Origin of the sequence: Oricola indica (assembly GCF_965227485.1) — a bacterium.
GTDB lineage: Bacteria > Pseudomonadota > Alphaproteobacteria > Rhizobiales > Rhizobiaceae > Oricola > Oricola indica.
Window position 1 is genome coordinate 1,420,581 of record NZ_OZ245747.1, and the last position, 55,925, is coordinate 1,476,505.

General features: G+C 61.4%; 55 protein-coding genes (2 of these 55 cut by a window edge). 39 read left to right on the plus strand and 16 right to left on the minus strand.

Annotated elements, in window-relative coordinates:
• The 6 genes from ftsH to serA all read left to right on the plus strand — a co-directional run.
• Positions 1-875, plus strand: partial view of an ATP-dependent zinc metalloprotease FtsH gene (gene ftsH, locus ACQK2M_RS07230; RefSeq protein ID WP_223475985.1) — the end only. The gene continues 1,063 nt to the left of window position 1, outside the view; 875 of the gene's 1,938 nt are visible here — the last part of the coding sequence; the start codon falls outside the window, past its left edge; the stop codon is at positions 873-875.
• Between the two features lie 117 nt (positions 876-992).
• The gene (glmM, locus tag ACQK2M_RS07235; protein WP_223475984.1) at positions 993-2,342 is read left to right on the plus strand and encodes a phosphoglucosamine mutase; all 1,350 of its coding nucleotides are present in this window, start codon (positions 993-995) and stop codon (positions 2,340-2,342) included.
• A 190-nt stretch (positions 2,343-2,532) separates the two neighbouring features.
• On the plus strand, positions 2,533-3,393 hold the full coding sequence (locus tag ACQK2M_RS07240) for an outer membrane protein (protein ID WP_223475983.1): 861 nt from the start codon (positions 2,533-2,535) through the stop codon (positions 3,391-3,393).
• A gap of 178 nt (positions 3,394-3,571) precedes the next feature.
• A complete protein-coding gene (locus tag ACQK2M_RS07245; RefSeq protein ID WP_425417234.1) occupies positions 3,572-4,540 on the plus strand; it encodes an outer membrane protein in 969 nt (322 codons plus the stop codon).
• Between the two features lie 174 nt (positions 4,541-4,714).
• Positions 4,715-5,893 carry a phosphoserine transaminase gene (locus ACQK2M_RS07250; protein WP_425417235.1) on the plus strand — a complete coding sequence of 393 codons (1,179 nt, stop codon included), beginning with the start codon at positions 4,715-4,717 and terminating at the stop codon, positions 5,891-5,893.
• Positions 5,894-5,960: 67 nt separating this feature from the next.
• On the plus strand, positions 5,961-7,553 hold the full coding sequence (gene serA / locus ACQK2M_RS07255; RefSeq protein ID WP_425417236.1) for a phosphoglycerate dehydrogenase: 1,593 nt from the start codon (positions 5,961-5,963) through the stop codon (positions 7,551-7,553).
• A gap of 63 nt (positions 7,554-7,616) precedes the next feature.
• Here the strand turns inward: serA and ACQK2M_RS07260 are convergent, their stop codons facing one another.
• Both ACQK2M_RS07260 and ACQK2M_RS07265 read right to left on the minus strand, forming a co-directional pair.
• The gene (locus tag ACQK2M_RS07260) at positions 7,617-8,015 is read right to left on the minus strand and encodes a VOC family protein (protein ID WP_425417237.1); all 399 of its coding nucleotides are present in this window, start codon (positions 8,013-8,015) and stop codon (positions 7,617-7,619) included.
• A gap of 233 nt (positions 8,016-8,248) precedes the next feature.
• Positions 8,249-9,163, minus strand: coding sequence for a DMT family transporter (locus ACQK2M_RS07265; protein ID WP_425417238.1), 915 nt, complete (start codon positions 9,161-9,163; stop codon positions 8,249-8,251).
• Between the two features lie 189 nt (positions 9,164-9,352).
• On the opposite strand from ACQK2M_RS07265, the gene ACQK2M_RS07270 reads away from it, so the two are divergent.
• Both ACQK2M_RS07270 and ACQK2M_RS07275 read left to right on the plus strand, forming a co-directional pair.
• Positions 9,353-10,651, plus strand: a complete 1,299-nt coding sequence (locus ACQK2M_RS07270; RefSeq protein WP_425417239.1) for an adenylosuccinate synthase — start codon at positions 9,353-9,355, stop codon at positions 10,649-10,651.
• An 87-nt stretch (positions 10,652-10,738) separates the two neighbouring features.
• A complete protein-coding gene (locus tag ACQK2M_RS07275) occupies positions 10,739-12,124 on the plus strand; it encodes a hypothetical protein (protein ID WP_425417240.1) in 1,386 nt (461 codons plus the stop codon).
• Between the two features lie 70 nt (positions 12,125-12,194).
• On the opposite strand, the gene rpoH is transcribed toward ACQK2M_RS07275, so the two are convergent.
• Together rpoH and ACQK2M_RS07285 are read right to left on the minus strand one after the other, a co-directional pair.
• Entirely contained in the window at positions 12,195-13,103 is a 909-nt protein-coding gene (rpoH, locus tag ACQK2M_RS07280; protein WP_223475975.1) for an RNA polymerase sigma factor RpoH, read from the minus strand.
• Between the two features lie 150 nt (positions 13,104-13,253).
• Positions 13,254-14,297 carry an RluA family pseudouridine synthase gene (locus tag ACQK2M_RS07285; RefSeq protein WP_425417241.1) on the minus strand — a complete coding sequence of 348 codons (1,044 nt, stop codon included), beginning with the start codon at positions 14,295-14,297 and terminating at the stop codon, positions 13,254-13,256.
• Between ACQK2M_RS07285 and ACQK2M_RS07290 the strand changes: the two genes are divergently transcribed.
• From ACQK2M_RS07290 to ACQK2M_RS07315, 6 genes are all read left to right on the plus strand, one after another.
• Positions 14,296-14,637, plus strand: coding sequence for a hypothetical protein (locus ACQK2M_RS07290; protein WP_425417242.1), 342 nt, complete (start codon positions 14,296-14,298; stop codon positions 14,635-14,637). The genes ACQK2M_RS07285 and ACQK2M_RS07290 overlap by 2 nt on opposite strands.
• A gap of 190 nt (positions 14,638-14,827) precedes the next feature.
• Positions 14,828-15,922 carry an ABC transporter ATP-binding protein gene (locus tag ACQK2M_RS07295; RefSeq protein WP_425417243.1) on the plus strand — a complete coding sequence of 365 codons (1,095 nt, stop codon included), beginning with the start codon at positions 14,828-14,830 and terminating at the stop codon, positions 15,920-15,922.
• A gap of 93 nt (positions 15,923-16,015) precedes the next feature.
• Entirely contained in the window at positions 16,016-17,143 is a 1,128-nt protein-coding gene (locus ACQK2M_RS07300) for an extracellular solute-binding protein (RefSeq protein WP_425417244.1), read from the plus strand.
• Between the two features lie 74 nt (positions 17,144-17,217).
• The gene (locus tag ACQK2M_RS07305) at positions 17,218-18,507 is read left to right on the plus strand and encodes an ABC transporter permease (RefSeq protein WP_425417245.1); all 1,290 of its coding nucleotides are present in this window, start codon (positions 17,218-17,220) and stop codon (positions 18,505-18,507) included.
• Between the two features lie 8 nt (positions 18,508-18,515).
• Positions 18,516-19,370 carry an ABC transporter permease gene (locus ACQK2M_RS07310; protein WP_223475970.1) on the plus strand — a complete coding sequence of 285 codons (855 nt, stop codon included), beginning with the start codon at positions 18,516-18,518 and terminating at the stop codon, positions 19,368-19,370.
• A 195-nt stretch (positions 19,371-19,565) separates the two neighbouring features.
• On the plus strand, positions 19,566-22,271 hold the full coding sequence (locus tag ACQK2M_RS07315; RefSeq protein ID WP_425417246.1) for an autotransporter outer membrane beta-barrel domain-containing protein: 2,706 nt from the start codon (positions 19,566-19,568) through the stop codon (positions 22,269-22,271).
• A 25-nt stretch (positions 22,272-22,296) separates the two neighbouring features.
• Here the strand turns inward: ACQK2M_RS07315 and ACQK2M_RS07320 are convergent, their stop codons facing one another.
• On the minus strand, positions 22,297-23,316 hold the full coding sequence (locus ACQK2M_RS07320) for an endonuclease/exonuclease/phosphatase family protein (RefSeq protein WP_425417247.1): 1,020 nt from the start codon (positions 23,314-23,316) through the stop codon (positions 22,297-22,299).
• Between the two features lie 221 nt (positions 23,317-23,537).
• Here ACQK2M_RS07320 and ACQK2M_RS07325 point away from each other — a divergent pair, with 221 nt between their 5' ends.
• Positions 23,538-24,770 (plus strand): aminopeptidase P family protein, encoded by a 1,233-nt coding sequence (locus tag ACQK2M_RS07325; protein ID WP_425417248.1) that lies wholly within the window; start codon positions 23,538-23,540, stop codon positions 24,768-24,770.
• Between the two features lie 70 nt (positions 24,771-24,840).
• Here ACQK2M_RS07325 and ACQK2M_RS07330 read toward each other — a convergent pair whose 3' ends face one another.
• From ACQK2M_RS07330 to ACQK2M_RS07340, 3 genes are all read right to left on the minus strand, one after another.
• Positions 24,841-25,689, minus strand: coding sequence for a class III extradiol dioxygenase family protein (locus ACQK2M_RS07330; RefSeq protein WP_425417249.1), 849 nt, complete (start codon positions 25,687-25,689; stop codon positions 24,841-24,843).
• A gap of 11 nt (positions 25,690-25,700) precedes the next feature.
• Positions 25,701-26,057 carry a protocatechuate 4,5-dioxygenase subunit alpha gene (locus tag ACQK2M_RS07335; protein ID WP_425417250.1) on the minus strand — a complete coding sequence of 119 codons (357 nt, stop codon included), beginning with the start codon at positions 26,055-26,057 and terminating at the stop codon, positions 25,701-25,703.
• A 226-nt stretch (positions 26,058-26,283) separates the two neighbouring features.
• Positions 26,284-27,153 (minus strand): amidohydrolase family protein, encoded by an 870-nt coding sequence (locus tag ACQK2M_RS07340; RefSeq protein ID WP_425417251.1) that lies wholly within the window; start codon positions 27,151-27,153, stop codon positions 26,284-26,286.
• Between the two features lie 180 nt (positions 27,154-27,333).
• Between ACQK2M_RS07340 and ACQK2M_RS07345 the strand changes: the two genes are divergently transcribed.
• On the plus strand, positions 27,334-28,593 hold the full coding sequence (locus ACQK2M_RS07345) for a LysR family transcriptional regulator (RefSeq protein WP_425417252.1): 1,260 nt from the start codon (positions 27,334-27,336) through the stop codon (positions 28,591-28,593).
• A gap of 182 nt (positions 28,594-28,775) precedes the next feature.
• Complete coding sequence (locus ACQK2M_RS07350) at positions 28,776-29,720, plus strand: Gfo/Idh/MocA family oxidoreductase (RefSeq protein WP_425417253.1); 945 nt, start codon at positions 28,776-28,778, stop codon at positions 29,718-29,720.
• 62 nt (positions 29,721-29,782) lie between these two features.
• Here ACQK2M_RS07350 and ACQK2M_RS07355 read toward each other — a convergent pair whose 3' ends face one another.
• From ACQK2M_RS07355 to ACQK2M_RS07370, 4 genes are all read right to left on the minus strand, one after another.
• Entirely contained in the window at positions 29,783-31,054 is a 1,272-nt protein-coding gene (locus ACQK2M_RS07355) for an ABC transporter permease (RefSeq protein ID WP_223475962.1), read from the minus strand.
• 6 nt (positions 31,055-31,060) lie between these two features.
• A complete protein-coding gene (locus tag ACQK2M_RS07360; RefSeq protein WP_223475961.1) occupies positions 31,061-32,197 on the minus strand; it encodes an ABC transporter permease in 1,137 nt (378 codons plus the stop codon).
• The gene (locus ACQK2M_RS07365) at positions 32,194-33,705 is read right to left on the minus strand and encodes an ABC transporter ATP-binding protein (RefSeq protein WP_425417254.1); all 1,512 of its coding nucleotides are present in this window, start codon (positions 33,703-33,705) and stop codon (positions 32,194-32,196) included. Before ACQK2M_RS07365 ends, ACQK2M_RS07360 begins: the two co-directional genes overlap by 4 nt.
• A 68-nt stretch (positions 33,706-33,773) precedes the next feature.
• On the minus strand, positions 33,774-34,802 hold the full coding sequence (locus tag ACQK2M_RS07370) for a BMP family lipoprotein (RefSeq protein WP_223475959.1): 1,029 nt from the start codon (positions 34,800-34,802) through the stop codon (positions 33,774-33,776).
• 334 nt (positions 34,803-35,136) lie between these two features.
• Between ACQK2M_RS07370 and ACQK2M_RS07375 the strand changes: the two genes are divergently transcribed.
• The 15 genes from ACQK2M_RS07375 to ACQK2M_RS07445 all read left to right on the plus strand — a co-directional run bounded on the left by ACQK2M_RS07375 (position 35,137) and on the right by ACQK2M_RS07445 (position 46,858).
• Complete coding sequence (locus ACQK2M_RS07375) at positions 35,137-36,432, plus strand: NAD(P)/FAD-dependent oxidoreductase (protein WP_425417255.1); 1,296 nt, start codon at positions 35,137-35,139, stop codon at positions 36,430-36,432.
• A 70-nt stretch (positions 36,433-36,502) separates the two neighbouring features.
• A complete protein-coding gene (locus ACQK2M_RS07380; protein WP_425417256.1) occupies positions 36,503-36,703 on the plus strand; it encodes a YgaP family membrane protein in 201 nt (66 codons plus the stop codon).
• Positions 36,704-36,799: 96 nt separating this feature from the next.
• Positions 36,800-37,747, plus strand: coding sequence for an HlyD family secretion protein (locus ACQK2M_RS07385; protein WP_425419998.1), 948 nt, complete (start codon positions 36,800-36,802; stop codon positions 37,745-37,747).
• Positions 37,747-38,664: an ABC transporter ATP-binding protein gene (locus tag ACQK2M_RS07390; RefSeq protein ID WP_223475956.1), complete on the plus strand. Its 918-nt coding sequence runs from the start codon at positions 37,747-37,749 to the stop codon at positions 38,662-38,664. Before ACQK2M_RS07385 ends, ACQK2M_RS07390 begins: the two co-directional genes overlap by 1 nt.
• Positions 38,661-39,797, plus strand: coding sequence for an ABC transporter permease (locus ACQK2M_RS07395; protein ID WP_425417257.1), 1,137 nt, complete (start codon positions 38,661-38,663; stop codon positions 39,795-39,797). The genes ACQK2M_RS07390 and ACQK2M_RS07395 overlap by 4 nt, the downstream gene beginning before the upstream one ends.
• 105 nt (positions 39,798-39,902) lie before the next feature.
• Positions 39,903-41,357 carry a F0F1 ATP synthase subunit beta gene (gene atpD, locus ACQK2M_RS07400; RefSeq protein WP_425419999.1) on the plus strand — a complete coding sequence of 485 codons (1,455 nt, stop codon included), beginning with the start codon at positions 39,903-39,905 and terminating at the stop codon, positions 41,355-41,357.
• The gene (locus tag ACQK2M_RS07405) at positions 41,354-41,806 is read left to right on the plus strand and encodes a F0F1 ATP synthase subunit epsilon (protein WP_425417258.1); all 453 of its coding nucleotides are present in this window, start codon (positions 41,354-41,356) and stop codon (positions 41,804-41,806) included. The genes atpD and ACQK2M_RS07405 overlap by 4 nt, the downstream gene beginning before the upstream one ends.
• A complete protein-coding gene (locus ACQK2M_RS07410; protein ID WP_223475953.1) occupies positions 41,803-42,087 on the plus strand; it encodes an AtpZ/AtpI family protein in 285 nt (94 codons plus the stop codon). The genes ACQK2M_RS07405 and ACQK2M_RS07410 overlap by 4 nt, the downstream gene beginning before the upstream one ends.
• Positions 42,084-42,386 (plus strand): ATP synthase subunit I, encoded by a 303-nt coding sequence (locus tag ACQK2M_RS07415; protein WP_425417259.1) that lies wholly within the window; start codon positions 42,084-42,086, stop codon positions 42,384-42,386. Before ACQK2M_RS07410 ends, ACQK2M_RS07415 begins: the two co-directional genes overlap by 4 nt.
• Positions 42,383-43,087, plus strand: a complete 705-nt coding sequence (locus tag ACQK2M_RS07420) for a F0F1 ATP synthase subunit A (protein ID WP_425417260.1) — start codon at positions 42,383-42,385, stop codon at positions 43,085-43,087. The genes ACQK2M_RS07415 and ACQK2M_RS07420 overlap by 4 nt, the downstream gene beginning before the upstream one ends.
• Positions 43,087-43,332 (plus strand): F0F1 ATP synthase subunit C, encoded by a 246-nt coding sequence (locus ACQK2M_RS07425; RefSeq protein ID WP_425417261.1) that lies wholly within the window; start codon positions 43,087-43,089, stop codon positions 43,330-43,332. Before ACQK2M_RS07420 ends, ACQK2M_RS07425 begins: the two co-directional genes overlap by 1 nt.
• Before the next feature lie 14 nt (positions 43,333-43,346).
• Positions 43,347-44,090 (plus strand): F0F1 ATP synthase subunit B, encoded by a 744-nt coding sequence (locus ACQK2M_RS07430; protein WP_425417262.1) that lies wholly within the window; start codon positions 43,347-43,349, stop codon positions 44,088-44,090.
• The gene (locus ACQK2M_RS07435) at positions 44,077-45,621 is read left to right on the plus strand and encodes a F0F1 ATP synthase subunit alpha (RefSeq protein ID WP_425417263.1); all 1,545 of its coding nucleotides are present in this window, start codon (positions 44,077-44,079) and stop codon (positions 45,619-45,621) included. The genes ACQK2M_RS07430 and ACQK2M_RS07435 overlap by 14 nt, the downstream gene beginning before the upstream one ends.
• Entirely contained in the window at positions 45,621-46,460 is an 840-nt protein-coding gene (locus ACQK2M_RS07440; RefSeq protein WP_425417264.1) for a F0F1 ATP synthase subunit gamma, read from the plus strand. The genes ACQK2M_RS07435 and ACQK2M_RS07440 overlap by 1 nt, the downstream gene beginning before the upstream one ends.
• Before the next feature lie 236 nt (positions 46,461-46,696).
• Positions 46,697-46,858 (plus strand): Flp family type IVb pilin, encoded by a 162-nt coding sequence (locus tag ACQK2M_RS07445; protein ID WP_223475946.1) that lies wholly within the window; start codon positions 46,697-46,699, stop codon positions 46,856-46,858.
• Positions 46,859-46,900: 42 nt separating this feature from the next.
• Here ACQK2M_RS07445 and ACQK2M_RS07450 read toward each other — a convergent pair whose 3' ends face one another.
• A complete protein-coding gene (locus ACQK2M_RS07450) occupies positions 46,901-47,353 on the minus strand; it encodes an acyl-CoA thioesterase (RefSeq protein ID WP_425417265.1) in 453 nt (150 codons plus the stop codon).
• A 242-nt stretch (positions 47,354-47,595) separates the two neighbouring features.
• Here ACQK2M_RS07450 and ACQK2M_RS07455 point away from each other — a divergent pair, with 242 nt between their 5' ends.
• The 4 genes from ACQK2M_RS07455 (at position 47,596) to ACQK2M_RS07470 (ending at position 52,057) form a co-directional block, all read left to right on the plus strand.
• Positions 47,596-48,633, plus strand: coding sequence for a DUF475 domain-containing protein (locus ACQK2M_RS07455; RefSeq protein WP_223475944.1), 1,038 nt, complete (start codon positions 47,596-47,598; stop codon positions 48,631-48,633).
• Between the two features lie 147 nt (positions 48,634-48,780).
• Positions 48,781-50,355, plus strand: a complete 1,575-nt coding sequence (locus ACQK2M_RS07460; protein ID WP_425417266.1) for a Re/Si-specific NAD(P)(+) transhydrogenase subunit alpha — start codon at positions 48,781-48,783, stop codon at positions 50,353-50,355.
• 13 nt (positions 50,356-50,368) lie between these two features.
• On the plus strand, positions 50,369-51,814 hold the full coding sequence (locus ACQK2M_RS07465) for an NAD(P)(+) transhydrogenase (Re/Si-specific) subunit beta (RefSeq protein WP_425417267.1): 1,446 nt from the start codon (positions 50,369-50,371) through the stop codon (positions 51,812-51,814).
• A gap of 120 nt (positions 51,815-51,934) precedes the next feature.
• Complete coding sequence (locus ACQK2M_RS07470) at positions 51,935-52,057, plus strand: hypothetical protein (protein WP_425417268.1); 123 nt, start codon at positions 51,935-51,937, stop codon at positions 52,055-52,057.
• Positions 52,058-52,086: 29 nt separating this feature from the next.
• On the opposite strand, the gene ACQK2M_RS07475 is transcribed toward ACQK2M_RS07470, so the two are convergent.
• The gene (locus ACQK2M_RS07475) at positions 52,087-52,941 is read right to left on the minus strand and encodes an alpha/beta fold hydrolase (RefSeq protein ID WP_425417269.1); all 855 of its coding nucleotides are present in this window, start codon (positions 52,939-52,941) and stop codon (positions 52,087-52,089) included.
• A gap of 136 nt (positions 52,942-53,077) precedes the next feature.
• Between ACQK2M_RS07475 and ACQK2M_RS07480 the strand changes: the two genes are divergently transcribed.
• The 3 genes from ACQK2M_RS07480 (at position 53,078) to ACQK2M_RS07490 (ending at position 55,269) form a co-directional block, all read left to right on the plus strand.
• Entirely contained in the window at positions 53,078-54,214 is a 1,137-nt protein-coding gene (locus tag ACQK2M_RS07480; protein WP_425417270.1) for a helix-turn-helix transcriptional regulator, read from the plus strand.
• A 266-nt stretch (positions 54,215-54,480) separates the two neighbouring features.
• Positions 54,481-54,999 carry a DUF992 domain-containing protein gene (locus ACQK2M_RS07485; RefSeq protein ID WP_425417271.1) on the plus strand — a complete coding sequence of 173 codons (519 nt, stop codon included), beginning with the start codon at positions 54,481-54,483 and terminating at the stop codon, positions 54,997-54,999.
• Between the two features lie 72 nt (positions 55,000-55,071).
• Positions 55,072-55,269, plus strand: coding sequence for a CsbD family protein (locus ACQK2M_RS07490; protein WP_223475938.1), 198 nt, complete (start codon positions 55,072-55,074; stop codon positions 55,267-55,269).
• A 55-nt stretch (positions 55,270-55,324) separates the two neighbouring features.
• On the opposite strand, the gene ACQK2M_RS07495 is transcribed toward ACQK2M_RS07490, so the two are convergent.
• A complete protein-coding gene (locus ACQK2M_RS07495) occupies positions 55,325-55,516 on the minus strand; it encodes a hypothetical protein (protein WP_425417272.1) in 192 nt (63 codons plus the stop codon).
• A gap of 2 nt (positions 55,517-55,518) precedes the next feature.
• A protein-coding gene (locus ACQK2M_RS07500; protein WP_223475936.1) for a DUF2254 domain-containing protein crosses the window boundary here: on the minus strand, positions 55,519-55,925 show its final stretch. It continues 868 nt past the right edge of the window; only the last 407 of its 1,275 coding nucleotides appear in the window; the start codon falls outside the window, past its right edge; the stop codon is at positions 55,519-55,521.

The following is a 55,925-nucleotide window of genomic DNA, read 5'->3' on the forward strand; positions in this document are numbered from 1 at the left end:
CGCGTGGTACGCCGGGCTTCTCCGGCGCGGACCTGATGAACCTCGTCAACGAGGCTGCCCTGATGGCGGCGCGGCGCAACAAGCGTCTTGTCACCATGCAGGAATTCGAGGACGCCAAGGACAAGGTGATGATGGGCGCGGAGCGCCGGTCCACCGCCATGACCGAGGAAGAAAAGCAGCTGACCGCCTATCACGAGGCCGGTCACGCGATCCTGGCGCTGAACGTGCCGTCTTCTGACCCGGTCCACAAGGCGACGATCATCCCGCGCGGGCGTGCGCTGGGCATGGTCATGCAGTTGCCGGAAGGCGACCGCTACTCGATGAGCTACAAATACATGATCTCCCGGTTGGCGATCATGATGGGTGGCCGTATCGCCGAGGAGCTGAAGTTCGGCAAGGAGAACATCACCTCCGGTGCCGCTTCCGACATCGAGCAGGCGACGAAGCTGGCGCGTGCCATGGTTACGCAGTGGGGCTTCTCCGACAAGCTCGGTCAGGTCGCCTATGGCGAGAACCAGCAGGAAGTGTTCCTCGGGCATTCCGTTGCCCAGCAGAAGAACATTTCCGAGGACACCGCCCAGATCATCGACATGGAAGTTCGTCGGCTGGTCGACGAGGCTTATGCCGAGGCGCGTCGTATCCTGACCGAGAAGAAAGACGACTGGATCACGCTCGCCGAAGGCCTGCTCGAATACGAGACGCTATCCGGCGACGAGATCAAGGATCTTTTGGCTGGTCGCAAGCCTTCGCGCGACATGGGCGACGACACGCCGCCTTCGCGGGGTTCCGCCGTGCCGAAGGCCGGCTCCAAGGAGAAGACCGACAAGGGCGACGAGCCTGACACCGGCGGAATGGAGCCGCAGCCGCAGGGTTAACCGTGGTCCGCAATGCCTGAGGAAGGCCGCTTCGGCGGCCTTTTTTCATGGAGTCGCGTGGTGTATACGGGTGCGCGGGCAGGGGACACGAAAAGACGGGCGCTCGACGGGCATCTCATGACAAGAAATTATTTCGGCACCGACGGTATCCGGGGCACGGCCAACAAACACCCGATGACGGCAGAGATCGCCATGAAGGTCGGCATGGCCGTCGGCGTGGCGTTTCAGCGCGGTGGCCATCGCCATCGGGTTGTGATCGGCAAGGATACGCGCCTGTCCGGCTACATGATCGAGAACGCCATGGTGGCCGGCTTCACGGCCGCAGGCGTGGACGTTTTCCTGCTGGGGCCGGTTCCGACCCCAGCCGTCGCGATGCTGACACGGTCGTTGCGCGCCGATATCGGCGTGATGATATCGGCATCCCACAATCCGTTCCACGATAACGGCATCAAGCTGTTCGGACCGGATGGCTACAAGCTTTCCGATTCCATTGAGCTCGAAATCGAGCGGCTGCTCGGCAAGGACCTGTCGTCGAAGATGGCGAAGCCCGACAAGATCGGTCGTGCGCAGCGCGTCGAGGGCGACCTTTACCGCTATATCGAATTCGCCAAACGGACCTTCCCGAAGGAAATGACGCTGTCCGGCATGCGCCTCGTGCTCGATTGCGCGAATGGTGCGGCCTACAAGGCGGCTCCCGCTGCGCTTTGGGAGCTTGGCGCCGAGGTCGTGACCATCAACAACAAACCGGACGGTTTCAACGTCAACCTGGATTGCGGATCGACCAATCCCCTCGGCCTTTCGAAGAAGGTGCATGAGGTACGCGCCGATCTCGGCATCGCGTTCGATGGCGACGCGGACCGGATGCTGATCGTCGACGAGCATGGCACGGTCGTGGATGGCGATCAGCTCATGGCGCTGATCGCGGAAGACTGGCACCGGCGCGAAAGGCTGACCGGCGGCGGTCTGGTCGCAACCGTGATGTCCAATCTCGGGCTCGAACGGTTCATGGCTTCGAAAAATCTGGAGCTGGTGCGCACCCAGGTCGGCGACCGTTACGTCGTCGAACATATGCGCGCGCATGGCTACAATGTCGGTGGCGAGCAGTCGGGCCACATCGTGCTGTCGGACTATTCGACCACGGGCGACGGGCTGATATCCGCACTGCAGGTGATCGCCTGCATCCGCGCCGCCGGCAAGCCGGCAAGCGAGGTGTGCCGCAAGTTCGAACCGGTTCCGCAAGTGCTCAAGAACGTCCGGTTCTCCGGCCGCAAACCGCTTGAGAACAAACAGGTGCAATCGGCGATCGATGACGGCCGCAGCCGTCTGGGTGACGGGCGGCTCGTCATTCGTCCGTCGGGTACCGAGCCGGTGATCCGGGTGATGGCGGAAGGCGATGACCGCGCCATTGTCGAGCAGGTCGTCGACGATATCGTCGGCGTGATTGCGGGGCAGAAGACAGCCGCCTGACGTTTCCGAAATCGACGTTTTCAGACGGCGCCGCGAGGCGCCGTTTTTGTTTGTCTGCGCCGTTTATGGTCAACAAACACGGTAAAAAAACAGGGTTAAGTGCGTTTTAACTTTTCACGACCAGTATAGCGCTCGAGGTTTGCGATAAGCCTGTTTTACCGAGTTCCAGGGCTGTTGGAAGGATCAGACCATGAAGACTGCAGCGAAATACCTGCTTTGCGGCGCGACGCTCGCCGTTGCCGGTGTCGCGCCCGCAATGGCGGCAGACATCTACGAACCCCCGATTATCGAAACGCCGATTTTCAAGGCGCCGGAGCATGTTCCCGCTCCCGTGTCGGGATGGTATCTGCGCGGTGATGTGGGCTATTCCTACAACATCTTTCATACCGGGCACTACGCGATCGCAACCGACGATCCGCTTCTGCTTACCAATTCGATCTTCTCGTCCGGATTCCGCAGCACATTCACCGTGGGTGGCGGCGTCGGCTACAAGGTCAACAATTTCTTCCGCGCCGACGTGACCGCCGACTGGACCGGCAATGGAAAGTTCACAGGCTACACGCTCGGGTCCTGCGGCGTGGCGCTCGACTGCACATCGACGGATATCGCGACGTTCTCCGCACTGACGCTGATGGCGAATGCCTATGTCGATCTTGGAACCTATGGCCGCGTCACGCCCTATGTCGGCGGCGGCTTCGGCGGCTCCTATGTCCATTGGAGCGATTTGGGCAATACGGCCTGCGAAACCGGCAATCCGGGCAACTGCGACCCGACCGTCTGGCACGAGGGTGGCTATGACTGGCGCTTTGCCTATGCCCTCATGGCAGGTGTCTCGGTGGATATCAGCTGCAGCCTCGCGGCGGATGTCGGCTACAAGTACCAGCACATCACCAGCGGCGAGATGTTCGGCACCGTGGACAACACGGGTTACGGACATGACGGCGGCATGACTTCGCACCAGGTCAAGGCGGGCCTGCGCTACAAGTTTGGCGGCTGCGAGCGGCCGGTCGAAGTTGTCTACCAGCCGGAGCCCCTGCCGGTTTACAAGTAAGCCGCAAACGCTTTCCCAATACGGGCCCGGTCGCGAAAGCGATCGGGCCTTTTCCGTTAAAGTATCGGGTTAAGGAACATGCTTAACTACGGCTTAACTCTTATCCTTAATAGTGCGTGAAGGGGGCTCCGCCGGATGCGATTCCGCTGTGTCCCGGTCAGCGCAAGAGAGTTGAGCCATGACGAAATTGAAGAAACGGATCTGTGCCATTGGCGTTGCGACGGCATTCATGGCGGGATCCCAGGCGGTTGCCGCCGACATGGACGGCATTTTCGTCGATGATGCGAATTTCATCCAGAAGCCGGCCGAACTCGGGTCGGGCTGGTATATCCGCGGCGATCTCGGCATCAATTTCAATGGCAATCACGACGTCAGCATCTACGGCAACCCGGCCTTCAGCACGTATGTGGACAACAATTACACCGACAAGATCCACTTCGCCGTCGGTGCCGGCTACCGCTTCAACAATTTCCTGCGCATGGATGCCGGCATCGGGCGTCTGGCGGGCACGAATTACTCGACATCGGAGCTGATGTACGAGGACGAATTCAGCGCCAATCTCGGCGACCCGCTGGCCGTTCAGCCCGGCGAGGCCAATCCCTGTAACGGCTGGGGAACCTTTGTCGACGTTAATGGTAACGGCGACGAATACACCTATATCGGCGACGATTTCATCACGAACTGTATCGACCAGGACAATGTCGAATACGATGTCGTCTACGCGATGGCGAATGTTTATGCCGATCTCGGCACTTTCTACGGCTTCACGCCTTTCGTCGGCGCGGGCGTCGGCATCGGCCGTCTCGCCTGGCGCGAGGAACTCGATTCCGTGGTCTGCGTTCCGCGCAGCGCCTCCGTGCGCGAGGAGGGTTGCCAGGCCTTCGGCGTCGCGGAGCAGCCGGGACCCAACGAACCCTATACCCAGCCGGGCACCGTGTCCGAAGGCGTCGATTATCGCCTCGGCTACAGCGTGACCGCGGGCCTTGGCTACAACGTCACCGACAATGTGACCATCGAGGCCGCCTATCGCTACATGAATTTCGGCGCGAAGATCCTGTCCACCGGCGGCACCACCGGGGCGGGGCTGTCGTCCAACGGCTACGGAACGCACCAGGTGAATTTCGGCCTGCGCTACAACATCTGGTAGGCGCGCCATCACGGCGGGGACGAGAGGGTCGCTTCGGCGGCCCTTTTTTGTCGTTCCGATGAAAATTGCCGCAGCCTTCGCAAATCACCTTGACCGCGAATGTCCCCGGGAGTAATGCCCGCGGTGGGACACCTCTCCCCAACGAGAGGCTACTATCTGGAAGGATAGAATATTATGGTAGCGACACTCCCTACGCCGGACATGCGTCCGGCCAATCCCCGTTTTTCTTCTGGTCCTTGTGCGAAACGCCCCGATTGGGCGGTCGAAAACCTCGACACATCCGTACTCGGCCGTTCCCACCGCTCAAAGCCCGGCAAGGCCAAGCTCGCAGACGCAATCGCGCTGACGCGTGAAATCCTTCGCGTGCCGGACGATTACCGGATCGGCATCGTGCCGGCTTCCGACACGGGCGCCGTCGAAATGGCGCTCTGGTCGCTGCTCGGCGAACGCGGCGTCGACATGGTGGCTTGGGAATCCTTCGGATCCGGCTGGGTCACCGACGTCGTCAAGCAGCTGAAGCTGAACGATGTTCGCAAGATCGAGGCCGACTACGGCGAATTGCCGGACCTTTCGACCATCGATTTCTCGCGCGATGTCGTCTTCACCTGGAACGGCACGACCTCGGGCGTGCGCGTTCCGAATGCCGACTTCATCCCCGCCGACCGCGAGGGGCTGACGATCTGCGACGCCACCTCGGCGGCCTTCGCCCAGCCTCTGGAATTCGCCAAGCTCGATGTCACGACCTTCTCCTGGCAGAAGGTTCTCGGAGGCGAGGGCGGTCACGGCGTCATCATCCTGTCTCCGCGTGCCGTGGAGCGGCTGGAAACCTACACGCCCGCATGGCCGCTGCCGAAGATTTTCCGCATGACCAAGGGCGGCAAGCTGATCGAGGGCATCTTCAAGGGCGAGACGATCAACACCCCGTCGGTGCTCTGCGTCGAAGATTATCTCGATGCGCTCAATTGGGCGAAGTCGGTCGGCGGTCTCGATGGTCTGATGGCCCGCGCGGACGCCAACTTCAGGGCAATCCAGGATCACGTCGATGCCAGTTCCTGGCTCGAGAATCTTGCGATCGATCCGGCAACGCGTTCCAACACGTCGGTCTGTCTGAAGATCGTCGATCCGGATATCACCGCTCTTTCGGACGAGGAGCAGGCGGCGTTCGCCAAGGCGATCGTCTCGGCGCTCGACAAGGAAGGCGTCGCCTTCGATATCGGCGCCTATCGCGATGCGCCATCCGGCCTGCGCATCTGGGCCGGTGCGACCGTCGAGACATCCGATCTGGCGGCGCTGATGCCGTGGCTCGACTGGGCGTTCGAAGCGCAAAAGTCCGCGCTCAAGGCAGCCGCCTGACGATTTCCCGGTGGCGGCTACGGCCGCCCCGTTTTCCCGTTTTCATTCACATTGAAGGAGGCCTTCCATGGCACCTCGCGTACTCGTCTCGGACAAGCTGTCCGAAACCGCCGTGCAGATTTTCAAGGACCGCGGCATTGACGTCGACTTCCTGCCGGATGTCGGCAAGGACAAGGAAAAACTGCTCGAAATCATCGGCCAGTATGATGGCCTGGCGATCCGTTCGGCGACCAAGGTGACCGAGAAGGTCATCGAAGCGGCGACCAACCTCAAGGTCGTGGGCCGGGCCGGCATCGGCGTCGACAATGTCGACATTCCGGCCGCTTCGCGGCGTGGTATCATCGTGATGAACACCCCGTTCGGCAATTCGATCACGACGGCCGAACACGCTATCGCGATGATCTTCGCCGTCGCCCGTCAGCTGCCCGAGGCGCATGCCTCGACGAGCGCCGGAAAGTGGGAGAAGTCCAAGTTCATGGGCGTCGAGATCACCGGCAAGACGCTTGGCCTCATCGGCTGCGGCAATATCGGTACGATCGTCGCCCAGCGCGCCATCGGCCTGAAAATGCACGTTGTCGCCTTCGATCCGTTCCTGTCGCCGGAGCGGGCGATGGAACTGGGCGTGGAGAAGGTGGAACTGGACGATCTGTTCGCCCGGGCCGACTTCATCACCCTGCATACGCCGCTGACAGACAAGACGCGCAACATCATCGACGCGAAAGCGATTGCGAAGATGAAAACGGGTGTGCGCATCGTCAACTGCGCGCGTGGCGGTTTGATCGTCGAAACCGATCTGGTCGAGGCGCTGAAATCCGGCAAGGTCGCCGGCGCCGGCATCGACGTCTTCGAGGTCGAGCCGGCCACCAAGAACGAGCTGTTCCATCTGCCGAACGTGGTCTGCACGCCGCATCTGGGTGCATCGACGGCGGAAGCGCAGGAAAATGTCGCGCTGCAGGTCGCCGAGCAGATGTCGGAATATCTGCTGAAGGGCGCGGTTTCCAACGCGATCAACATGCCGTCGATCACGGCGGAGGAAGCGCCGCGCCTCAAGCCCTTCGTCAAGCTCGCCGAAACGCTCGGCGCATTTGTCGGCCAGGTCACGGAAAGCGCCATCAAGGAGGTGGAAATCCTCTATGACGGCATCACAGCCGACATGAACACCAAGGCGCTCACCTCGGCTGCGCTTGCTGGCCTCATCCGTCCGCAGGTCGCCGACGTCAACATGGTCTCCGCGCCGATCATGGTGAAGGAAAAAGGCATCATCGTCTCGGAGGTCAAACGCGACAAGTCGGGCGTTTTCGACGGCTATATCAAGCTGACGGTGAAGACGGCCAACAATACCCGCTCGGTCGCCGGTACGGTGTTCTCCGACGGCAAGCCGCGCTTCATCCAGATCAAGGGCATCAATCTCGATGCCGAGATCGGGCAGCACATGGTCTACACGACCAACAATGACGCGCCGGGCATCATCGGCATTCTCGGTACGACTTTCGGCAAGCACGGCGTCAACATCGCCAACTTCCAGCTTGGCCGTAACCGGCCGGGCGGCGACGCGATCGCGCTGCTCTATGTCGACGAGTTGGTGAGCGAAGAGGTTCTCGACGAGGTTCGGGCATTCCCGGAAATCCTGTCCGCCAAACCGCTAGTCTTCGACGTCTAGGCGGCGAATTGCATAGCTGCATGTACGGCCCCGGACTTGAACGGTCCGGGGCCGTTTTTGCGACTACCGGCCGAATTTCCGCATAGCGTCCGCGCTGACCGGGGTGAACAGATTGACCAAGGCCCCGTCGGGATCGCGGAAAAGCAGAGAGCGGTTTCCCCATGGCAGGGTCTTCGGTTCCTGCACGACATCTTTCAGGAACGGTTTCAACCGCTCGTATTCCGCATCGACATCATCGACGAGGAACTCGATGATCGCACTGCGATTGGCGCCCGCACGGGTGTCCCCGGCCTCGAACATCTGCAGGGTGCGCGTGCTGCCGATCGCGAGGGTGCAGGAGATCGTGGCGATTTCGGCGAAATCCTCTCCGAACCAGGCGGGCTCAAGCCGGGTCACGCGGGCGTAGAACTCGACGAGGCGTTTGATGTCATCGGTGATGATGCGTATCGAGACGAAATTCATGGAAGCGATCCTTCGGGCAAGTGTCGTGCGGGAATTGCATCTGCCGGACCACTATCAAAGGCCTACTGACACCCTTCCGTCAGCAGGTCGTGACTGCGAGAGATCGCATGAAAAGTGATCAACGGGCGGCTTCGTCTGCCATCGATTTCGTGCTATTATCCGGGTTCCAATCCGGCCGCTGCCCGGACGCGCCACAAGACCGACCTATGCTGTGACGGATGCGGGGTCCGACGTCAGCGACCGGATTTGATTTTCCGCTTCACCCCGTGCTCGGCGAGCGAGATGCCGCCGATGACCATGGCCAGCGCCACGGCGTGGAACAGGTGGAAACGTTCTCCCAGAATGACGATCGCCAGCAATGTGCCGAAAACCGGCACGAGATTGATGAACAGGCTCGCGCGGTTCGGTCCAATCAGTTCCACGCCGCGCATGTAGAAAACCTGCGACAGGATGGATGGGAAGATCACGGTGTAGATGACGATGGCATAGCCGGTCAGATCGGGCGCATATCCCGTCTCCGACATCTGCTCCCATATGGCGAATGGCCAGGCGGTCAGCATCGCCGAGAATGACATCACGATCATCAATGGCCGCCAATCGAGTGCGGGCTTGTAGCGCAGCGCCACCGTGTATCCGCCATAGGCGAGGACCGCGAGCACCATGATCGCGTCTCCGCGGTTGATTTCAAGGGTCGCGAACCTGGCGAGATCCCCGCCGGAAACGGTGATCGCCACGCCGATAATCGACAGAACGAACCCCAGTAGCTGGATCGGGCCGACGCGCATGCCGAAAAGGGCGAAATTGGCCGCGAATATCACCAGCGGCATGGCGGACTGTTCGATGGTCACATTGATCGCCGACGTGTATTTCAGCGCCGAGTAAAGAGCGATGTTGAAGATCGTAAAGCCGACCGCGCCGAGCATGAGCATCACCGGGAGGTTCCGGCGCACTTCGGGCCATTGCCGGCGCAGTGTGGGAAAGCCGATCACAAACATGATCGCGAAAGCGGCCGTCCACCGCAGGGCTGTCAGGGTCATCGGCGGGATGTGCCCAACCGCCAGTTTTCCGGCAATCGCGTTTCCGCCCCAGAACAGGGTGGTGAACAGCAGGAAAAGATAGGCAATTCGATTGGTCGTTGCGGGGGGCATTCACGATGTCCGATGCGGAGGGAAGGTGAGCACTATCGGAAGGATGCTCATGCGTAAACAGATGAGATTCGGCGTAAAATCGCTGTTTTCTGCGGGCAAGGCGGAATTACGCGAATTGCCTATCGCGATTTTGCCGTCCAGCGTCTAAAAGGCCGCGGGTTTGCATATTCAAGTCGGGACAATGACCAAATGACCAATGTTGTGGTGATCGGAAGCCAGTGGGGCGACGAGGGCAAGGGCAAGATTGTCGACTGGCTCTCCGAACGCGCCGATGTGGTCGTACGCTTCCAGGGCGGCCACAATGCGGGCCATACGCTCGTCATCGACGGCGTGAGCTACAAGCTGTCGCTGCTTCCTTCCGGCGTGGTGCGCGAAGGCAAGTTCTCCCTCATCGGCAATGGCGTCGTGTTCGATCCGCATGCCTTCGTGGCCGAACTTGAGCGGCTGGCGGAAAAGGGCGTCACGGTCGGACCGGATCGCCTGCGCATTGCCGAGAACACGGCCCTGATCCTGTCCGTCCACCGCGAACTGGACGGCATCCGGGAAGACGCGGCCTCCAATTCCGGCACCAAGATCGGCACGACGCGGCGCGGCATCGGCCCGGCCTACGAGGACAAGGTGGGCCGGCGCGCCATCCGTGCCATGGACCTGAAGAACATGGAGACGTTGCCCGCCAAGGTCGACAGGCTGCTCACCCATCATAATGCGCTCCGTCGAGGCCTTGGTTATGAAGAGGTAGCGCACGAGACGCTGATGGACGAATTGCGGTCGGTGGCGGAGACGATCGTTCCCTATATCGACCGGGTCTGGAAGATACTGGACGACTACCGCCGCCGGGGCGCGCGAATCCTCTTCGAGGGCGCGCAGGGAACGTTGCTCGATATCGATCACGGCACCTATCCCTTCGTGACGTCCTCGAACACCACCGCCGGGCAGGCGGCAACCGGGTCCGGAATCGGGCCGGGCAGCGTCGGATACGTGCTCGGGATCACCAAGGCGTACACGACACGGGTCGGCGAAGGTCCCTTTCCGACCGAGCAGGACAACGATATCGGCCAGTTCCTCGGCGAGCGCGGTCACGAATTCGGCACCGTCACGGGGCGAAAGCGGCGCTGTGGCTGGTTCGACGCCGTGCTGGTTCGGCAGGCGGTCGCGATCAACGGAATCACCGGGATCGCGCTGACCAAGCTCGACGTGCTGGACGGGCTGGACGAGATCCGGATTTGCGTTGGCTACAAGCTCGATGGCGAGGAAATCGACTATCTGCCCGCCAGCCAGGGAGCGCAGGCGCGGGTCGAAGCGATCTACGAAACCGTGGAAGGCTGGAAGGCGACGACCGCCGGCGCGCGGACATGGAACGATCTGCCGGCGCAGGCGGTCAAATATGTCCGTCACATCGAGGAACTGATCGGCGCGCCGGTGGCGCTCCTCTCGACCAGCCCGGAGCGCGACGACACCATCCTTGTGACTGATCCGTTTCATGATTAGAGCAGGGGACATAAATTGAGCACAGTTTCCATTTTTCTGCCGCTCAACTACGCTAACCCCGGGGCAACGCACGCATAGGTCGAATGAATGGCAGATTTTGAGGCGGTCCTCAGAAAGACGCTGGACGGAATAGTCGATCCGTCGCCCGAGACGCGTGCGAAGGTTTATGAGCGCGCGAGGGCGACCATCGGGCGGCAAATCGATGCCTTGCCGAAGCGGCCCTCCGAAGCCGTGATCCAGCGCCAGTATGAAAAACTCGAGGCGGCGATTGCCGTGATCGAGGAAACTTACGCCGAGCCGGACGAGCCGGTTCTCGACGAACCTGCCGAGGCGCCGGCATCCCAGGAAGACCCGCTGGCCGCGTTTCTTGCCGAGCAGGAAGCCGGCGACGGCGCGTTCGGAAAAACGACAGGGCCCGACAGCGACGCCCCGGATCTGGCCGCCGAGGGCGAGCGCGGGACCATTCAGGCGCCCCCGCCGCCGCGCGGACGTGGAAGTCGCCCGCTGCTCTGGGCGGCGATCGCCGTCAGCATGCTGCTGGTTGCCGGCGTCGTCGGTTATCTGGGCGTGACCTTCTTCGGGCCCAGCCCGGAGGTGGTGCGGACCACAGAGGACGGCCTGCCGCTCAGGGAAGTGCCCAGCACGACCGTGACCATCGATGATACCGACAACAGCGGCGATGCGCCCCAGACCGCAAATGCGGACGATGCGGCGGCTGGCGACGGTCCGCCGAAATTCACTCAGAGACTGACGCCCGACGGTCGGGAAATCGACGAGGGACCGGCGAATACACCGGGGTCTGGCGGCGAAGGGACATCCGTAGCCGGACAATCGCCGGGCGACGGGGCGACGCAGCCCGACAGCGATGCGGGGACGACCGAGCCCGCAACGGCGTCCGACAATGGCTCGCAACCGTCTTCATTGCCTGTCGGCCAGCGCGCGATTTTCTATCAGGAACGCACCGGGACCCAGGCGGGCACGGCCGAGGCGGGCTCGACAGTCTGGTCCGTCGTTCAGGAATCGCCGGGCGGCGACGCTCCGCTCGAACCGGCGATCCGCGCGGAAGCGACAATTCCGGATCTCGGCATGACGATGGAAATGACGATCCGCCGCAACGAGGACGATACGTTCCCGGCCAGCCACGTGATCGAATTGTTCTTCAGGGTCCCCGATTCATTCGAGGGGCGTGGCATCGCGGACGTCCAGCGCATCACCTTCAAGGGGACCGAACAGGATCCGGGCAATGCACTGATCGGGGTGGCTGCGCCGCTCGATACCAATATCTTCCTGATCGCCCTGACGGATGCCGACACGGCGATCGAGACGAATTTGAACCTGATGCGCCGGCAGCAGTGGATCGATATTCCGATGCAATATATCAGCGGTCGGCGCGCGCTGATCACGCTGGAGAAGGGCATTCCCGGCGATCAGGTGTTCAACGACGTAATGTCGGCCTGGGAACGGACCCAGTAGCCGCGATCTGCGGATCAACAAAAAGGCCGGGCATTGCCCGGCCTTTTTTCGTCTGGATCGTCGATCTGGTTCAGGCCGCCGCTTCCGGTTGGCGCAGCGCCTTTTGCTGAGCCAGCGCCGCAGCTTTGACCGCGTCCTGCACCTTCTCGAAGGCGCGGACCTCGATCTGGCGTACGCGTTCGCGCGAGATATCGAATTCGCCGGAGAGCTGTTCGAGCGTCAGCGGATCCTCCGCCAAGCGGCGCGCCTCGAATATGCGGCGTTCGCGGTCGTTGAGCACGTCCATGGCATCATGAAGAAGGGCGGAACGCTGCTCGCGCTCGTCTTCGTCGATCAGCATCTGTTCCTGGCTGTCGCTGTCGTCGACGAGCCAGTCCTGCCACTGACCGCTTTCGCCGTCGCTCGCCTTGATCGGCGCATTGAGTGAGGCGTCGCCGGACATGCGCTGGTTCATGGAGGTGACTTCCTCCTCCGAGACCTGCAGTTCCGTGGCGATCTTCTTGACCTGCTCGGGATTGAGATCGGCATCGCCGAGTGCGCGGATCTTGTTCTTCGCCTTGCGCAGGTTGAAGAACAGCCGCTTCTGGTTGGCGGTCGTTCCCATCTTCACGAGGCTCCACGACCGCAGGATATATTCCTGGATCGAGGCCTTGATCCACCACATCGCATAGGTGGCGAGACGGAAACCGCGTTCGGGTTCGAAGCGCTTGACCGCCTGCATCAGGCCGACATTGCCTTCGGAAATCACTTCGCCGATCGGCAGGCCGTAGCCGCGATAACCCATCGCGATCTTGGCGACGAGGCGCAGGTGACTTGTAACGAGTTTGTGCGCGGCGTCAGGATCGTCATGCTCGTTATAGCGCTTGGCGAGCATGTACTCTTCCTGCGGCTGCAGCATGGGGAAACGGCGTATTTCCTCGAGATAGCGGGTCAGGCCGCCTTCACCGCCATAGAGGCTGGGGAGATTCGTCTGGGCCATTCAGTCAGCACCCTTTCGTTTTATCGAGGTTCCCGCATGATTGCGGCAAACCGTTGGCGCATCCGTCGATTTCGACCGGACGCAGAAAAACGGGCAAGCGGCAGAGCCTTCTCGCCCACATAAGCCAGATAGGTATTGCCGTAACCGGATTCAAGTTCTGTCGTGGAAACGACGAAAGCCCGCCACGAGTTCCATCATGTCGGCGGGAAGCGGTGTTTCGAACCGCATCAATTCGCCGGTGGCCGGGTGATTGAAGGCGAGATGGGCTGCGTGCAGTGCCTGACGGCCAAACATTTCGACGCTGCGGCGCAACGGCTCCGGCAGAACCTTGGCTTTCGTGGCAAAGCTCTTCCCGTAATACTGATCGCCAATCAGCGGATGGCCGATATGGGCCATGTGTACCCGGATCTGGTGCGTGCGTCCGGTTTCGAGCCGGCATTCGACGAGGCTTGCGACAGGGGTCGCGCCGCTTGGATCGCCGAAGCGCTCGATCACTCGGAAATGCGTGACGGCATGGCGCGCGTCCGGGCGGCCTTCCGGCACGACGGCCTGTTTCATCCGGTCGCGCGAGGATCGGCCGAGAAACGTCTCGATCTTCCCGGTCATGCGGTCTGGCGTACCCCAGACGAGCGCGAGGTAGGCGCGTTCCATTTCCGTTGTTCGGCCGTGATCGGCAAATTGCGCGCTCAGCGCTTGGTGCGCGCGGTCGTTCTTGGCAACCACCATGACGCCGCTGGTATCGCGGTCGAGGCGATGCACGATGCCGGGCCGGCGTACGCCACCGATACCCGAAAGGCTGTCTCCGCAATGGGCGATCAACGCATTGACCAGGGTTCCCGCAGGATTTCCCGGGCCGGGGTGGACGACGAGCCCCGCGGGCTTGTCGATGACGACCACGTCGTCGTCTTCGTGCAGGACGGAGAGCGGGATGTCTTCGGCGAGAGGCTCCGGCGCTTCCGGCTCCGGCATTGCGATCTCGACGATATCGCCGGATTTCACCTTTCGCTTCGGTTCGGTGACCCGTGTGCCGTTCAGACGGACATTCCCTTGCTCGATCAATTGCTTGATACGGTTTCGGGAAAGCTCCGGCGCGGTCTGTCCGGCCAGCCACTGGTCCAGCCGGGCGCCTGCGGCATCGTCGTCCGCGGTGAAGGCTTTCAATTCGGCCTCCGCTTCGTTATGGCCCTTCGTCATGACCAATATCCAGGACGATCACGACGAGGAAAAGCCGCTCGATCCGGCGATGGAGCGGGTTCGCCGCAAACTTGCGCGGCTGATGGTTGTGTCGATCGGTATCATGCTGATCGGCCTTATGGCCGTGCTCGGGGCCGTTGTCTACAAGTCCGGCGCCGGTTCCGGTTCGGTCGGGACGGCGCGTGCGGTCATCGAATTGCCGGACGGTTTCGACGTGACCGATACCGCCTATGGCGACGGCAAGATCGTGTTCTATGGATCCACCGAGTCGGGCACCGGCCGGATCGTCGTCTATGACGCGGTAACCGGCGTTCTGGTCGCCGATCATTCCGTCAGATGACGCTTCATACGTTTGCGTAAACAAATGGCGTGATTCCACCGCTGCCGAAAAAAGTTGCTGTTATCCCTTTACAACCGGCAAGCTCTTTCGCTTTCATGGGGCAAATCGAGGCCCGAAGCGCTTAGAATGGACTTTTTGGCTTGGATGCGCGCCGCGTGCGTGATGTGTTGGGAACGTACAGGGATATGACATGAGCGAAAACCGGGGTGCGGCTGTCCGCTTCGAAAGCGTGCAGAAAAGTTACGATGGTGAAACGCTGGTCGTCAAAAACCTAAATCTGGACATCGCCCGGGGAGAGTTCCTGACCATGCTGGGACCGTCCGGGTCCGGAAAGACCACTTGCCTGATGATGCTGGCAGGTTTCGAGCCGGCGACCCATGGCGAGATTTTCCTGAACGACAGGCCGATCAACAACGTGCCGCCGCACAAGCGCGGCATCGGCATGGTTTTCCAGAACTATGCGCTTTTCCCGCACATGACGGTGGCGGAGAACCTTGCTTTTCCGCTCCAGGTGCGGGGCATGGACAAGTCCGAGCAGGAAAAGAAGGTCAAGCGGGCGCTTGAGATGGTCGAGCTCGGTTCATTCGGTGCGCGTCGGCCTGCCCAGCTTTCCGGCGGTCAGCAGCAACGCGTGGCCGTGGCGCGCGCTCTGGTCTTCGATCCGGAACTCGTGCTGATGGACGAACCGCTGGGCGCGCTCGACAAGCAGCTGCGCGAGCAGATGCAGTACGAGATCAAGCACATCCACGAGAATCTCGGCGTGACCATCGTCTACGTGACGCATGACCAGACAGAGGCGCTGACGATGTCGGACCGCGTGGCGGTCTTCAATGACGGCGTCATCCAGCAGCTGTCGGCACCCGATGTGCTCTATGAGGAGCCGCAGAATTCCTTCGTTGCGCAGTTCATCGGCGAGAACAACAAGCTGACGGGCGAAGTCACCGAAGTGAACGGCAAGGAGTGCCGGGTTCGCCTCCCCGATGGTACCGAGCTCGTCGCCGATGCGGTCAATATAAGCGGCGTTGGCGGCAAGACGACGATCTCGCTTCGGCCGGAGCGTATCGAAGTCATCCCGACCGACCAGCACCAGAATCAGGTAGAAGGCCTGGTCGAGGAGTTGATTTACCTGGGTGATCACATTCGCGTTCGCATGAAGGTGGCCGGAAATGACGAGTTCATCGTCAAGGTGCGCAATCGCGGCGAACGGTGGGATCTCAAGAAGGGGCAGATGCACAAGATCGGCTGGGCCGCCAAGGACTGCAAGGCCCTCGACGCCGTCGCCTGACACAGAATTCACTGAATTGCCGGCCCTTATGGGGGTCTGCAGAAATGGTTGCGACGGGGACCCCGTCCGGCCTTCATCAAAAGGGAGAATATGATGAAATTGAAGATGTTGCTCCTAGCTTCCGTTGCGAGCGTCGGCTTTACCGGCCCGGTCGTATCGCAAGACCTCGAGCCGTGCGAAAACTGCGCCGATGAAATGACCCTGGTTTCCTGGGGTGGCGCCTATCAGGCTTCCCAGGTCAAGGCATACTCCGAGCCCTACGCGGAGATGACCGGTGTCACCTTCGTCTGGGATGAAAGCTCGAACGAGGCCGTTGCCAAGCTGCGCGCCATGAACGAGGCCGGCAATGTGACCTGGGATCTCGTGGACGTTGTCGCTTCTGACGGCATCCGCCTCTGCGACGAAGGCCTCGCGCGTCCGATGGACGTGGACGCCGAACTGGCCGATGCGCCGGACGGCACGCCGGCTTCGGACGATTTCGGCGACTTGCTCGTTTCCGAGTGCTTCATTCCGCAGATCGTTTACTCGACCACGGCCGCATACCGCGCCGATGTCGAGGAATGGGGCGGCAAGGAGCCGGAAGACATCTGCGCGATGTTCGACATGGAAACCTTCCCGGGCAAGCGTTCGCTCGAGAAGCGCCCGATCAACAACATGGAATGGGCTCTCCTGTGCGACGGTGTCGCCAAGGAAGACGTCTATGACGTGCTGGAGACCGACGAGGGCGTGGCACAGGCGCTCGCCAAGCTCGACACGATCAAGGATCAGGTCGTCTGGTGGTCGGCTGCTGCCGAGCCGCCGCAGCTTCTCGCCGACGGAGAAGTCGTTCTCGCCTCTTCCTACAACGGCCGTTTCTTCTCGGCCATAGAGGAGCAGGGCCAGCCCTTCAAGATGCTTTGGGACGCGCAGGTGTTCGACCTTGATGGCTGGATCATTCCGGAAGGCCTTCCGGAAGACCGTCTCAACCGCGTGCTTCACTTCGTGAAATTCGCGACCGATACGCAGCGCCTCGCCGACCAGGCCAAGTACATCTCCTACGGTCCGGCACGCCTGTCGTCTGCTCCGCTCGTCGGCAAGCATGCGGAACTCGGCATCGACATGGCGCCGCACATGCCGACCGATCCGGAGAACGCGAAGAACACCTTCCTCTACAATTACGAGTGGTGGGCTGACAATCGCGACGACCTGGACGCGAAGTTCCAGGCGTGGCTGGCGCAGTAATCGCCATCTGACACTTGTGGATGCGGCGGTACGCCGCCGCATCCCGATCCCGCAATTCCAGGCGAAGGTCTTCCATGAGCAGCACCACGACAGACACGTCGAGTAATGCGATGCCCGATGACGGGGTGGTCCGTGCCGCTGATGGAACGCCTTTGAAAAAACGGCTTGCGCGTGCTTTGCGCCGCGAGAAGTTGCGGTCGCTGATGCTGATCGCGCCGCTCCTGATTTTCATTGTGCTGACATTCATCGCGCCGATCGCGGACATGCTGTTCCGCTCGGTCGAAAACAATATCGTGGAAGACACGATCCCGCTGACCGTCGAGGCGCTGGCGGATTGGGATCCTGCATCCGACGAACTGCCCGGCGAACCCGTCTTCGCGGCGCTTCACGCCGATCTCCTGATCGCGGTGGAGGAACGCATTCATACGCGGCTCGGATCGCGTCTCAACTACGAGAGTTCGGGCATGTCCGGCCTGTTCCGCAAGACCGGACGGCGCGTCAAGCGGATGGACGAGGGCAACTACACCGCGCAATTCATCGAGGCCGACGAGGATTGGGGCGACCTGGAGACCTGGCGGGTCATCAAACGCTTCAGCCCGCCCTACACGCCCGGATACTTCCTGAACGCGGTGGATGCCGAACAGACGTCGGAGGGGCTTCAACTGAAGCCCGAGAACGAGCGGATCTATCTCACGCTGTTCAACCGGACGATCGTGATGTCGCTTGCGATCACAGTATCATGCCTGCTGCTCGGATTCCCGATCGCCTATTTGCTGGCGCATCTGCCGTTGCGTACTTCCAACATGCTGATGATCCTCGTGCTGCTGCCGTTCTGGACATCGCTTCTGGTGCGGACGTCGGCCTGGAAAGTGCTGCTGCAGCAACAGGGCGTCATCAACGATTTTCTCGTCTGGATCGGACTGATCGACGACGCCAACCGGCTGGTGATGATCAACAACCAGACAGGCACGATCATCGCGATGACCCATATCCTGCTGCCATTCATGATCCTGCCGCTCTTCTCGGTGATGAAGACCATCGCGCCCTATTACGTGCGGGCGGCGAAGAGCCTCGGCGCGAATGACTGGACGGCGTTCTGGCGGGTCTACTTCCCGCAGACCATTCCCGGCATCGGCGCTGGCGCGATTCTCGTCTTCATCCTGTCGATCGGCTACTACATCACACCGGAACTGGTCGGTGGCACCAGCGGTATCTTCATCTCAAACCGCATCGCCTATCACATCTCGTCTTCGCTCAACTGGGGTCTGGCGGCAGCGCTCGGCACGATCCTGCTTGGGCTCGTCCTGCTGCTGTTCTACGTCTACGACAAGATCGTCGGCATCGATAACGTGAAGCTGGGTTAGGAGAAACCATGGCAGCCCTCCCACCCTATTCGTCCACGGCGCAGATTACGTGGTACTACGCGTTCCGCATCATTTGCGGGCTGATCTTCTTCTTCCTGATCTTCCCGATCATGGTGATCGTTCCGCTGTCGTTCAACGCGGAGAACTTTTTCACCTTCACACCGAAGATGCTGGCTCTCGATCCGGCTGGCTATTCGTTCAAGCACTATCAGGATTTCTTCACCAATCCCGACTGGCAGCAGGCCTTGTGGAACTCGGTGACGATCGCGCCGGTGGCGACGCTGCTGGCGACCGGCTTCGGCACACTTGCGGCGATCGGCCTGTCGCAAAGCCATGTGCCGTTCAAGTCGGCGATCATGGCAATCCTCATTTCGCCGATGATCGTTCCGCTGATCATCTCGGCGGCGGGTATGTATTTCTTCTATTCGCGGATTGGGCTGCAGGGCACCTATTGGGGGGTCGTCATGGCGCATGCCGCGCTTGGCACGCCCTTCGTGATCATCACCGTCACGGCAACCCTGGTTGGGTTCGACCGGTCGCTGACGCGGGCATCGGCGTCGCTCGGCGCGGATCCGGTGCGCACCTTCTTCAAGGTGCAAATGCCGCTGATCATTCCGGGTGTGGTGTCAGGCGCGCTGTTCGCCTTCATCACTTCCTTCGACGAGGTGGTGGTGGTTCTGTTCCTCGGCTCGGCCTCGCAGAAGACGTTGCCTTGGCAGATGTTCACCGGCCTGCGTGAGCAGATTTCGCCGACGATCCTCGCGGTGGCGACACTGATGGTGGCGATCTCCATCGTGCTTCTGACGGCATTGGAGCTGCTACGGCGGCGGTCGGAGAGGCTCCGCGGGCTGTCCCCGGGCTAATACCGGGATTTCCCACGCGATTTCGCGTGTTTCCCGTTGTTTATCAAAAGCTAAAACTCGGCTTTCCCATGGACCATATGGATCATGCGGGTTCTGTCGCTTCGCCTATAGTCGCGGCTGCGGGATTCGTTTCAGATCTTTGGGGAAGCAATGTTTCGGTCATTAACGCCAATCGTAGCGGACGTTCGCAGGTACGTGTTCGGTTCGGCCCTTCTGCTTGGCTGGTCTGTCGTGATGCCCGGCCATTCGCTGGCTCAGCAATACTGGGATGGCGGCGATGGTACCGCGAACGGGAGCTTTCGTGGTGGCAGCGGCACCTGGGATATGAGCACTGCGAACTGGACGAATGCCGCCGGCTCGGCGAATTCAGCCTATGTTCCCGGAACGGCAGCGATTTTCGATACCTATGGCGGTACGGTTCAGGTTTCCGGCACGCAAGCCTTCTCCGGCATTTCCATCAATGCCGACGGATACCAGTTTCTGGGCGACGCCCTGGCGATCCAGGATAGCGGAGGCAGCATCGCGGTCGCCGCGGGGAGCACGGCCACGTTCGCCAACGTGTTTGCGGACCAGGGACCTGGAACGGGAGCACTGACGGTCAATGGAGGTGGCCTCTTGGTCCTGACGGGCTCCAACACGTTCTCCGGTGGGACGACCGTCGCAAGCGGCGGCGGATTGAAGATCGGCAATGGCGGTGTAGTCGGCGGCGTTTCCAATGCAAGCGGAGCGATTTTCGAGGTGCAGTCCGGAGGCTCTTCCGGCACCACCTCGAACGCTGGAACGCTGACGAACAACGGCACGCTGGCTTCGCTCACGAACACAGGCGGCACCGCGACAAACAATGGTACGATCAACGGGATCGTGAGTGTCTCCGCCGGCATCTTCACCAACAACGGCACGGTTTCGGGAACCTCCTCGATTTCGGGCGGAACCACCGACATCCACGGCACGATGACCGGGTTGGTGACGGTGTTCGGTGGAACGCTAAACAGTGACGGCACGTTCGGTGGCGGCTTGGCCAACAGTGGCGGTATCGTCAATGCGGAGGGCACGCTGAATGGTCCGATCACGAACAATTCCGGATCTTTCGGTCTGACCGGCGATCTTTCGGGCGACGGCCAGTTCGATACGATGACAACCCTGAACCTCAATGGATATTCGCTGAGCGGGTTCAGCGGTTTTGCCGCGAGTGGCGGAACGGTCAGTTTCGCTACAGGAAGCGGCATCGATGTCGGCAGCGGCACGATTTCGAGTTCAGGTACCCTGAGTTTCAACGGTGCGAACGCCCTGACCGCAAATCTGGTCAGTCTCACCGGCGGGACACTCGACATGGACAACGGGACGGTCGGTGACGTGTTGTCGGTCGATGGCAACTTCGATCTTGGCTCCGGCGCGACATGGACAGTCAATGTCGATCATCTCGAACAGGGCGACTCGGTTTCCGTGTCCGGAATGGTAACACTTGCCGGCGGCCTGTCGGTCGAAGCGCTTCCGCCGGAATCGAGTTATCCCGCCGGTCCGGCCAGCCTCGACTACACTCTCATCAGCAATGATGGGGTAGACGCTGTTTCGGGCACATTTTCCGGCGTCGTCACGAATTACGCATTTCTCATGCCGTTCGTGGACTATGCGGGTGGCGACGGGAACGATGTCGTTCTGACGCTGGACATTCCGTCCGTGGCGCCAGATTTCACATCCTTCGCCATGAATGAGAACCAGCAGCAGACCGCCTTGGCGCTCGCGGATTTTGACTATTCTTCGGCAGATGGCACCGACGTCCTGGATGCTTTCAATCTGTTGACGAATAACCAGGTACCGGGCGTTCTCGATCAGGTCGGCGCCGGTAAACATCTGGCGCCCTTTCACATGAATGGCGCCGTTTTCGGCGCTTTCATCAACGGCATCTCCGATCACATGCGTCGTTTCCGACCCGGTGAAGACAAGGAGACCTCAGTGACGGCTTACGCCGAGGATCAGCCGCGCGGTCTGTCCGGAAACGGGATCGAGGAACTGTATGGCGATGCCGGTCGGTCATTCGTTGCCGGGCCGGTCTTCTGGACTGCCGGCCAGGGGGATTACAAAAAGGTCGTATCCGACGGCAATGGGGCGGAGATGCGTCTGGCGACCGGCTCCGTGCTGACGGGCGTGGAATATCAAAACGGCTCCGGCGATGCGGTGGGCGCGGCATTCGGCTATGCGCGCAGCGGTTTCTCGACCGACGGCCTGTCCGGAAGCGCGACGGCCGACAGCTATCAGGTTGCACTCTATGCGAATACGGGCGCTGCCGATCCACTCGCAACCGGGCCAGGTCTGACCGGTGCGATCGGTTATGCCCGGCATCTCCACGACACGACACGCGACATCGGTTTTGGCGGGCTGTCACGCGAGGCGACGGCGAATTATCAAGCCGAGACCTATGGCGGCGAAATGATCGCGCGCTACGGATTTGCTGCGCCCGGTTCCGGCGCGGAACAACTCACGTTGTCTCCATTTGCCGGCGTTCGTTACCTACATGGCCGCAACGATGCGTTTACCGAGAGTGGCGCCGGTACGTTGAACCTCTCTTCGGCGGCGTTCTCCACCGATCATCTGAACACCAAGCTTGGCGTGGAAATCGCGGGCATGTTCGTCGGCGATAGCGGTTCCGTCCGGCCAAGTGCGTCGTTCGGCTGGAAGCACGAATTCCTCGATACGAGTGTGACAGGCGATTTCACTCTTGCAGGTTCGCCGACGGCGTTTCAAGCGGTGTCCACGGCCGAGGCGCGTGACGAGTATTTTGCTGCCATGGGAGCCGATATCGGTCTCTCGGCCAATACGCGGCTGCAGCTTGGTGTCGACGCGGGATACTCGAAATCCATCACACGGCTCGGCGCGAGCGCCGCGTTCTCGACGGCATTCTGACACCGGTTCGCCGGAGAAGTACAACTCACGAAAGCCGGAATTCCAGCCACAACGGGTTATGATCGGAGATTCGGAAGGCGAAGCTGCCTTTCGCCAAACCGCGATCGCGCAACAGGCGGTTCCAGATTTCGACGATTCCCCCGTCCGTGACCTCAAGGCCGATCAGCGCCGACTCGCCCTTCGAGAACCACGCGATCTGGTCATGATAGCTCTCCGCCTCGGGGTCCGAGTTCCGCGCATAGATCGTTCTTGGATGGCTTTGCAGGATGTAGGGGACTTCGAGCCCCGTGCCGACGAAGGCCTCGTAGAGATCGTTGCCGGTACGCTCTAGGTTGAAATCGCCAAGCACGATCAGATTGTGGTGCCAGCGGTTCTCGCGCGCCGCCCAGGACTGCATCCATTTCGCGATGCCGCGCAGTTCCGGCAGGCGTTCCTGCGTGGCGTCTCCATAGTCGATATGGGCGGTGACGAGGATGAAGGTCGTGTCCCGTGTCCGGAATGAAACGGCATAGGGATTGCGAGCGAACTGCTTCTTGAAGCTGTTCTTGTCGAAGCCGAACTCGTCCGCCTCGTCGGGCACGACGAGTTCCCCGGCGAGCCCGGAAAGCGCCACGCGCGTGTTGTCGAATATGAACGCCATGTGCTCATCATTGCCGCCCTGACCCTCCGCACGATCCGTCATCAGGAAGCTCCAGTTTGGGCCGAGAATCTTCATGGCCGATCTCAGCGCGCGGAAATCGGCGCCGACTTCCTGTACGGCGATCACATCGAACCGGGAGAGGATCTCCGTAATCGCCCAAAGGCACCGGTAATCCCGTTTCGGGCTGTCATTGCCGGATGATCTCCATTTTCGTGTCAGCGAGCGGAAATGCGCGATGTTCCAGGTCGCGATCAGGATGTTGCGATCGACTTCCCGTTTCGGCGGGATGATCGTGTCCAGATAGGCCGAATAATCGCGCATCTCGTCGATGGCTGCCTGCGGAACGGCGCCGTCTTCCGGTACATTGACCGGATCGGCGAAAAGAATGTCGAGGGGCGTCGGCATGGACCGTCTCCCAATGGCCGCAACCAAACGGTATCACCGCATCTGCGGCCGCACCATTGCAGGATCGTGCAATGGCGGGATTCCGCAACGGCATGCCGGTTTGGATTACGAGACGATTTTTCGGTGATGTAGGATGTTCGCGCCGGTTTCACTTCCCGGTTCGGCCAACGTTTGCTGCAATAGTGCCGCGAGCCATCAGGCCCAACGAAGCGATCTCCAAAATGACAATCATCAACAGCGCCGAGGACATGTTGCATGTCTTCCAGTGGCAAAATGGCGAAAAGGAATGGTCGCCCTTTTCCGATGCCGAGATGAACCGCCGGCAGGACGCGATGCGGGCGCATATGGCCGTACAGGACATCGATGCGGCCGTGTTCACCTCCTATCACGGCATTTGCTACCATTCGGGCTTCCTCTACTGCTATTTCGGCCGCAAATTCGGGTTCGTGCTGACCGCGGACAATGCGACGACCGTATCCGCCGGTATCGATGGCGGGCAGCCCTGGCGGCGCAGCCATGGCGACAACGTCATTTATTCCGATTGGCGGCGCGGGAATTTCTTCGAAGCATTGAAGAGTTTGATTCCGCCAAACGCGAAACGGATCGGCATAGAGTTCGATCACGTGTCGCTGGACTATCGCCGCCTGCTCGGCGAGGCGTTTCCGGGCGTCGAATTTGTCGATGTGGCCGAAGCTTCGATGTGGATGCGCGTGATCAAGTCCCACGAGGAGATCAAGCTGATCCGCGAAGGGACGCGCGTCTGCAATATCGGTGCACGGACGGTCATGGATGCGCTGCAGGAAGACGTGCCGGAATATGAAGTGGCGCTCGCCTCCACGCAGGCGATGGTGCGCGAAATCGGCGGAAGCTTTCCCTTCGTGGAACTGATGGATACATGGACATGGTTCCAGTCGGGCATCATGACCGACGGGGCGCACAATCCGGTGACGAACAGGCGCGTGGCGCGGGGCGACATCTGCTCGCTCAACTGCTTCCCGATGATCTTCGGCTACTACACCGCGATCGAGCGCACTCTGTTCTGCGAGGCGGCATCGGACGCCCATCTCGGTTTGTGGGAAAAGAACTGCGCGGTGATGAAGGCAGGGTCCGACCTGATCGGGCCGGGCCGGAAATGCTCGGACATCGCGCTGGCGCTCAATGATATGTATCGCTCATGGGATCTGCTGCGATACCGCTCTTTCGGGTATGGCCATTCCTTCGGCGTGCTGTCGCATTACTACGGGCGCGAAGCCGGCGTCGAACTGCGTGAGGACGTCGAAACGATGCTGGAGCCGGGCATGGTCGTATCGATGGAGCCGATGATCATGATCCCCGAAGGCATGCCGGGCGCTGGCGGCTACCGCGAGCACGACATCTTTGTCGTTACCGAAGACTGGGCGGAGAACATCACCAACTTCCCCTACGGACCAGACTATATGATCATACGGCGATAGAGGTTTCGCCCTTGAACAAAAACGCCCGGGTGAAAGCCCGGGCGTTTTTTGTTGATCCTGTCCGTGCCGGTCAGGCGGCGCATTCGAGCAGCAGTGTGCCCGCAGCGGTGTTGGAGATCGGGATGTGGTAATTGCGGGTGATCTCGTTGACATCGTCGCCGAGCGCACCGCGCATCATCATCCACATCAGGAACTCGGTGCCTTGCGCGCCTGCCTTCTCGACCAGCTCCATCCGGCTGACCTTTGTCAGTTCCTCCGGATTGTGGACGATGTTTTCCAGGCAGTACTGGTCGAACTCCTTGTTGATGAAGCCCGCCCGCTGGCCGTCGAGCTGGTGCGACAGGCCGCCTGTCCCGAGGATCACGATCTTGGCGTCCTCCGGGAAGGACCGCAGCGCCTTGCCGAGCGCATTGCCAAAATCGAGCGCGCGCTTCAGCGTCGGGATCGGATGCTGCACCGTGTTGGCCGAAATCGGCACCGCCTTCGGCATGTCCGGATTATGAGGTGCGCCGGGCCAGAACAATTGCATTGGCACGACGAAACCGTGGTCGACGGGAAGTTCCTGGCAGGATGTGATGTCGAACTCGTCGGCGACCATCGATTCGATGATGTGCCAGGAGAGTTCCGGCGCGCCGGGGAACGGATCGAGCGACGGCAGGCCCCAGCCCTCGTCCTCGTTCTTGTATTCATGCGCCGCGCCGATTGCGAAAGTCGGCATCTGGTCGAGGAAGAAACCAAGGCCGTGATCATTGTAGATATTGATCACATATTCGGGCTTGTGTTCCTTGATCCAGGCGTGAACCTTCGGATAGCCGTCGAAGAAGGGCTTCCAGTAAGGATCGTCATAGAGTTCCTTCTGGATCGCGTTCCCCACTGCGGGAATGTGGGAGGTGGTGATGCCGCCGAGAATTTTAGCCATGACCGGTCTCCTTATGCCTGGCTCGCGAGGAATTCCTTGAACTCCTCGGTCGTCCGGCCCGTCTGCATGCCGCCGACGTCCTGAACGGAGAGTTTGAAGATGCCGGCGAATTTGGCGAGATAGTAGATATTGCCGCCCGCATCGATCATGGCGAGGATGTTGCGGTCGCGGATCGCCTGCTTCTGCTCGTCGTTCAGCCCGTATTTTTCCATGTAGGCTTCTTCGTCGGCGCGGAACGCTTCGCGGTTTTCTGATTTGTTGAACGAGTAGCACATCTTGTTCAGCGCATAGCCCTTCATGGCCTGCTTGCCGTCGAAGATCGTCGTGCCGGGGATATCGATGTGATAATCAAAACCTGGTTGATCCATGGCTCTTCCTCCTGCTTTCCGCTTATGTATACACAGCGGCTCCAAGCAGCGGAGTTGACTTAAATCAAGCCGGCACCGGCAGGGCATATATTGAATGTCGATTGCACAAAACTTATACCTCCTGCCTGTCGCGTTTCCGGCCTGCGACAGCAAAAAACCCGGATGCTTTCGCATCCGGGCGGGAATGGACGGTTCAGGGTCCGAAGAGCGGTTCGCCGCAGTGGCGTCAGCTCCAGTATAGCCGCATCGGATTGTCGACGAGGAGTTTGCGCTGCGCGGTTTCCGTCGTGGCGATCCGCGGGATGAAATCGACCAGCTTTCCGTCGTCGGGCACATGGGATTTCATGTTCGGGTGCGGCCAGTCGGTGCCCCAGATCACACGGTCGGGGAAGGTTTCGACGAGCTTGCGGCCGAAAGCGACCACATCGTCATAGGGCGGACCGTCGGCGGTCAGTCGTTCCGGGCAGGTCGCCTTGGTCCACATCGTCTCGACCTCGGCCATAAGATCGATGAAACGCTGGAAGTCGGGGTGATCCACACCTTTGGTGACGTCGGGACGGCCCATATGGTCCACGACGATTGTTGTCGGCAGTTCCTTCAGGAACGGGATCAGTTCCTCGAGATCCGGTGCCTCGAAATAGACGACCGTGTGCCAACCCAGCTTCTTCACCTTGTCCGCGATGGTCAGAAACACATCCTTCGGGGTGTTGTCGACGAGGCGCTTGACGAAGTTGAACCGCACGCCGCGCACGCCCGCCTCGTCCATCTCCTTGAGTTCATCCTCGGAGATGTCCGGCCCCACCGAGGCGACGCCGCGGGCCATGTCGCCGGCCGCCTTGAGTGCATCGACGAGTGCGCGGTTGTCCTTTCCGTGGCACGTCGCCTGGACGATGACGTTGCGTTCGAAGCCGAGATAATCCCTCAGCTCGAACAGCTTTTCCTTCGGCGCGTCGCAGGGCGTGTATTTGCGTTCCGGCGCATAGGGGAAGACGTCGGCCGGTCCGAACACATGGCAATGCGCATCGACAGCACCCGGCGGCGGCACGAAGGCCGGCTTGGATGGATTGGGGTGAAAAGGCAGATAATCGGCGTCCATGGGTTCCCGTTTGTCCCGTTTTCTCGTGGCGGCCCTTTGATATATCGCAAAAGCGTTCTTGTCGCCTGCCGTATGGTGCTGCCGAAAATGTCGCAGAGTCGGATTCTTGCCCATTCGAAACAGTTCGCCGCCTATAAAATTTTGCTATAGAGCACGAATGGGAATGGAAGGCGCACAGCGATGAGACAGGGCTTGCCCAACATCCGTCACCTGAGGGTTTTCCGCGAGGTCGCCCGGTGTCACAGCGTCAGCATGGCCGCCGAAAGGGCGCATCTGTCGCAGCCGGCGGTGACCCAGGCGGTCGCAAAACTCGAGGAGGAACTGTCTGTCCCGCTGTTCGACCGGCGCCGCGACGGCATGTATGCGACGGAAACCGGAGAGGCGTTCCTGGCGCGTGTCGAACGGGCGCTCAGCCACCTTCAAACCGGTGCGCGAGAAGCGGCGAGGATCGGCGCGCGCCGCAAGGGCAGGGGGTTCAGCGATTTCGACAGGCTCTTGACCGCCGCCCAATTGCGCGCCCTCGTGGCGGTCTCCGAGGCCAAGAACTTTTCCATGGCGGCACGCAATATCGGTATATCGCAGCCCTCGATCCATCGCGCCGCGCGCAACCTCGAACGGCTCTCCGGGATCAAATTGTTCAACAGCGCGCATGAGGGCGTTTCCCTGACGCCGGCCGCCCAGGCGCTGGCGCAGCGCACAAAGCTGGCGCTGGCCGAATTGCAGCAGGGGTTCGACGAGGTGGACGACTTTCTGGGCAGGGATTCCGCTCATATCGTCGTCGGAGCGCTGCCGCTGGCGCGAACCTACATCCTGCCCACGGCGATTGACGCTATGGTGCGGACCTCGAAGCGCGTGCAAATCCGGGCCGTTGACGGCCGCTACGCCGAATTGCTTCACAGCCTGCGCCACGGCGATATCGATTTCCTGATCGGCGCGCTGCGTGAGCCGCCTCCGGTCGACGACATCATACAGGACGCCTTGTTCGACGATCCGCTCGCGATCGTCGCCGGCGCGCAACACCCGCTGGCGCAGCGCGAAACGGTCGCCATCGAGGATGTGCTCGCCTATCCGTGGGTCGCACCGCCGAAGACGACGCCGGCGGGAAGCTATCTCTACAACACGCTGCGGATCGGTGAACTGGCGGACACGCCGGTGCGTGTCGTTTCCAGTTCGCTGGTCCTCGTGCGCGGTCTCCTGATGACCGGCGATTACATTACCGTCATCTCGATGAACCAGATCCGTCACGAACACGACCAGGGGATCGTGGTGCCGCTACCGGTGCCGCTTACGGGCAATGCGCGCACCATTGGTCTGACCTACCGGCGCGACTGGCGGCCGACACGAACGCAACAACAGTTCCTTGCCCATATCCGCGAGGTTTGCCGCACCGTGCCGGCTGCCGAGGCCAGTTCGGTTCAAAGCTATTCGGAAAATGAATAGGGTCCGATGCGAATGAATAGCCAAGCGGTTCAAGGCGATGTTAAGCAACGGGACATATCGGCCGGACCGGCCGCCATGCGCGTCGCGTATCGCCAGCTTATGGATGGCAGTCACGGCGCAACGAGTCATGTGGCGGCCGCGTTAAGGACCGGAGACGAATAACCGAAAGGCAGGAGGACGACATGAGACTGTGTGTAGCAGGCGCGTATGGCGCGTTCGGACTGAAACACCTTGATGCGCTGTCCAATATCGATGGCGTCGAGGTGACATCGGTCATGGGACCGACCAAGGCCAAGATCGAGGCGCTCGCCGCGGAACGCGGCATCGGCCATGCCGCGGACAATCTCGCCGATTGTCTTGCGCGCGACGACGTGGATGCGGTGATCCTCGCCACGCCGACGCAGATGCACGCCGAACAGGCAATCGCCTGCATGGATGCCGGCAAGCATGTTCTCGTCGAAATTCCGATGGCGGATTCGCTGGCCGACAGCGAGGCGGTGGTCGCGAAACAGAAGGAAACCGGGCTGGTCGCCATGGCCGGACAGGTGCGCCGCTTCAATCCCAGCCACCAATGGATACATAACAAGATCAAGGCGGGTGAGCTGAAGGTCCAGCAGATGGACGTCCAGACCTATTTCTTCCGTCGCTCCAACACGAACGCAAAGGGCGAGCCGCGCAGCTGGACGGACCACCTGCTCTGGCACCACGCCTGCCACACGGTGGATCTGTTCCAGTACCAGACCGGTGAGACGGCGTCGGAGGCGTTCGGACTGCAGGGGCCGATGCATCCCGAGCTGGACATTGCGATGGACATGACAATCGGCATGAAGACGCCGTCCGGCGCGATTTGCACGCTGTCGCTAAGCTTCAACAATGACGGGCCTTTTGGCACGTTCTTCCGCTATATCTGCGACAACGGAACCTATCTCGCGCGTTACGACGACCTTTTCGACGGCTACGACAAGCCGGTGGATCTTTCGGGCGTGGCCGTGTCGAACAACGGGATCGAGCTTATCGACCGCGAATTCGTTTCCGCCATCGAGGAAGGCCGTGAGCCAAATTCGAGCGTCGCGCAGGTGCTGCCCGCCATGGAGATACTGGACCGCCTCGAACGCGGCTTCAAATAAGACGCTTCAGGCGGAAAGTAGCAAAAAGCCAAAGGCCGGGCGTTCAGCCCGGCCTTTTTTGATCATTCCTTGACGTATGGCTTGCCGTCCGCGGCCGGTGGGCGTGAGCGTCCGACAAAGCCCGCGACGACGACGATCGTGGCAATATAGGGTGCCATGGCCAGGAATTCCGACGGGATCGGCGTGCGCACGATTGCCAGCTTCTGCTGAAGCGAATCCGCGAAGCCGAAGATGAGCGCGGCCATCAGCGCGCCGACCGGGTGCCAGCGGCCAAAGATCATGGCGGCGAGACCGATATAGCCAAGACCACCGGTCATGTTCTCGTCGAACCGGCCGACGGAGCCCAGCGTGAACCACGCACCGCCGAATCCGGCGACCATGCCGGCGAGCGTCACATTGATGTAGCGGGTGCTGTAGACGTTGATGCCGAGCGTATCGGCGGCGCGCGGATGTTCGCCGACCGAGCGGGCGCGCAGGCCGTAGCGGGTGTGGAACAGATAATAGGTCGCCACGCAGACGAGGATGACCGCGCCGTAAACGAACAGGTTCTGGTTGAACAGAACGGAGCCGATCACCGGGATGTCGCCGAGGAACGGAATCTTCCAGGCCCGGAAGACGGGCGCGTTGTTTAGCGCCCGGTACTCCGAAAAGACCTGGCTGGAGACATAGGACGTGACGCCGAGCACGAAGAGGTTGATCACGACGCCCGCGATGATCTGGTCCATACGGTAGGTGACCACAAGCGCGGCGAGGATGAAGCCGAACATGCCGCCCACAATGACGGCGCAGAGGAGGCCGCCCCAACCGCCGAGAAGCGAGCCCATCAGCGCACCGGTGAAGGCGCCGGCCAGCAGCATGCCCTCGATGGCGATATTGACGACGGCGACACGCTCGGACAGCACGCCAGCCAGACCGCCCAGTGCGATCGGCACGGCCGCGACGACGGTCGCCGACAGCATTCCGGTCAGCGAGAAGGACTTGCCCGCGGTCGCCCATACGAGGAAGGCCGCGACGGCGATCGCGCAACCGGCGGCGATGGAGATCATCGACCATTTCGATCCGCCGCGCATGAATTGCCGGACGCCGAGGAGGGCGAGCACTGCTGCTGCAAGGAAATTGAACGGCGCGGCGGGAACGACGAGGTTTGGAACCACCCAGGTATCGCGCGGGTGAGACAGGCGGAACGTGGCCTCTCCCGCCGATTCCAGAGCGAACACGATGGCGACGAGAGCCGCCAGCCCGATCAGCACGAAGCCGTAGATGCGCGCCTGGCGGGTCTTGTGTGTTTCCAGCTTGTCGGCGGACGCGAGGTCGGTCGTCGATACAGCGGCCATGGCCCGTTACTCCTTGCGTTCCGCGGGTTTTCTGAAGCCCCACGGAAAGATCGCCCGCACGAGCAGCGGGGCGGCGATGAAGACGATGATGAGCGCCTGGATGATGCCGATCAGATCAATCGACACGCCGGCATCCACCTGCATTTGGCGGCCTCCGGCCTCCAGCGCGCCGAACAGCAGGCCGGCAAAGAGCACGCCGATTGGGTGCGAACGGCCAAGCAGAGCGACGGAAATGGCGTCGAAGCCGATGCCGGCGGAAAAGCCGGGCGTTGCGCGCTCCAGAACGCCGAGCACCTGATTGGCGCCGGCAAGGCCGGCCAAGGCGCCGGCGGTGGCCATGGCGAGCACGATGATCAGCGATGCGCGCATGCCGGCATAGCGCGCGGCGTCCGGGTTTTCTCCCGAGGCGCGGAATTCGAAGCCGGTCTTGGTCTTGAACAGCAGCCAATAGACGAGGATCACCGCTCCGATCATGACGAAGATGCCGGCGTGAAGACGCAGATTGGGATCGATATCCGTGAGCAGACGAGGCAGTTCCGCGCTCGGGACAACCGATTTCGAGACCGGATCGGACCGGCCCTCGCGCTGCATCCAGGTCAGCCCGAGCATGTAATCGAGCAGGCGATAGGAGATCAGGTTGAGCATGATTGTCGAGATCACCTCATGCGCACCTGTCGCCGCGCGCAACCAGCCCGCGATCGAGGCGTAGAGCCCTCCGGCAACCGCCCCCGCCAGAAGGGCCAGCGGGAGATGGATGATCCACGGCATGCCCGGGAAGGAAAAACCGACGATCACTGCCGCGATGCCGCCGACGATAATCTGGCCCTCGGCGCCGATATTGAACAGGCCGGCCCTGAAACCCAGCGCCAGGCCCAGCCCGGCGAGCACAAGCGGGATCGCGGAGGTCAGTGTTTCGGACAGCGAGTTGATTGAGCCCACCGAACCCTGCAGCAGCGCCAGATAGGATCGGCCGATTGTCTGGATATCGACCGCCGTCGCCAGCATGACGAGAGCCCCCACGATCAATGCCACGATAACGGCGAAGATCGGCACGATGACCAGATCCTCGAACTCCGCGCGGCCGGGCGCGGCGCGCTGTAACAGCTTCGCTGTCAGTGTGTCCCGGTTCGACGTGTCTGTCATTCGTGCGCTCCCGCCATGGCGAGACCCACGGCATTCTTGTCGACCGGACCAGCCGTCGCGTCGAATTCGGCGACGATGCGGCCTTCGAACATCACGAGGATACGGTCGGAGAGCGACATGATCTCGTCGAGTTCGGAAGAAACGATAATGACGCCGTCGCCTTCGTCGCGGGCGTCCATCAGGCGGCTGTGGATATATTCGATGGAGCCGACATCGAGACCGCGCGTCGGCTGGGCGGCGATGACCAGCTTGGTTTCGCGCTCCAGTTCGCGCGCGACCACCATCTTCTGCTGGTTGCCGCCCGACAGATTGCCCGCCTTCAGGTAGACGGACGGCGTGCGCACGTCGAAGTCGATTGCGTATTGCGCGGCCGTCTTCAGCACTTCCGGCCACTTGATGTTCGGGCCGTTCGAGAAACGGTCATCGTAGTAGGTGTTGAGCACCATGTTCTCGTAGATGGTGAAATTGGAGATCATCCCGGATTTGTGGCGGTCTTCGGGAATGTGCGCCATGCCCATTCGGTGGCGTTCGCGGGCAGAGGCGTTGGTGATGTCCTTGCCAAGGAAGCTGATGGATCCAGCGGTGACATGATGCAGACCCGTCACCACTTCGATCAGCGCTGACTGGCCATTGCCCTGAACACCGGCGATGCCAACGACTTCGCCCGAGCGAACGTGAAAACTCGCATGGTTGACGGCGATCTCGTCGTTTTCGCGCAGCACGACGAGGTTCTCCACCTCGAGCAGCGTTTCCTTGGGGTCGAATGGGCCCTTCTTCACGTCGAAGGAGACGGGGCGGCCGACCATCATTTCGGCGAGCTGGTTTTCCGTCAGCGTCTTCGGATCGCCTTCGCCGGTGATTCTGCCGCCGCGCAGCACGTTGATCCGGTCCGCAATTTCGATGATTTCATGCAATTTGTGCGTGATGAAGACGATGGCCTTGCCCGCGTCGCGCAGTGACTTGACGATGCCGAAGAACTCCTCGACCTCCTGCGGGGTCAAGACGGCGGTCGGTTCGTCGAGGATCAGCACTTCAGCCGAGCGAAAAAGAACCTTCAGGATCTCGACGCGCTGCTGGATGCCGACGGGCAAATCCTCGATCAGCGCATCCGGATCGACCTGGAGCCCGTATTTCTCGTTGATATCGCGCACTTGTTTGCGCGCGGTTGCCAAATCGAGATAGTCGAATCTCCCGGTCGGCTCGACACCGAGAATGACATTTTCCGCGACCGTAAAAACCGGAACCAGCATGAAGTGCTGGTGAACCATGCCGATGCCGGCGGCGATGCCGTCGCCCGGGCCTTCGAAATCGACAGGTTTTCCATCGATCAGGATTTGACCCTCGTCGGGCGAATAGAGCCCGGAGAGGATGTTCATCATGGTGGATTTGCCGGCGCCGTTCTCGCCCAGCAGGCCAAGCACCTCGCCGGCGCGGATTGTGAGGTTCACATCGTCGTTGGCAGTAACCGGCCCGAAACGCTTGGTTATGCCGCGCAGTTCAACGTCCACAGCGTCGCTCTCCCCGCTGGACAAATGAACCCGCCGCCGCGAAGGGCGGCGGGCCGGATAGCAGGGCGTTAGCCGCCGATCGAGATCGAACCGTCGATGATGCCGGCCTTGATCTCTTCGATTTCGGATTTCAGTTCAGCCGGAACGGCGTCCTCGAAATCGTGGAACGGCGCGAGGCCGACGCCGTCATTCTCGAGCGTGCCGACGGTAACGCCGCCCTCGAACGTGTCGTCCATGACGGAGTCGATCACCGCCTGAACGGTGGCGTCCATGCGCTTGAGGACCGAGGTGAGATAGACGTTCTGCTTCTCGGTGTCGGTCATGTACTGGTCGGCGTCGACGCCGACGATCTTCAGCTTGTCGGTGCCGAGTTCGTCGGCGAGAGCGGCAGAGCCGAGACCGACCGGGCCGGCGACCGGCATGACGATGTCGGCGCCTTCGTCATAGAGGTTCTGGGCAAAGGTACGGCCGTCGTCCAGGCTCTCGAAGTTGTTGGTGAACAGGCCATCCTTGTCTTCCGGATCCCAACCGAGAACCGTGACGTCGGTGCCCTTCTTTTCATTGTAGTATTCGGCGCCATGCACGAAGCCGTCCATGAAGACGGTCACCGGCGGGATGTTGATACCGCCAAACGTGCCGATCACGCCCGTCTCCGACATGCCGGCGGCGAGATAGCCGGCGAGGAAGGCGGCCTGCTCGGTCGCGAAGACCTGGCCGACGACATTCGGGATCGTCGGATCGTAGGCGAAGTCGACGATCGAGAATTTCTGGTCCGGATTGGCTTCGGCCGCCGCCTTGGTGGCGTCGCCCATCAGGAAGCCGACGGTGATGATGACATCACAGGCGCCGCCCAGAAGCGAGTTCAGGTTCGCCTCGTAGTCCGTTTCGGCCTGGCTCTCCAGGAAACGGCCTTCGATGCCCTTGGCTTCCATCGCGTCCTGAACGCCTTTCCAAGCGGTCTGGTTGAAGCCCGCGTCATCGATGCCGCCGGTGTCGGTTACCTGGCAGGCGGTGAAAGCCGCCGCCGACGAGATCGACCCGAAAAGCAGCGCCGTCGCCACTGCGACGCCGCCCATTAGTCTGCCTTTGTTCAACATAAGATACTCCCTGGGAATGAATGCCGGAATTCAAGGAAACCCGGTACGGAATTGCAATACCCAACGTTTGTGACGTTGCACCCGACGCACTCTAAGCCGGAAATGCCCGGAAAACCAATACCCTGCCTGCGTTCTCCGACACTTCTGTTCGATGCGTCCGTCGACCGCGAGAACGGCTGCGAAATCTTGTCGCAACCGGACGGGCGACAAGCCGCAAAAACGGGACGCGAATGACGGATTCCGCATTTGATGCTGATCAATGTGGGAATGATGCTTGGCAAGTTATATATGCCAATTATGTAATATGTCAGAAAGCTGGAGTGGAGGAATTATCATGGCGCATGTCGTCGTATTGGGTGCCGGTCTGGGCGGTACCATCATGGCTTACGAGGTTCGCGAAGAACTCTCGAAAGAACACAAGGTGTCCGTTGTCACGAACGGAACGCACTATTCGTTCGTACCGTCGAATCCGTGGGTGGCTGTCGGCTGGCGTGAAAAGGACGCGATCGAGGTCGATCTGCGACCGGTGATGCAGCGGCGTGACATCGACTTGTATTCGCAGGGCGCCAAGCGGCTGCATGCGGACGAGAAACGCATCGAGCTCAATGACGGCACATCGGTCGAGTATGACTATCTCGTCATCTCGACCGGTCCGGAACTCGCGTTCGACGAAATCGAGGGACTGGGGCCGGAGGCCAACACGCAGTCGGTCTGCCATGTCGATCATGCCATTCAGGCGAAGGCTGCTTTCGACAAGCTGCTTGCCAATCCGGGACCGGTCATCATCGGCGCGGTGCAGGGCGCTTCCTGTTTCGGCCCGGCCTACGAATTCGCCTTCATTCTGGACAAGGCCCTTCGTGACGCGAAGATCCGGGACAAGGTGCCGATGACCTTCGTCACGTCGGAACCTTATGTCGGCCATCTCGGTCTGGACGGTGTCGGCGACACAAAGGGGCTGCTCGAAAGCGAATTGCGCAACCACCACATCAAGTGGATCACCAATGCCAAGGTCGACAAGGCCGATGAAGGCATGATGCATGTCTCGGAGATCGCCGAGGACGGTTCCGTCAAGGCGACGCATGAGTTGCCTTTCGTCTTCTCGATGATGCTGCCGGCGTTCCGCGGTGTCGCCGCAGTGCGCGACATTGAGGGCCTGACCAACCCGCGTGGCTTCATCATCGTCGATGATCACCAGCAGAACCCGAAATATCCGGAGATCTTCTCGGTCGGTGTCTGTGTCGCTATCCCGCCGATGGGCAAAACGCCGGTCCCGGTCGGCGTACCGAAGACCGGCTTCATGATCGAATCCATGGTGACGGCGACGGCGCACAATATCGGCAAGATCGTGCGTGGCGAGAAACCGGACGCGCAGGGCACATGGAACGCCGTGTGCCTCGCCGATTTCGGAGATTCCGGCATCGCCTTTGTCGCCCAGCCGCAGATCCCGCCGCGCAACGTCAACTGGTCCTCGTCGGGCAAGTGGGTGCATCTGGCGAAGGTCGGTTTCGAAAAATACTTCCTGCACAAGATCCGCTCCGGCAAGTCAGAGCCCGCTTACGAGAAGCTCGCGATGCAGGCGCTGGGCATCCAGAAACTGAAGGAAGTCAGGTTCGATATCGAAGACGCCTGACGATCACGATATCCGTGCCCGCCGTTTTCGGACGGCGGGCGCACCAACCCTTTGAAACGGAATATTACGAATGTCTCTCGACAAGATGGTACTTGCCTTTGCGGGCGCGATGACACTGCTTTCGGTACTGCTGACCTGGTTTGTCTCGCCCTATTTCCTCTGGTTCACCGTGTTCATCGGCGTGAATCAGATCCAGTCGGCTTTCACCGGCTTCTGCCCGGCGGCGTTGATTTTCCGCAAGCTTGGCGCCAAGCCCGGCACGGCATTCTGATCATCCGAAATTTCCGGGCCGGTTCGCCGGATCGCGGATTGCGCGTGGCCTGAACGACGCTTAGCCTTGTCTCTGTCTTTGAGGAGACGAGTTATGATGCAGTTCATTTGCGCGCTGCCGATCATCGCCGGATTGAGCGGGGCATGTGCGGAACCCGCCGGCGTCGTCGGCTATGTCGAGGGCGATTACGCGCTGATCGCGCCGATCGAGGCCGCACAGATCGAGGGGATCGAGGTCGGCCGCGGCGATCGTGTGGAGTCCGGACAGATCCTCGTCAGGCTCGAAAGCCGTGACGCGGAAATCGCCGTCGCACAGGCCAACGCCTCGCTCGCACAGGCAAAAAGCCAGCTCGCTGATCTGACAGTCGGCAAACGTCCCAAGGAAATCGAGGCAATCAGGGCCGCGCTCAATTCGGCTCGCGCGCAGGCATCGGAGGCACGGCGAGTTGTCGACCGGCAGCGGGATCTTCTGGAACGGGGCATCACCTCGCAGGCGAATTACGACACGGCCGCGACCAGCCTCGAACTCGCTGAGGCGCAGGTCGCCGAACTCGAAGCCAATCTGGAGGTCGCGCAACTTCCGGCGCGTGCCGATACGATCGCGGCGGCGAAGGCCGGGGTCGAACAGGCGGAAGCGGTGCTCGCCAATGCGGATTGGCGGCTTGCCAAGCGCACGATCGAATCGCCGGTTACCGGGCATGTCTTCGACGTCGTTCGCCATGCCGGCGAAACGGCCGGTCCGCAGGCGCCGATCCTCTCCATCCTTCCCGACGGCGCGACCAAGTTGCGCCTCTACGTGCCCGAAACGGCGCTGTCCTCGATCTCGCTCGGCATGGCGCTCGATGTACGCTGCGACGGCTGCGAGCCGGGCATGACGGCGACGATCAACTACATTTCGGACGAGCCGGAATTCACGCCTCCGGTCATCTACTCGTTGGAGAACCGGCAAAAGCTCGTCTATCTCGTCGAGGCGAAGCCGGACGAGGCGGCGCGGCCGCTCAAGCCCGGCCAGATCGTCGACGCGGTCATCTCGGAGACGGAATAGTGGATCATGTCATCGACGTTCGCGGGATGGTCAAGCGCTATTCCGGGCGCGCCGTCGTCGATCACGTATCTATCAAGGTGGCAGAGGGCGAGATTTCCGGCTTTCTCGGGCCGAACGGGTCCGGCAAGACGACGACCATCCGCATGATGTGCGGGCTCCTGACGCCGGATGAAGGCGAGGGCACCGTGCTTGGGCTCGATGTGCGCAAGGACAGCCGGCGCATTCGCAGTCAGGTCGGTTACATGACGCAGCGATTCTCGTTCTACGAGGACCTGTCGATCGAGGAAAACCTGAACTTCGTCGCACGGCTCTACGATCTGCATCCCGTACGCGATCACGTCCGCGACACGCTGGAGGATCTGGGCCTGACGGCGCGGCGGCGTCAGCTCGCCGGTCAGTTGTCCGGCGGCTGGAAGCAGCGCCTCGCGCTCGCGGCCTGCGTCATGCACAAGCCGAAACTGCTGCTTCTCGACGAGCCGACCGCCGGTGTCGATCCGAAGGCCCGGCGCGAGTTCTGGGACGAGATTCACGAGCGCGCCGCCGGCGGCATGACCGTGCTGGTGTCAACCCACTACATGGACGAAGCGGAGCGCTGCCACCGCATCCATTATATCTCGCACGGCACCCTGCTCGCCAGCGGGACCGTGGACGAGGTCGTATCGGAAGCGGCTCTGACAACCTATGTCATCGAGGGTCCCGACCTTGCCGATGTCATGGCGCAACTAACAGGTGCGCCGGGCGTCGACCAGGTAGCGCCGTTCGGAACGACGCTGCATGTGGTCGGGCGCGATGCCGATCTGCTGGGCGAGACAATCGGGAAGCTGGCGACAGACGGCTTCACCGTGCGACCCGGCGTTACCAGCCTGGAGGATGTGTTCATCCAGTTGATGGCGGAACCGCGGGAGACGGCTGCGTGATCGCCGGCTTCTCGTTTCACAGGCTCTATGCGCTGCTCGACAAGGAATCGATCCAGATGCGGCGCGACCGCATCACCTTCGGGATGATGCTCGGCATTCCGCTGCTGCTGCTGGTGCTCTTCGGTTACGCCATCAACAATGACCCGAAACATCTGCCGACCGCTTTGGTGACGACAAGCCAGGATCACTATACCCGCGCCATGGTCACCGCGCTGGAGATGACCGGCTATTATCATTTCAATCACATCGTCGAGAGCGCGGAAGAGGCCGAACGCCTGTTCGAGAAGGGCGATGTCTCCTTCGTGGTGACCATCCCGTCGGATTTCGCCCGCCGGGTGCAAAGGAACGATCATCCGCGCATTCTGATCGAGGCGGATGCGACCGATCCGTCGGTTGCCTCCGGCGCAATTTCGACATTGGGCACTGTCGCCGCGCAGGCCTTGCTCCGCGAGCAGCCGGCGGCGGCGGAGGCCGCCGAGGCCATGCAGGGTCAATTGGAGGTGATCGTCCACAAGCGCTACAACCCGGAGGGCATCACCCAGTACAATGTCGTCCCCGGCCTTCTCGGTGTCATCCTGCAGATGACCATGGTGATGATGACCTCGATGGCGCTGACGCGTGAACTGGAACGCGGCACGATGGAAAACCTGCTGTCCTTGCCGGCGACGCCGCTGGAGATCATGCTCGGCAAGATCCTCCCCTATCTTATCGTGGGAGCTGTGCAGGTGGGCGTCATTCTGGTCGCGGCGAAACTTCTTTTCTCGGTGCCCTTCGTCGGCGGCCTCGGCCTGTTGCTTGCCGGCGTTCTGATCTTCGTTCTCGCGCTGGTGCTGCTCGGTTACCTGATTTCGACGATGGCGCGCACGCAAATGCAGGCGATGCAGCTCGCCTTCTTCTTCTTTCTGCCGTCGATCCTGCTGTCCGGCTTCATCTTTCCATTTCGCGGCATGCCGGGTTGGGCGCAACTGATCGGCGAATTGCTGCCGCTAACGCATTTTCTGCGGATGGTGCGCGCGATCATGCTCAAGGGCGCGACGTTCGATACGGTGGCCAATCATTTCGGCGCGCTGCTCCTGTTCGTCTTCGCCTTTGCCGGCATTGCGCTGCTCCGGTTCCGCCGGACCCTCGATTGACCGGCATGACAGGGGTCAATGTGGTCGGCGCACCGATTTCGCAATATCATGCGCTAGGAGTGCGGACGAAGGACGCCATGAAACGGGAGACAGGAATTGCCTGACCTGGAGACAGGGCTCACGGCACCAACCGACGGAAAGAACCGCACGGGCCGCGTGATCGCAGTGCGGGGGCCGGTTCTCGACATCATGATCGACGGCGTGTTGCCGGAGATCCATGAAGCTGTCGCCGTGCAGGCCGGGGAGGAAACCATCCTCGCCGAAACGCAATCCCATCTCGACGAGAAGACCATCCGCGCGATTGCCATGCAGCCGACCCAAGGTTTGTGGCGCGGTGCGCGCACGGAATCGACCGGTCAACCGATCACCGTGCCGGTCGGCGACGGCGTGCTCGGGCGGCTGCTCAATATTCTCGGCGAGCCGGCCGACAATGGCGCGGAGTTCGCGCCCGATACGGCGCGCAGGCCGATCCACCGGGCGGCGCCGCCGATTTCGCGGCAGAGCGCCGCGACCGATATCTTCGCCACCGGCATCAAGGTGATCGATCTGCTCGCACCGCTGGCGCATGGCGGCAAGGCGGCGATGTTCGGTGGTGCCGGGGTCGGCAAGACCGTGCTCGTCATGGAACTCATTCATGCGATGGTTTCCGGCTATGACGGCATTTCGGTTTTTGCGGGCGTCGGCGAACGCTGCCGCGAAGGTCACGAGATGCTGCACGAGATGAAGGCGTCGGGTGTGCTCGACCAGACCGTGCTCGTCTACGGGCAGATGAACGAACCGCCGGGCGCACGGTGGCGCGTGCCGCTGACGGCGATGACCATCGCCGAGCATTTTCGCGATGAGAAGGCGCGCAACGTCCTGCTCCTGATGGACAATGTGTTCCGCTTCATCCAGGCGGGTTCGGAGGTCTCGGGACTGCTTGGGCGCAGGCCGTCTCGGGTCGGCTACCAGCCGACGCTCGAAACCGAGGTTGCCGACCTGCAGGAGCGGATCGCGTCCATCGGAAACGCGTCGGTGACGGCCATCGAGGCCGTTTACGTGCCGGCCGACGATTTCACCGATCCGGCAGTCGGCACGATCGCCAACCATGTCGATTCGATGGTCGTTCTTTCACGGCAATTGGCGGCGGAGGGTATCTACCCCGCGATCGATCCCATCGCGACGACCTCCGTCCTGCTCGACCCGCTCGTCGTCGGGAAAGCGCATGCGGATGTCGCCGGCCAGGTGCGCGAGGTCATCGAGCATTACCGCGAATTGCGTGACGTGATCGCGCTGCTGGGCGTCGAGGAACTCGGCGCGGAGGAGCGCCGTGCCGTTGGCCGCGCGCGCCGGTTGCAGCGCTTCCTGACCCAGCCCTTTTTCACCGCCGCCGCGTTCACCGGCGCTGAGGGCCGGAGCGTGACCGTGGACGACACGGTGTCCGGCTGCCGGGCCATTCTCGACGGCGAATGCGACGAATGGGACGAAAGCTCCCTCTACATGATCGGCACGCTCGACGAGGCGCGCGAAAAGGAAAAGGCGCTTCGGGGCAAGTCCGGTGGCGGAAAGGCGGCGGCATGACGGAGCGTTCGCTGACCCTGACCATCACGACGCCCCTGGACGTCGTGGCTCGGATCGACGGCGTCACCTCGTTTCGCGCCAGCGACGACAGCGGCGCTTTCGGCATCCTGCCGGGCCATGCGGACCTGCTTGCCGTGCTGCGGTCCTGCGTGGCGCGATGGCGGGTCGGAAAGGGCGAGTGGCGGTTCTGCGCGCTGCATGGCGGTCTGATGACCGTGGAAGAAGGCCGCGCGATACGGATCGCGTGCCGCGAGGGTGTGCTTGGAACGGACTTGCCTTCGCTGGAGGCGCGGGTGCAACGCATGCGGGAGGCGGAAGCGCAGGCGGCCAGCAGCGAACGCGTCAGCCAGGCGAGACTGCACGCCCGCGCCATTCGCCAGATCATGCGCCAGTTTTCTCATGATCACGGCGTTTCGGTCGACAGTGCTTTGGAGGAGATTTTCCAATGAGCGACGAGATGCAGGGCACCAACCATCTTGGCGAAGCGGCGCGCAAGGCCGCCGAACGCGAGGTGTTGAAAACCTCCGATCCGGAGCCGTCGCTCGCGCGGCGGTTCGGGCAGATCGGGATTCTCGGCTGGATGGTCGTCATTCCGGTTCTCGGGGCACTGCTTGTCGGAAGCTGGCTCGATCGGCTTTTCGGAACGGGCGTGACCTTCTCCGCTGCCCTGACGATGGTCGGCGCGGTGCTCGGTCTCTGGCTCGTCTTCCGCTGGATGCACGAGCAATGAGCTTCCTCGCGCCGCACGATCTCGCTTTCCTGTCTCCGGCATGGATCGTGTCCGCTTTCGTTGGGCTCGCAATCGGCTATGCGGCGGGGCTGGTCCATTTCCGAACGCTCAAGGCCGTGGCGCGGCGGCTTGCGGCAGGTGAAATATCGGCGGTCTTCCTGCAGCTCGGCCGTCTCGCCCTGCTCGGCGGGCTGTTGTTCCTGCTCGCTTTGTGGGGCGCGCAAGTGCTTCTGCCCGGCGCCGCCGGTGTGCTGCTGGCGCGGCGACGGGTGCTGGCACAGGCGGAGGCGGAAACATGAATGAATCGCCGCTGCTTCTCCAGACTGCTTTCTCTGTCGGACCCGTTCCGGTGACTTACGCCGTCGTGACGACCTGGGGTGTCATGGCGTTTCTTGCGGTCGGCGCCTGGCTGATGACACGGCGCCTTTCCAGCGACGCCGGCTCGGCGCAGACCGTTCTTGAAGTCGTGGTCACAACCATCGACGCGCAGATCGAATCGACGCTGCAGCGAGATCCCGCGCCGTACCGCACGCTGGTCGGGACTTTGTTCCTGTTCATCCTTGCTGCGAACTGGTCTTCGATTGTACCGAATGTCGAACCGCCCACGGCGCATCTGGAAACCGATGCGGCTCTCGCGGCGGCGGTCTTCGTCGCGACGATCTATCACGGCATCCGTTCGAACGGACCGCTCGGCTATCTCAAGACCTTCGCCGAACCGTCATGGGTGATGATCCCGCTCAATCTCGTCGAGCAGATCACGCGTACCTTCTCGCTGATGGTTCGCCTGTTTGGAAACGTGATGAGCGGGGTCTTTGTCATCAGCATCGTTCTCTCGCTTGCCGGTCTGCTCGTGCCGATCCCGCTGATGGCGCTCGATCTTTTGACCGGCGCCGTGCAGGCCTACATTTTCGCGGTCCTTGCGACCGTCTTCATTGCCGCCGCCGTTGGCGAAGGCACCCGCCGCGACGGCGCGGCGGAAACCGGAAAGGAAACCGATTGATGGATATTATCAAGATCGTCTCCATAGCGGCGGCCGCACTGGCGGTCGCCTTCGGCGCGATCGGTCCGGCGCTGGCCGAGGGGCGCGCCGTTGCTGCCGCGATGGACGCCATCGCGCGCCAGCCCGAAGCGGCCGGAACATTGTCGCGGACCCTTTTTGTCGGACTGGCGATGATTGAAACGATGGCGATCTACTGTCTCGTCATCGCGCTGCTCCTGCTCTTCGCCAATCCCTATACGGTTTAGGATTTCGCGGGCCGATGCAATTCGACTGGTGGACCTTCGCCATTCAGCTCGTCAACATCGCGGTGTTGGGGTGGCTGCTCGCGCGCTTCCTGTTCAGGCCCGTGGCGCACATCATTGCCGAGCGCAAGGCCGAGACAGCGCGGGTTCTCGAAAAGGCAGAGGATGCCCGGCGTGCGGCGTTGGAAGCTGAAGGGGCGGCGGAAGCGGAACGCGACCGCATCGCGGCGGAGCGGCTGGAGCTGATCGAAAAGGCGCGGGCGGATGCCGATGCGCAGAAGGCCGCCCTTATCGACAAGGCGAGAAGCGAGGCCGCGACCATTCTCGACAAGGCGAAATCGGAAGCGGAGCACGCGACGGAAGAGGAACGCGCACGTCAATTGCGGCGCGCGACCGATCTCGCTGTCGCAATGGCCGGACGGTTGTTGGCGGACCTTCCCGTCGATGCGCGCGTCGCCGGCTACGCGGAACGGCTCGCGGACGCGATCGATGCGCTCGACGCAGAGGAACGGGCGGCCATTCTCGAAGACGATAGCGGGTTGCATCTGGTCGCGCCGCGGATGTTGAGCGAGGAGGAGCGAGCGGCGGTCGATGCCGCGATCGGGCAGCGCGTGCCTCATGACGGGCCGCTTCCCGTTGAAACCGACGAGACGCTGATCGCGGGCCTCGAACTGCGAAGCCGCCACGGCGCGATCAGGAACTCGCTCGGCGCCGATCTTGAACGCATGGCAAAGGCGTTGAACGACAATGAAAAGGGCTGATTCGAACAATTCGGGTTCCGATCCAGCTCTCGACGGGCTTTTCGAGGCCATCGACCACGTCGAGCTCGGCACCCGTTCCGAGGCGATCGGCCGTGTCACGCAGGTCGCCGACGGGCTCGCGCATGTCTCCGGCCTCGGATCGGCCCGGCTCGGCGAATTGCTGGCGTTCGAGAACGGCGCTCGTGCCTTCGTTCTCAATCTGGAAGTCGATTCGATACAGGCCGTCCTGCTCGATTCCGTGGAAGGCGTTGAAGCGGGAGCCTCGGTCCGCCGATTGCACGAACTTGCCAGCGTCCCGGTAGGCGAGGGCCTGCTCGGACGAATGATCGATCCGCTCGGGCGCGTGCTGGACGAGGGGGACCCAGTCGAAGCCGCCTCACATGAACCGGTGGAGAGACCGGCTCCGGCGATCATCGACCGGGATTTCGTGTCCGAACCCGTCGAGACAGGGATTCTGGTGATCGATGCGCTGTTCGCCATCGGCCGGGGCCAGCGCGAACTGATCATCGGCGAACGGGCGACGGGCAAGACGGCGATCGCTGTCGACACGATCATCAACCAGAAGGACACGGATATCGTCTGCGTCTACGTCGCCATCGGTCAGCGGGCGTCCGCCGTGCGCCGCGCAGTCGATGCGATCCGCGAAAAGGGCGCTGCCGACCGCTGCATATTCGTGGTGGCCCCGGCGACAGCCGAACCCGGCCTTCGATGGCTAGCTCCCTTCGCCGGAATGACCATCGCCGAGTATTTTCGCGACAGGGGACAGCATGCGCTCATCGTGCTCGACGACCTGACCAAGCATGCGACGACCCACCGCGAGTTGTCGTTGCTGGCGCGGCAGCCGCCCGGACGCGAAGCCTACCCGGGCGACATCTTCTACCTGCATGCCCGGCTCCTCGAACGCGCCGCCAAGCTGTCGCCCGAAAAGGGCGGCGGATCGCTGACGGCACTGCCGATCGCGGAAATCGAGGCCGGAAACCTCTCGGCCTATATCCCGACGAACCTGATCTCGATCTCCGACGGGCAGATCGTGCTGTCGAACCAGCTGTTTGCGGCCAACCAGCGTCCGGCGGTCGATGTCGGCATGTCCGTCAGCCGTGTTGGCGGCAAAGCACAACTCGACGCGCTGAAAAGCGTCGCCGGGCGGGTCCGGCTCGATTATGCGCAGTATCTGGAACTTCGGGTGTTCTCGCGTTTCGGCGGCTTTGGCGACGATACGCTGAAGCGTCGCATCGCGCATGGCGAGCGCATCGGTGCGTTGCTGGCACAACGCCGGTTCTCGCCCCTGCGCCCGGTCGACCAGATCGCTCTTCTGGCGGCGCTCGATGCAGGTGCCCTCGATCATGTTCCCCTCGAGGCGATCGATGCGGTCAAGGATGCATTGCCCGCGATCATCGACAGCGCGCCGGACCTGGCAGCATTCCGCGACAAGCCGGGCGATATGGACGATGCAATTCGCGCCGCGCTGATCGAATGCGTTCGGCAGGCGGCGGCGAGCGCCGGCAGGCCAGCCGGAAAGCTGGCGAACTGATGCCGCATATCGAGGACATCAAGGACCGCATTGGCAATATCGGGCAGATCGAGGGCGTTATCGTCGCCATGCGGGCCATGGCGGCGGCGCATGCGCAGGAGGCGCGGCGTCACCTGCAGGCCATTCGCGAGCACGAGGAAACCGTGGCGCGCTCCATGGCCGAGGCTCTTTCGCTGGTGCCGGAAATGGCAAGCACGAAGGAGAGGGGCGAAAGCGAGCAGACGCATCTGCGCATCGTGGTAGGTGCGGCGCAGGGCTTCAGCGGCCAACACAATGAACGGATTGTCACTGGCGCGCTGGAACAGAATGACGAGCCGGAGGACAGGCAATATCTTCTGATCGGCCAACGTTGCATTTCCGAATTCGCGGAACGGGGCATCCGTCCCGTGTGGTCTGCCAACATGGTCGCCCATGCCGCCGAGGTTCCCGCGCTGGCCAGTCGGATCGTGGATGCATTGTTCGTCCCGCTGGAGCGCGGCGAGGTCCATAGTGTCAGCATCGTCTATGCCGATCCCGCCTCTACCGAGATGGCGCTGACGATCCGCCGCCTGATGCCATTTGACTTCGGGCGCATCACCGCCCCACGTCGGCCGTCTCCCCCGATTACGCTGATCCCAGCGCCGCGCCTTCTGGAACAACTGGTCGAGGAGTATGTCTTCACCGAGGTCTGCGAGGCGCTGATGCTCGGTTTCGCGGCGGAGAACGACGCGCGCATGAACGCCATGACGCGCGCCCGGTCAAACGTGAAGGAAATCGCCCAAGACCTGCAACGCAAGTTTCACCAGGTGCGCCAGGAAGAAACCACGACGGAGATCATCGAATTGTCTGGAACGTCTTGAAATCGATGGTTCCTGTTTCCTTAAAATACTGAATTTTATACATAATTTACAGGCTTGACCGCAAGATCTTGTTAGCCGATTCGCACAGGTCTGCAACATACAAGCGTTTACAGACTGCTGGTATCTTTCGAGATGCATCGCCGGCCGGGAGGAAATTGCCGCCGCGCATGCAATGTCCGATCCGCGCATCATGATGATCGCGCGGGGACACTCCTACGGAGAATGAGGGGAAGCATATGATTGTGCGTTATCTCAGGGACGAGTCCGGTGCAATGGTTGTCGAATACGGACTTATCGTCGCGATCATCGCGGTATCGGTGATCGGGGGATCGATGATGATCGGGTCGTCGATCGACAACAATCTGAATCTGGTCGCCACGACCATCAGCCCTTCATAACAGCCTCGCGCGCGCCAGCCCTGATCCGGCGCGACAAGCGTTTCAATTTTCCTGTCGCACGGTGCTGAATGAAACCGTCGCCGACCGGCTCAGCGCTTCGCGAATCTCGCCGGGTATCGGCAGGGCGCGCAACTGCCCCGTTTCATCGACGCCCGACCAGACACGCGTCTGCTTTGCCGTCACGATGGTCTCGCCGTCGAGCAGGAAATCATAGGCGATGTCGAAGGAGGTCCTGCCCCAGCGCACGACCTTCGACGACAGCACAAGAGTGTCTCCGACCCGTGCCGGCCCCTTGAATTCAGCCTCGCTGCGCACGAGTGGCGTGCCGCGAAGCTCCGGATGAGCGGCCAAAGTATCGGCGAGCGAAAAGCCGGAAGCCGAGAAAAGGGCGGACAGCCCGTGTTCCATCCAGTCGAAGAAATTCGGGTTGTAGACAATCCGCGCGGGATCGCAGTGCCCCCATTCGACCAGAATATCGATTTTACATTCGAGCATGATGACCGCCTTTCGACCCTGCCGGTATGAACGCGCTATCGACGCATGAACCGGCGGCATGGCAATGCCGCGCCATGCGTCAACATGCAAGCCACTCGAAAGGGCTCCGGGCCGAAAACGAGGCGCAACAAAAAATGTGCACTGGCCGCATTGGGGTGCTGGTAAGTCGCGATCGGGAAACATACGTCTACCGGATGGCAATGCTGCCGCCCGGCGCTTTGCCCGGGAGCGATGAAACCGGAATGAAATCAGTCTTTTCCTATCTCCGCTACGCCTTCGCCGTCACGGCGCTTGGTCTTGTCCTGGCCGCATGGCTGGGCTGGGAGACCACAGGATCAGGTGCCGGCATGATGTCGTTCCTGTTCACGGCGACGGTGCTCGCGGCGCTGGAGATCGCACTTTCTTTCGACAACGCGATCGTCAACGCCAACAAGCTCAAGGAAATGGACCCTGTCTGGCAAAGACGTTTCCTGACCTGGGGTATCTTGATCGCCGTATTCGGCATGCGCATCGTGTTTCCGCTTCTGGTCGTCGTCATCGCGGCGAATATCGGCCCCGTCTCGGCGCTGGTCCTCGCGGCGACTGAGCCGGAACGCTATGGCCTGATCATGGAACGGGCTCATGTCTCCATTGCCGCGTTCGGCGGAACCTTCCTGATGATGGTCGCGCTGAGCTATTTTATCGACGAGGCCAAGCAGGTGGACTGGATTCGCACGGTGGAGGGGCGCCTGCGTCAGATCGCGCCGATCCGCGGCATTGAAATCGCCATCGTGCTGGCGATCGTCATGTGTTTCGCGACTATCCTGCCGGAACGTGAATCGGCGATGTTCCTGTTTGCCGCGGCCAGCGGCCTTTTGACCTTCCTGTTCGTGGAAATTCTGGGCCATGTTCTCGATGCCTCGCAGGACGCGGCAAGAATTGCGCGCCAGGGCGGCCTGGGCGCTTTCCTTTACCTTGAGATGCTGGACGCGTCGTTCAGCTTCGACGGCGTGATCGGCGCATTCGCGCTGACGCGCAATCTCTTCCTGATCGCGATCGGGCTTGGCATCGGCGCGATGTATGTGCGTTCGGTGACGATCATGCTTGTGGAGATGGGTGCGCTTGCCAAGTTCCGTTACCTCGAACACGGCGCTTTCTATTCGATCCTCGTTCTCGCGCTGATCATGTTCGCGCAGTCCTTCGTACACATACCCGAAGTGATAACGGGGTTGATCGGCGTCGTGCTGATCGTTCTGTCTCTGCGTTCATCTCTTGCCCACAACCGCAGGAATTGCGGCTAGCCGCGCCGTTTTTTGCTTTTACGCCAATTTTATGGACGCCGGCCCGGCGAGGGGCCAAGCGTGACGCGAACTTGGAAACGGAGTGGGCTTGCCATTCCGTTTCGCACGGGTTTTATGTCGGTCTGAAAGCCAGATGCGGAGGATGGATTGAAGATAGGCACGCCGAAAGAGGTGTTCGAGGGGGAGCGCCGGGTTGCAATGACGCCGGAGAGCGCATTGCAGTTGCAGAAACTCGGCCATGAATGCGTGATCGAGACGGGCGCGGGTCTTGCCGCCGGTTTCGATGACGCCGCCTACAAGGCGGCCGGTGTCGAGATCGCGAAGACGCCCGCTGCGCTTTGGAAGGCGGCTGACGTCATCGCCAAGGTGCGTCCGCCGACGAACACCGAAGTCAAGCGCCTGAACGGCGACAAGACGCTGATTTCCTTCTTCTATCCGGGCCAAAACGCGGAACTGCTTGAGCTGTGCAAGGGCACTGGCGCGAGCGTCATCGCGATGGACATGGTGCCGCGTATCAGCCGCGCCCAGAAGATGGACGCGTTGTCGTCCATGGCCAATATCGCCGGCTACCGGGCAGTGATCGAGGCGGGCAGCAATTTCGGCCGCTTCTTCACCGGCCAGGTCACGGCGGCTGGCAAGGTGCCGCCGGCGAAGGTGCTGGTCGTTGGTGCGGGCGTCGCGGGTCTCGCGGCGATCGGCACGGCGACCTCGCTTGGCGCCATCACCTATGCTTTCGATGTGCGTCCCGAAGTGGCGGAGCAGATCGAATCGATGGGCGCGGAGTTCGTGTTCCTCGATTTCGAGGAGCAGAGCCAGGACGGCGCGGCGACCGGGGGCTATGCGGCGCCTTCGAGCCCTGAATTCAGGGAGAAACAGCTCGAGAAGTTCCGGGAACTCGCGCCCGACATGGACATCGTCATCACGACGGCGCTTATCCCGGGGCGCGATGCGCCGAAACTCTGGCTCGAAGACATGGTCGAGACCATGAAGCCGGGTTCCGTCGTTATCGATCTGGCGGCCGAGCGCGGCGGCAATTGCGACCTGACGGTCGCCGACGAGAAGGTGGTTTCCGAAAACGGCGTCACCATCGTCGGCTACACGGATTTCCCGAGCCGGATGGCGACGCAGTCCTCGACGCTCTACTCGACGAACATTCGTCACATGCTGACCGACCTCACGCCGGAGAAGGATGGCGTGATCGTCCACAACATGGAGGACGACGTCATTCGCGGCGCCACGGCGACGCATGAGGGCGAAATCACTTTCCCGCCGCCCCCGCCGAAGGTTCAGGCAATCGCGGCGCAGCCGAAGAAGGACAAGCCGAAAGAGCTGACATCCGAGGAAAAGCGCGCGCAGGAGGTGGCTGCCTTCAAGGCGCAAACGAAGCAGCAAGTCACGCTGCTTGCAGCTGGTGGCGCGGCGATCCTGCTGGCCGGCCTGTTCACGCCGGCAAGCTTCATGCAGCACTTCATCGTGTTCGTGCTTTCGGTCTTCGTCGGTTTCCAGGTGATCTGGAACGTCAGCCACGCGCTGCACACGCCGCTCATGGCGGTCACCAACGCGATATCCTCGATCATCATCCTGGGGGCGCTGATGCAGATCGGATCGGGCTCATGGCTGGTGCTGGTGCTTGCGGCAGTGTCGGTCTTCATGGCCGGGATCAACATTTTCGGTGGCTTCATGGTCACCCGGCGCATGCTCGCCATGTTCCAGAAGTCGTAAGGGGAGGCGCGCCATGGAATACGGTTTCACTACGGCCGCCTACGTCGTTGCGGCGGTCCTGTTCATTCTTTCGCTCGGAGGCCTGTCCGGCCAGGAAAGCGCCAAGCGCGCGGTCTGGTACGGCATCGCCGGCATGGCGCTGGCGGTCTTCGCCACGCTTATCGGGCCGGGCTCCGGCCTTTGGCTTCTGTCGATCATCCTGATCGCGGGCGGCGGCGTAATCGGATGGTATGTCGCCAACCGCGTGCAGATGACGGAAATGCCACAGCTTGTCGCCGCGATGCATTCTCTGGTCGGCCTCGCGGCGGTGTTCATCGGTCTCAATGCCGAGATCGAGATGGTCCGTGTGGCCGCGATGCAGGCCGCCGCGGACGCATCGGCGCTCGATGCGCTCAAGGGATTTGCGGCCAAGGTCGCGGCCAAGACCCCGGCCGAGATCAATATTCTGAAGATCGAGGTCTTTCTCGGTGTCTTCATCGGCGCGGTGACCTTCACGGGTTCTGTCGTCGCCTATGGCAAGCTGGCAGGCAAGGTCGGCTCGAAGGCGACGAAGCTGCCGGGCGGACACATGCTCAATGCGGGCGCGGCGATCCTGTCGGTCATCCTGCTGATCATGTATCTCGCCGGCGCCGGGTCGTGGACGCTGATCCTGATGGCGCTCGCCGCCTTCTTCATCGGTTACCACCTGATCATGGGAATCGGTGGCGCGGACATGCCGGTCGTCGTTTCGATGCTCAACTCCTATTCGGGCTGGGCCGCGGCGGCGATCGGATTTTCGCTGTCCAACGATCTCCTGATCGTGGTCGGCGCGCTGGTCGGTTCGTCCGGCGCGATCCTGTCCTACATCATGTGCAAGGCGATGAACCGCTCCTTCGTCTCGGTGATCCTCGGCGGGTTCGGCAACACGACCGGGCCGGCGCAGGCGGTGGAGGGCGAACAGGTGGCGATCGACGCCGAGGGCATCGCAGCGGCGCTTGCGGAAGCCGACAGCGTCATCATCGTGCCCGGCTACGGCATGGCGGTGGCCCAGGCGCAGCAGGCGGTCTCGGAACTGACGCGCAAGCTTCGGGACAAGGGCAAGGAGGTTCGCTTCGCGATCCACCCGGTCGCCGGGCGTCTGCCCGGGCACATGAACGTGCTTCTGGCCGAGGCCAAGGTTCCATACGACATCGTCATGGAAATGGACGAGATCAACGAGGACTTTCCCGAGACCGACGTCGTGATCGTCATCGGCTCCAACGACATCGTCAATCCGGCCGCCCAGGAGGACCCGAATTCTCCAATCGCCGGCATGCCGGTGTTGGAAGTCTGGAAAGCCAAGCAGGTCTTCGTCTCCAAGCGCGGCCAGGGTACGGGATATTCCGGTATCGAGAATCCGTTGTTCTACAAGGACAATACGCGCATGTTCTTCGGTGACGCGAAGGCCTCCGTAAGTCAACTGATCAACTTAATCGACTAATCGGTTCGGAATGCGGATCCGGTTCGGAAGCGGGGGCGTAAGCCCCCGTTTTCCATTTGCGATCCTGGTCAAATTCCCGTCCGGTCTCAGGAAACCCTGCGCTGAGACTATGCCCACCTGATGGCCTCTCACGCGGCGAACTCCGGTGGCAACGTCACCACCACCGACGGCGCCAATGTGATCACCATCATGAACGCGCAGATCGGCGACCTATCGGAAGCTGACTTCGAACTCGGTGTCTGAGCGGTTTGGTAGACAGCGGAGCGCCCGGTTTACTGCGGGGCGACATCGTTGACGAAGGAACGCAGGATCGCGTTGAATTCGTCCGGGCCGTTGATGTGTGGTGCGTGCCCAAGGCCGTTCATGATGATCGGTTTACCCGACCAGATGTTGCGGTAGGACAGATCAGCGACATAGTCCGTATCCACGAAGCGGTCGTCTCCGCCATTGATGATCGCCAGCGGGATACTGCTGTTTTCGGCCAGTTCTCTTTGCCTTCGCGGCGGCTGGGCCGCAAGCGCCTCGAACAGATATTGGCGGGCAAGGCCATCGGTTCTGGCGATGAGACGGTGCCAGTCCGATTCCTGCAGCATCGTTTCCTTGGTGTCGTAATCGCCGATAAGTGTGGCGAGTTCATCGATTTCAGCATCGGACAATTTGGCCAGCGACAAAAGAGCAAGTCTCGGAAACAGCTGAAATCCCGCCATGGAGCCGTCGGCTCGCCGCTCGATCGGCGGGCTGCTGATGGTCATTAGGCCTTTCAAACCCGGTTGGCGCTCAAGCAATTCGTAGCCGATATGGCCGCCGAGGGACCAACCGACGACGACCGACTCCCCGATATCGAGCTTTCCCAGGGTTTCCGCGACACAATCCGCATACCCTTCGAGGCAGTATGTCTGGCGCGGATTTTCGGCATCCGAGGATGATCCGTGTCCCGGCAGGTCGAGCGCGACAATCCGCCTGTTATCTTCGAATGCGCCGAATTGCGACCGGAAGACCTCCTTGCCCAGCGAGTTGCCATGAAGCAGTACCACCGGGGTTCCGCTGCCGTGATTGTCCATGACAGAGATCTCGGCATGGCGCGTCTTGACTGAGCAGGTTTCGAAGTCACGGTTATTCCAGGTCATCTCTATCATGTTCTATGTTTCTCGCGTGAATTCACACGACATATCGTCGGGCAAGGATGGACGGGCGCGATTGATTTCCAACACCGGGGTTTGTACATTTTCATAGGCAAGATTATGCGGCGTTTAGGTCAGGCCTGTGTCAGAATTGTCTCTGCAGCAGTATAATGCGTATGTAGATACGATCTATGCCGCTGCGACGGTGCCAGACTCCTGGAAACATTTTCTCGAACTGGTTTCGGACGCGTTTCTGGGGGCCAGGGTCGCTCTTCATGGTCACGATCTAGCAACCGGTCACACGCTTGGCGCGCTCAGTCACGGTTATGATCCCGACTATATCGCGGTCTATGAGAAAGAATATTCCGCGATCAATCCGTGGACTGGCGGCTATGCGAAGGGACCGATCGGGCGGGTGCAACTGACCGAAGACCTGATTGATGCCGCTTCGCTGAAGAAGACACGCTTCTATGATGAATGGATACGCCCGCAGGGCGATATCGGAACCGGGGTCGGTATCACGATCTGCCGGGATTCGTCGAAACGCATGCGCTTGTCGTGCAATGTAAGTTTCCGGAATGGCGATCGGCTGCGCACCGAAATGGTTCAGACTTTGACCGCGCTTGCGCCTCATCTCAGGCGGTCATTCGAGATAGGGCGGAGATTGCAGGGCAGGGCGCTCGGCATGGGTTTTGAGCCGGCATTGGACAAGATTTCGAGCGCGGTGTTTCTGCTGGATGCGCATATGCGTATCCGGTATGCGAACCGCGCAGCCGAAACCATGCTTTCATGTCAGGATTGCGCGACAAGCATCGACAAGCGCCTCGTATTTCTGGACAAGGATGCGAATCGTCGCTTTGGCCGGTCGATCCATGCCGCCACCAAGCCTGATTATTCGGCTTTCGAGGGGCAGATCAGGCTGCGTAATGCGGGCGGCGACACCATGATGGAGATCAGCGTCGTTCCGCTTGTGCGGACGGTGTCGACTTCCGACAATGTTTTCGAATGGATGGATGATACGCGCGCCAGCGTCATGGTCTGCGTTCAGCAAACAGGACCTCTTCCCAAGCGCAGGCAGGTCAAGTTTACCAATCGATACGGCCTGACGCCAACCGAGGCTCTTCTTGCCGAAGAGTTGCTCCGTGGTTCCACGCTCAAACTTGTCGCGCAGGAACGGGGTGTGAGCATCCACACTGTTCGCAATCAACTCAAGGTCATCTTCGAAAAGACAGGAACGTCTCAGCAAAGCCAGTTGGTCGCCCTGCTCGCGAAGGGATAAGGGCCCGAACAGGCATTCCGGGTCTCACGCCGTCCCGAGCGGTGGTCCGCCTTCTCGTTTTGTCGACAAACCTTTCGAATTTCAGGAACCGAACTCCGATACCGGCGTTGAAGTCATGATCGCGCTGTCACAGTGCGATCGCCAGGAACGGTCGAGAACCACAACGTAGGAATGACGGTACCGATGCCGCGAAGCTCAGCTTGCGGTCGAGGTTTCGTATTGCCGTGTGACGGCCGATGCCAACGCACGAGGCGAAGGAGAAGACAATGAATTTCGTAAAGACTGCCGCTGCCGGAACGCTCGCATTGGCGACCGCTCTCGGCGGGAGTGCGGCATTTGCCCAGGATAACAGCGCCACTCCCGACGAGCCGGTCGAACGTGTCGAAATCGGCGTTCTCGACTGTGTGGTCGAAGGTGGCAGCGGCTTCATATTCGGGTCCACCAAGGATGTGAGCTGCACGTATCGTCCTGCAGATGGCGGCGTCGAGGAGTCCTATTTTGGCGCGATTTCGAAGTTCGGGATCGACATCGGCAAGACCGATGCCAGCTACATGACCTGGGCCGTCTTCGCTCCGACGAATGACGATTTCGCACCCGGCGCTCTGGCCGGCGATTACTACGGCGTCTCGGCCGAGGCGACGGCAGGTGCGGGCGTGGGTGCGAATGCGCTTATTGGTGGCTCCGGGGAAACTTTCTCCCTCCAGCCGCTGAGCGTCAGCAGCCAGACGGGACTGAATTTCGCGCTTGCAGTCAGCGAACTGGAGTTGCGCTCCATCGCAGACTGAACGCGAGACCGAGGCGGAGAACATGCCGCCTGACATAACTGATCACAACCAGCAGCAAAAAGGAGACGTCTTATGAATTGGGACCAAATCGAAGGCAAATGGACCGAATACAAGGGCAAGGCCCGTCAGTCCTGGGGTGAACTCACCGACGACGACCTCGCTGAAATCAATGGCAGCCAGGAGGAACTGGCCGGTAAGATCCAGTATCGCTACGGCAAGTCGAAGGAAGAGGCCGAGCGCGAGGTGAAGGACTGGCTCGATTCCCTCTAAGAGGCTTACAACAGCCGAGAAAACAAAGGCCGCCCCGGTTAGGGGCGGCCTTTTCTTATAGTGCCTGCGAAAGAACGAGGAGGATTATCACCACGCCCAGCGCGGCAAGTCCGGCGCGCATCCAGGTCGTCATACCCCCGAATCTCGATGTCGGCGGCACGACGCTTTCCAGTTCGGCGTCACCCTGCGTATCCTGCTCGATCTTGCGGTTCCGCAGATCTGCATTGGCATTGCTTTTGTCGGACATGCTCATTCTCCCGATTCCATGAACGGCATGAGCTGTTTCAGCGCCGCAAAGTCCGAATCCAATGGATTTGAGGATTTGGCGCTTTTGAGTAGCAGCTCCGCATGGGAGGAAATGAGCTCGCGTGCGGTCTGGTTCCCGATCTCGTGTAGTCGCGACAGTGCCTGGGCGAGGTGCTCCATCATCAGCATGTTGTCAGCGGACGCCCGGCGCAGCGGATGGAAAGCGCTGTCGAGCATGTTCTCGAGACCAAGGCCCCGCATTTCGACGCGTACGGTTCCGTCGCTATCCACAATGTCGCGCCGGCGCAGTCCGAGACGTACAGCTGCGGATAGCGCCGAGGTCATGCGGTCGAGCGAGGCGATTGCGGTGAATGTGTCGTTCACGCCGGGAGAAAGCGCGCGTAGTGCAA

What these genes read in the sequence shown, in the direction of transcription:
- ACQK2M_RS07470 (WP_425417268.1), top strand. Translation starts at nt 51,935, where the DNA reads ATGGCCTCTCACGCGGCGAACTCCGGTGGCAACGTCACCACCACCGAC.
- ACQK2M_RS07285 (WP_425417241.1), bottom strand. Translation starts at nt 14,297, where the DNA reads ATGACGAAGGGCCATAACGAAGCGGAGGCCGAATTGAAAGCCTTCACC.
- ACQK2M_RS07330 (WP_425417249.1), bottom strand. Translation starts at nt 25,689, where the DNA reads ATGGCTAAAATTCTCGGCGGCATCACCACCTCCCACATTCCCGCAGTG.
- ACQK2M_RS07435 (WP_425417263.1), top strand. Translation starts at nt 44,077, where the DNA reads ATGAAAAGGGCTGATTCGAACAATTCGGGTTCCGATCCAGCTCTCGAC.
- ACQK2M_RS07380 (WP_425417256.1), top strand. Translation starts at nt 36,503, where the DNA reads ATGTCTCTCGACAAGATGGTACTTGCCTTTGCGGGCGCGATGACACTG.
- glmM (WP_223475984.1), top strand. Translation starts at nt 993, where the DNA reads ATGACAAGAAATTATTTCGGCACCGACGGTATCCGGGGCACGGCCAAC.
- ACQK2M_RS07410 (WP_223475953.1), top strand. Translation starts at nt 41,803, where the DNA reads ATGAGCGACGAGATGCAGGGCACCAACCATCTTGGCGAAGCGGCGCGC.
- ACQK2M_RS07260 (WP_425417237.1), bottom strand. Translation starts at nt 8,015, where the DNA reads ATGAATTTCGTCTCGATACGCATCATCACCGATGACATCAAACGCCTC.
- ACQK2M_RS07445 (WP_223475946.1), top strand. Translation starts at nt 46,697, where the DNA reads ATGATTGTGCGTTATCTCAGGGACGAGTCCGGTGCAATGGTTGTCGAA.
- serA (WP_425417236.1), top strand. Translation starts at nt 5,961, where the DNA reads ATGGCACCTCGCGTACTCGTCTCGGACAAGCTGTCCGAAACCGCCGTG.
- ACQK2M_RS07370 (WP_223475959.1), bottom strand. Translation starts at nt 34,802, where the DNA reads ATGTTGAACAAAGGCAGACTAATGGGCGGCGTCGCAGTGGCGACGGCG.
- ACQK2M_RS07335 (WP_425417250.1), bottom strand. Translation starts at nt 26,057, where the DNA reads ATGGATCAACCAGGTTTTGATTATCACATCGATATCCCCGGCACGACG.
- ACQK2M_RS07355 (WP_223475962.1), bottom strand. Translation starts at nt 31,054, where the DNA reads ATGGCCGCTGTATCGACGACCGACCTCGCGTCCGCCGACAAGCTGGAA.
- ACQK2M_RS07275 (WP_425417240.1), top strand. Translation starts at nt 10,739, where the DNA reads ATGGCAGATTTTGAGGCGGTCCTCAGAAAGACGCTGGACGGAATAGTC.
- ACQK2M_RS07420 (WP_425417260.1), top strand. Translation starts at nt 42,383, where the DNA reads ATGAATGAATCGCCGCTGCTTCTCCAGACTGCTTTCTCTGTCGGACCC.
- ACQK2M_RS07320 (WP_425417247.1), bottom strand. Translation starts at nt 23,316, where the DNA reads ATGCCGACGCCCCTCGACATTCTTTTCGCCGATCCGGTCAATGTACCG.
- ACQK2M_RS07465 (WP_425417267.1), top strand. Translation starts at nt 50,369, where the DNA reads ATGGAATACGGTTTCACTACGGCCGCCTACGTCGTTGCGGCGGTCCTG.
- ACQK2M_RS07245 (WP_425417234.1), top strand. Translation starts at nt 3,572, where the DNA reads ATGACGAAATTGAAGAAACGGATCTGTGCCATTGGCGTTGCGACGGCA.
- ACQK2M_RS07405 (WP_425417258.1), top strand. Translation starts at nt 41,354, where the DNA reads ATGACGGAGCGTTCGCTGACCCTGACCATCACGACGCCCCTGGACGTC.
- rpoH (WP_223475975.1), bottom strand. Translation starts at nt 13,103, where the DNA reads ATGGCCCAGACGAATCTCCCCAGCCTCTATGGCGGTGAAGGCGGCCTG.
- ACQK2M_RS07495 (WP_425417272.1), bottom strand. Translation starts at nt 55,516, where the DNA reads ATGTCCGACAAAAGCAATGCCAATGCAGATCTGCGGAACCGCAAGATC.
- ACQK2M_RS07340 (WP_425417251.1), bottom strand. Translation starts at nt 27,153, where the DNA reads ATGGACGCCGATTATCTGCCTTTTCACCCCAATCCATCCAAGCCGGCC.
- ACQK2M_RS07485 (WP_425417271.1), top strand. Translation starts at nt 54,481, where the DNA reads ATGAATTTCGTAAAGACTGCCGCTGCCGGAACGCTCGCATTGGCGACC.
- ACQK2M_RS07325 (WP_425417248.1), top strand. Translation starts at nt 23,538, where the DNA reads ATGACAATCATCAACAGCGCCGAGGACATGTTGCATGTCTTCCAGTGG.
- ACQK2M_RS07300 (WP_425417244.1), top strand. Translation starts at nt 16,016, where the DNA reads ATGAAATTGAAGATGTTGCTCCTAGCTTCCGTTGCGAGCGTCGGCTTT.
- ACQK2M_RS07455 (WP_223475944.1), top strand. Translation starts at nt 47,596, where the DNA reads ATGAAATCAGTCTTTTCCTATCTCCGCTACGCCTTCGCCGTCACGGCG.
- ACQK2M_RS07360 (WP_223475961.1), bottom strand. Translation starts at nt 32,197, where the DNA reads ATGACAGACACGTCGAACCGGGACACACTGACAGCGAAGCTGTTACAG.
- ACQK2M_RS07250 (WP_425417235.1), top strand. Translation starts at nt 4,715, where the DNA reads ATGGTAGCGACACTCCCTACGCCGGACATGCGTCCGGCCAATCCCCGT.
- ACQK2M_RS07310 (WP_223475970.1), top strand. Translation starts at nt 18,516, where the DNA reads ATGGCAGCCCTCCCACCCTATTCGTCCACGGCGCAGATTACGTGGTAC.
- ACQK2M_RS07450 (WP_425417265.1), bottom strand. Translation starts at nt 47,353, where the DNA reads ATGCTCGAATGTAAAATCGATATTCTGGTCGAATGGGGGCACTGCGAT.
- ACQK2M_RS07490 (WP_223475938.1), top strand. Translation starts at nt 55,072, where the DNA reads ATGAATTGGGACCAAATCGAAGGCAAATGGACCGAATACAAGGGCAAG.
- ACQK2M_RS07415 (WP_425417259.1), top strand. Translation starts at nt 42,084, where the DNA reads ATGAGCTTCCTCGCGCCGCACGATCTCGCTTTCCTGTCTCCGGCATGG.
- ACQK2M_RS07385 (WP_425419998.1), top strand. Translation starts at nt 36,800, where the DNA reads ATGCAGTTCATTTGCGCGCTGCCGATCATCGCCGGATTGAGCGGGGCA.
- ACQK2M_RS07350 (WP_425417253.1), top strand. Translation starts at nt 28,776, where the DNA reads ATGAGACTGTGTGTAGCAGGCGCGTATGGCGCGTTCGGACTGAAACAC.
- ACQK2M_RS07290 (WP_425417242.1), top strand. Translation starts at nt 14,296, where the DNA reads ATGACCAATATCCAGGACGATCACGACGAGGAAAAGCCGCTCGATCCG.
- ACQK2M_RS07305 (WP_425417245.1), top strand. Translation starts at nt 17,218, where the DNA reads ATGAGCAGCACCACGACAGACACGTCGAGTAATGCGATGCCCGATGAC.
- ACQK2M_RS07425 (WP_425417261.1), top strand. Translation starts at nt 43,087, where the DNA reads ATGGATATTATCAAGATCGTCTCCATAGCGGCGGCCGCACTGGCGGTC.
- ACQK2M_RS07240 (WP_223475983.1), top strand. Translation starts at nt 2,533, where the DNA reads ATGAAGACTGCAGCGAAATACCTGCTTTGCGGCGCGACGCTCGCCGTT.
- ACQK2M_RS07475 (WP_425417269.1), bottom strand. Translation starts at nt 52,941, where the DNA reads ATGACCTGGAATAACCGTGACTTCGAAACCTGCTCAGTCAAGACGCGC.
- ACQK2M_RS07270 (WP_425417239.1), top strand. Translation starts at nt 9,353, where the DNA reads ATGACCAATGTTGTGGTGATCGGAAGCCAGTGGGGCGACGAGGGCAAG.
- ACQK2M_RS07375 (WP_425417255.1), top strand. Translation starts at nt 35,137, where the DNA reads ATGGCGCATGTCGTCGTATTGGGTGCCGGTCTGGGCGGTACCATCATG.
- ACQK2M_RS07430 (WP_425417262.1), top strand. Translation starts at nt 43,347, where the DNA reads ATGCAATTCGACTGGTGGACCTTCGCCATTCAGCTCGTCAACATCGCG.
- ACQK2M_RS07440 (WP_425417264.1), top strand. Translation starts at nt 45,621, where the DNA reads ATGCCGCATATCGAGGACATCAAGGACCGCATTGGCAATATCGGGCAG.
- ACQK2M_RS07265 (WP_425417238.1), bottom strand. Translation starts at nt 9,163, where the DNA reads ATGCCCCCCGCAACGACCAATCGAATTGCCTATCTTTTCCTGCTGTTC.
- ACQK2M_RS07295 (WP_425417243.1), top strand. Translation starts at nt 14,828, where the DNA reads ATGAGCGAAAACCGGGGTGCGGCTGTCCGCTTCGAAAGCGTGCAGAAA.
- ACQK2M_RS07345 (WP_425417252.1), top strand. Translation starts at nt 27,334, where the DNA reads ATGAGACAGGGCTTGCCCAACATCCGTCACCTGAGGGTTTTCCGCGAG.